We start from the raw sequence: 57,671 nt of genomic DNA on the forward strand, positions 1-57,671 counted from the left end.
TTTAATGGCTTCAACGCTTCTGTGTTTTGACCAGCGAAATCACCCATTACACCTACAACAAAAGGCAGTTCTTTCTTAAGAGTTGTACCTTCAGTTTCAACATCATAGGTAATGTGGACACGAGGCTTCCGTACTCGTGATAGTTTCGAGTGGATACTCGTCATACCATTCTCCCTTTATTAATTTTCATTTTGTTCTGCTATGCCAACCAAACGGAAGTAGCTTTTCTTTGCATCCCCGTCGGAGATAAGTTCCGCCAGTAACTCCGGCAGAGGCATCCCACACCAACGAATGATCTGTTCGATGGAGTAAGAAACTGGTGAGTGAGGTTCACTCTCTCGGAAGAAATCAGCTACTTGCTGCAATTGTCTAATTGCCTGCTCTCGTGATTTCATGTTTGTCGCTAATAATGCATCACAACTTTGTGCACTTAACGGTTGTTCAGAAGAAGATTCATCAAGATCCTCTAGCTCTTCAATCACTGCTTGTGGTTGATTAAAACGATCTCCAAGAAGGTGCTTTAATGCCGAGTGTATTGATTCAAGTCTTTTTGATATATAAGAGCTAGGAGTCACATCACCGACCGCTTCATCTAATCGCTGACTGAATTCATTAAATGATTCTGTAGCGAACTCCAAATCCGTGATTAATTCTTGATAAAACGTATCAGAAGTCGACTTAACCGTAGTTATAATTTCAGATAACTCAACAGCCCCAAGCTCGACTCGATTTCGGCGCTTATCTTCGTCTAAGCGCTCAAGCTCTATAGCTTGCTGATATTCCCAATAGGCATAAGCTTGCTCCACGCCTAAGTCAGTCAATGGTATACAAGCAATTGGAAAAATAAGTGTTCCTTCACTATCGATACCATTGAGGCCAATAATCGCCGATATTCTTGTCTCAATACCATCTTCATCAGGCATTGGGTACAGATCATCCCAAAAGTTCTCAATTAAACTGGTTGCGAGTTTGTAGCCAACGCCCATACCACGAAAACCATACAATCGAGTTAGGGCTTCTATAAGCCAGGCAACAAATTCCAAATCTTTAGACTGATTCGTGAGTATTTCTGGGACATCTTCAATAAATACTCGCCATAAATTACTGTGGGTATAGATACTTTCTTCTTCTATAAGAGCATTACGTTCAGCGTTGCGGGCGGCCATACGCTGATCTTTCAACCGATAGTAAGCAGACTGTGGTGATACATCCTCTCTAGGATCAATACCTGTAGGATTTTCTTGAGATATAGGAGCCAACGCTTGTTCATACCAATCAAACATTTCATTACTCATAAGCTCTCCCTCTTAGAAAGACAGGTATCGTCGCGTCTTCTCTAGTTACTGTTTCGCACTCCGTTTGCGCTTGGCGAACTTTGATCAAAGCACAAGTTACGTTATCACTTGCGCCCCGAACCAAAGCCGAATGCATGAGCGCTAATCCAGCTTGGTTGACTGAGTCTGCATACAATGTCCGATGAATTTCATCACTCGTAAGTTCCTTAGAGAGTCCATCGCTACAGAGTAGAAACTGATCGCCGTCAGCCAACTGCCCTGAAACTTGATCAATAGTGACACTTTCGTCGACCCCAACAGCTCTGGTAATAACATTTGCAAGAGGGTGCGATTCGGCATCTTCAAATGCCAATAAGCCCTGATCCACTAAGTCCATGACTTGACTATGATCACGTGTTTTTTGGACCAAATTACCACTTCTAAGCTGGTAAATTCGGCTATCACCCACCCAAAGACAGTGGTAATACCCATCCTGAATAAACAACAAAACAAGTGTTGTTCCCATCGTTTTACCGTCTAAGTGATTTTGTGCGTATTGGTAAATTTCTAAGTTCGCTTCTTGAACCACTCTTCGGATATCATCGATATTAGTATTGGAGACATCCTGCATGTGGCGCGCGACTCTATCCACTAGCATCTGGCTTGCTATATCGCCAGCACTGTGTCCACCCATTCCATCGGCAACCACCCAAATATGCTGTTCTGTCATATCCAACAGAGCATCCTCGTTATAAGGGCGTACTTTTCCTGCGTGCGATTTAGCAAAGGTAAAATAGTTCCAATTCATTCTTCTATCCTACCAATTCCACTTTTTCCAGCCGCCATCAAGCATGGCTGAAAACTGACCAATTGAAGGAAATCCACTAGTAATGAACATGCATGGTTCAACCTTCGTTGAACCTTCAGTCCACCAAAAACATGGTTTACTCAATTTTTCTTTAATGAGGTAATTCAAAAGCGTGTTTTGATCAGTATTGCCGTGATCATGAAAAACTGTAGATATTTGGCTTTGATAAAGAAACTCTAGAGGCTTCACTTCACTTGTTACATTCGCAACGAGGTCATTTTTTTCTTGAGTACTCTTATGCCAAACATCAAAGACAAAGTCGTCCTCAAGTACTGAAAGAGCAAGAGCGGCACTGTCCTCCGTCCAAGCTCTGTCACCCCAATATTGCGCAGCTTCACCTTTTACGGCACGAGCTATAGTAAAGAAAAAGTATCTACCGCATGCATCAACACTAGGAATCATGCTACCAATGTAGGTTGAGTCTTCTAAATAGCTAATATCCAAAGCAAAGTGCCACACAGGAGCCGTTAAAAAGTGCTCATTCCAGCTTTCACCCAGTTGTTCCCTGCTGACTGCAATAACCGCCTGTTGCCAATCATGCCAACGCTCCGAGAAATCTTGTGATAAACCATCTTTCACAAAGTCCCCTTTTGCAGGCATTTTACCGATATAGCCCCAGCCTGATGTTATAAGGTTCGTGGACATCTGAACCTCTCCATTTCATTTGACCAAAACGGATTAATGGCACTAGAAGGAATAAGCTCTAGCTGCACCTTATTTCCCTTTAAATCAATCATAACTATATTGTCTTTACGCGATTCTGGCCTTGCTTTAAGTGATTGATCCAAAAGCTTGAATATGCCCCACTCACCTTCATAGGTATGCGCAATTTCGCGTTTAGATTCAGGTGGTGTGAACACAATTCGAGTCTGATCTTGACCGGCAGGCCAACTCAACGATTTAGCTCTTGCTGGTCCATGCTTATAAACCAAATCTTGTCCACCCAACTCTAAGACAAATCGAGTAATGTGCTGGTCTAGATAAACAGGCTTCATCCCAAACTCTACGCGTAATGAATTATCAGATTCAAAGAAAGACTGCCTGATACGTTGCGCTCTTTGAAAGACCATTAGTGTTTCTGGACGAACTCCAATTTCCTTTTCTAATCGCCAACGACTTTTCGAAGTATCCACAAACGGTTCGAGGTATTCTTGGAAGAATGCGTCAAGCGTACCTCCATAACCAAAGAATCGCTTAAAGTCTTTCAATCTAACTTCTCTGCTCGCGTTGGGCTCGAATGGATATCTGCCAGCAATAGTCCGCTGATAAGGGCGGACCACCTGTGTTACCCAAAGTTGATTTAGATGATCCTTCGAACCGCTCTCCGCAAACTTAACCGACTCTTGAGAAAGCTCACCTAGCCATTGATTAAATGGTCTCGGCAAAAGTTCTTTAGCACGAGCGAAGGAAGCTGCGACATCTTGTGTAACGGTTCCATCTAAAATACTTTTGTAGGCAATTTTCTGATTGTTACCAGAGCTTGATAAGTCACTTAAATACGAACGCAAGTTAACCATTGCTTGTTGAATATCATCAAAGTCTTGCTCACCAAGGCGTAAGATCTCTGAAAAATGCGATTCGACTTCTTTACCTGGCAGAGCAACATTGAAGCCGTTTTCTTCAGGTAAATACATGTCTAGTCTATCTGCCGTATTTGAAAACTTAACTTTGGCAACTTTACCAGCAACTTCAGAAGCGGCTTTTTGATTTTCTGACAATGATACTTTTGATAGAGCAACCTCTTTTTGGATTGCTCTCAACAAAGATTCGATTGGTCTTTCAACTCCAGATAAAACCCTCGCTTGCTCTGTCGCAAGTTCTAGGCTCGGAGCCTGCTTCAATTGAATATCTTCGATCAACGTTTTCCATTCATTAACATAATCTTGATAGTATCGAGACTGAACGCCTTGGATGGCACTATCTTGATCAATTTCATGAGCCTTAAGATCGTCACCATAAACCCAGTTCTCTTCCATTAGGCTTTTTACTGTACGGTTGATCTGAATCTGAAAAATGCTATGAAAACCATTGTACGTGTAGAAACCCGAAATGCCTTGTGATAGCGGTTTTCCACTAGCTCGCTCGAACTGCTCAAGCCCTTTAGGTCCCAATACATCAGTCAAGCGAAATGAAGGTACATGACTCTTAGAACATTGTATTTTCATTCGCTGATAAGCACGTTCAGGTAGAGACATTTGAGTCAACACTTCTCGAGCACTCGTCACGGCAGCAGTGTTGTAAGTAAAGCCTTGTCCATCGTTGCCTAATAAATATTGAGTGTGCTGTAGCAAGCGTCTTCTTAAGTCTGCGTTTAGCTCACCCGGATATTGACGTTCGAAATAAAAGTTAAACCAAGCCAACACTTCATCTTGTTGATATTTGTCTGGATTGAATAACATCAAATACGTTTTTAACGTTTCGTACAAATACTCACGATGCTGTTGATTGCTCTCCATTTCTGACACCAGGCTATCAAGAAGCAAAGGGGCGAAATATTGGGTCAAAGCATCAGAATATGCATTGTTTGCCGCCTGAGATACTTTGTCTCCTTGATAGAGACCAAACCTCTTTACAGAGTCGGCATCACCGTAGTTGCTTTGCTTTCCGAGAGGAAGCGTCATCAACCTATCTAATGTTTCTACAGCTGAAACAATATCCGCTTCAAAATCTAAACTTTGAGCGCCAATCAGTGCATCAATATGGCTAGCTTGTTCATTGGCATCGACAATTAACTGTGAGTTCCACTTATAACTCATAAACCAAAGCGCAGAAGCTCCTAGCAGTAGCGTTGTACATCCAATGTAAACACCTCGACGCATCCAACCTGACTGCTTTTGATAGTGACGATTAACTGTTCCTAACAGTTGCTCTTTGAAAATAACCTTGTCAAAAAGATTCTTTACGAAATAACTATGAGAACCAGTCTGACTCTTTGCTAGAGCTAAACGATTTAACCCAAGTCCATTGGTTGATTCATTCATCAGCTTATCGACTGGTAAGCCTTCTTGAACCGAACTCAACATAAACACACCACGAATCAAGGCAGGCTCTTCAAAACTGTTTTGTGCAAAAATTTCAGCTAAAAACTCGTCAAGATTAGCTTGTAGCACTCTTAATTGCTTTGGAAATTCAAAGATAAGCGCGCGTTTATCTAAATCGTCCTCAGTTTCAAGTATTCTAAGCATACGGGCATCAAGGCGCTCCAACATGCCATGAAATTCTTTGTTGAATAGAGAAATAACGCCTCTTTCATCATCCACTTCACGAGGGAACATGAAACCAAATAAATCATCTCGTTCTTCCTTACTTAAATCGGCAAAGAATTCATTGAAACCGGCAACTAAATCCATTTTGGTGAGCAATACGTAAATCGGAAACTGCATGCCTAACTGGTTTTTCAGTTCTTGAAGTCTCGACTTAATTGCTCGAGCATGAAGACTTCGCTCGGTTCGAGTCTGAGACATCACGCTGGCTAAACTTATCGTAACAATCGCACCATTAATTGGTCTTTGCGTTCTATACTTTTTCAACAATCCTAAGAAACCATGCCACGCTTTAGAGTCGACCTTTTCTTGACTGTCTTGTGTCGTATACCGGCCAGCCGTATCTATAAGAACTGCTTTATTTGCAAACCACCAATCACAGTGGCGAGTGCCACCTACACCGGCAATAGAGTCAGAGCCAAGGCTGTCTCCTAATGGAAACTCTAACCCCGACTGCTTTAATACGGTTGTTTTCCCCGTTCCAGGAGGGCCAATCAATACATACCACGGTAAGTCATACAAACTTCTCTTGCCTTTGTGTGTTTTCGTCACTACTTTGACAGCTTGCTCAATACGCTCGCGCATTAAGTCAATTTCACTTGCCGCTTCTTTATCTGATTGGCTATCAACCTCAAGCAACGTTTGAATACTTTCGTCTTCTTTCACCTTTTGCTTATGCTGCTTGGTAACGTTAAATATCGCCCAAAGCAACACCAACACTAGAATAGTGACTAGCCGTTGAAAGTCACTCTTTAGGGGCTCATATCCCGCTATCGTAATAAGTGGACCAACAACCCAAATGAAAATAGAACAAGCAGCGACACCGATAAGACCGAGAAACCATCTTTGAGTAAATATTCTGCCAATTTCTTTAATACGCATCTCTATCTACCTATTATTAATTCGCGACAAGAAGGTCGATTTCAATCCGGCGGTTAATAGCTCGGTTTTCATCACTACTGTTTTCAACTAATGGTCTTGCATCCCCCAATCCCTCGGGTATCACTCGCCCTTCTAATGCACTATTCGAGATCAGTTGTTCAGACATAGCAGTGGCTCGAGCTAATGATAGGTGCCAGTTCGAGGGATATTTACTCGTGAAAATAGGCCTATCGTCGGTGTGACCAGTAACAATGATCTTGCCTTGGGTCGACTCCAATGTTCTCGCAAGCTTAGAAATAACGGGTTGGATGTAAGCGACAACATCAGCACTACCTGATTCAAATAGATCTTGAGACTTTAACGAAATTCTTACCCTGTCTTGCAGCGGCTCAACATTGATTAGCCCCTTACCGATCTCAGTTGCTAGATACATTGAAATCTTTTCTGCAATTGGCGCTGATTTTGATTCTGACGTTGCATCTTGGTTAAGTTGTTGCGGTTGAATCAAATTGACTAATTGAGAAAAAGTGTGATTGGATGCCTTATTTAGCTCATAGCTAAAATACATATATATGCAGACCAATAATGCCGCCGTTACAGAACATACAACCCAAAGAGGGGCTCTATCAGAAGCTTTTGAGCCATTCAAAATGTGTTGGTCGATACTATTACTTAGCTCCTGAGGGACTCCTCTCCCATAAGACTTAAGAGTAGCAATAACCTGTCTTCTCAATTTCCGGTGCGATTCCAGTCCATTTTTTTCTAAACGGTATTGACCCAGAAACCCGAGAGATAAGCACACATACATTAGTTCAAGCAAATCTAAGTTCGCATCTGGTTTCGCCATGCACTTATCAAGATGCTTAAAGAACGCTTCCCCACCTTGACTGCTAGCATAGAAGGAGCTAAGTAATGAATCGTGACTCCAGAATGAATGCCCACCCCAATTGGTGTTAAGGACAACTTCATCTAGTGAACAGCATAAACAATAACGAGCTGTATCAATGGTATCCAAATCAACGTCATGCTGACGTAATCGGTTCTCATAATCTCTAAGCTTTTGTGCCAATGTCTCTTTTAGAAACAACGGATCGGAATGAGTCGCTGTCGACCGAATTTGACCGATAATAGATAACAGGCCATTCGCCTCTGCTAGTAGAGAGTTATTCCCATAAGCGACCACTGAATCATTGTTCACCAATTCAGGGCTTTTTGAGATAACTACGGTATTATCCAGTGACTTTTCTGATTGTGGTTTCGATGCGGGTGCTCTTCCACCCGGTGTTGGTTTTACGATCGTTTGTTCCATACTGAGCGCGCCTATTGATTAATACTCCAAAGCTCAAGTTCAGCATTCGGAAAATGCCCTGATAGGTGAAGCGCAATACCGCCACTATCTTTTAGCCTCATCCAAAATGGCCCTTTCTTGACAACTTCGAAATAAACATAGCCCGTTTGGTAAGGAATCTGTCTCGGGACGACACTCAACGGCACTACGTTTATACCGTTGATCTGATTATTAATTAGATCGCGAATCTGTTCTGCCGGGCCAAACTTGAGTTGCGCTGGGACCAGGCGTCTTATTTCATCTGTTGTGGTGTCTGCTTTAATTGCTAGCACAAATTGGCATGACTCAAGCAAGCGTTTATCTGGAAGCGGCGTCACTTGAATACCGTATTGGCGAGGCTCCAACGGAAGTTTGGTCGCAGTTTGGTCAAGAACAACACTGAGGTACTGACTGAGTATCTGATTCAACTCGCTATAAACACTTGATACATCTAAGTGATCATACGCAAGCAAACTTGGGACTCTTTTAGTTTTATTAGAAAAAGTGGCTAACTCACCAATGTAACCTTTAAGTGTCGTCGCTAATTCCAGTGGATGTAACCTATCTAACTCACTGAAATGCTTTAACTTCGCCTCATATCGGTTCAGCATTTGGAGCATGATGAAATCAACAGCAGATGCCGATGCAGATTTACCCTTAATCAAGCGCTGCGCAATAACGTCAGCACGCATCTTTGTCATCGCGATAACGTTACGTAGATAGGCTGACATAACTTTGTCGCTAAGGAGATTGATAAGCGGAGGAACGTACTCATCGTCTAGTATAACTTCCCCTTCAGGAGTTACCTCTTTGATCCTTAAGATAGGTAACTCCACATAACCCGCTAATTTGTCATTACTCGCTTTCAACTCTAGGTTAAGGGCTGCAACTTGGATGGTTTCTTCATCTTGTCCTGTAAGGTTATCTATCACGTCGATATCTTGAAGTACATAACGAGAGACGATCGATTCGCTTACATCCGAAACGTTTTTACCTGTAATACTTGAAAGAGGGAGAGTTATTTTTACTAACGTATTTTCAGTGTTTTTATCAATAAGTAGAGACGAAACTGAATCGTTGGATATTAACGTATTAACCAACGTCATATCTGGCAAAACAGCTTCAAGATGCTCAAGTTCAATAAGACCATCTTTTAGCGCGTGTTTTTTTACTCGACATTTCCAAACTCCCCAATTGTAAGCCCCACCTAACTGATGTAAGCCCTTGAATTCTTGAGAGGTTGCGCGTTCTTGTTGTTGGAAGTGCTGGGGACGTAAAAACATTCCTTCGCACCAAGCCGTCTTGGAGTATTGCGTCATTTATAATTAGCCAACTAAACGTTATTTAACGACCAAAGACAGATCTTCTAACAATACTTGATATGTGTTGTAACCGGTCTTATCCACTTTAATGACTTGTCGCCAATTTGAGTTTTCAATATCTCGAAACGCTACGACAATGCCTAAATATTCTGTCTTTGGAGACATACTTGCTTGATATGTTTCTTTCTGACCTGGAGTTAATGAAACTTCATATTTATTCACTAAATCAGGTCCTAAGACTTTTTCACTTTCTTCATAAATAGAAAAAAAGTCCTGGCTTTCGAAAATGGTATTTGACGTTAATTCAAATACATACACCACTACAGGAGAAGGCCTGCCGTTTGAATCAGGATTAATGTTATGACTTGCTGCTATTTCTAAATCTGAGTATGGATCAACAACTAGGTTCGCTGCTGAGCACCCAAATAAAGCCATTGAAATTAATAACAAAATATATTGGTAAAACTTTTTCATCACCCAAATTCCTAGCCTTTGTTTTTTATTGCTAATTCATAGTGCTTAGCGAAGTCTTCTAAATAGAACGGAGACTCTTTATTGATAATATCATCGGATAGCTTTTCATGAATATCCTCAAACCTCTTCCAACTTTGAGCATATTTTCTAGCTGGAATAACCTTATTAATAACCGTGTCTTTCGCTAAAGCATCTGAGTATATAGAAGTAGGTTCAACAAGTGACATAACACTCGAAACCGTACCTTCAACACCTTTCATTAAGGCTTGCTCATGACTTTCGATGTCATTAAATGCTTCTTTAATGGCTGCATTTGGCTTTAAGAAGCTAGCAGTTTGACGGTTATATAAGTTATGAATCGCATCTTCTAAGTTTGCAGAAAACTTTAAAGGGTTATTTTCTGACTTACGAAATGCGGTATGACTAAGTCGATTTGTTTGCTTAAACACTGCTCTGTTATGCAGTGTTTCCATTAAACCAACTAGCATCAAAGAAAATGACTCCCCCAGTTGTTCAAACCATTCCTCTCGGTTATCGCTGGGAATCATCATTGGATCTATACCCACCCCTCTAACAAAAGCCGCAAGTTCACCCCCATTGGTATCAAAGTTGGGAGTCGATAGGTGTTCTGATTGTCGGTTAACTTTCGGTAAAGTTTCAGATACGGTGCTCTGTTTTTCGGGCTTTGGGATATCAATAAAATCATCGACTAAACCAATATCTAGCTGAAAGTCAGAAGGAACACTTTCGTTTAAGAGTTCACTAGCACTAAGGCCTAGGTCAACAAATTCTGCTTCCGATGGACTTGAGACTACTTCAGGGGGTGCGCTAGAAAGACTTTTACTTGTCTCAAGACTGAATACATCTGTATCTGTTTGAATAGAAACTGAAATTTGATAATCCCCTAAGCTAACCATATCGTCATCGCTTAGTGCTATTTCATTTCCTTGACCCACAGGAGTTACAGCATTATTTACAAAAGTACCATTCGTTGAGAGGTCTTTTATCAAGTATTTGTCACCAAACTTAATCAGTTCTCCGTGGGTTCCGGATACCACTCTTTCAGGATCTGGTAGTGTCCAATCACATTGTTCAGACCTACCAAATGTAACCTTGGCATGTTCATCACTTGATTCAAACACGAACTCACTCTCAATCTCTGGAGTAAATTTGTGAAAACTTGTTATGGTTAAAACCAACTTCATGTAAACCTCGCCAAAGACCTGCTAGATATTATTTTTAATTTTATTATTAACTGCTTTCTTATTAACAGTAAGATTAATAAAAATCTTAATACTGCCATTGAAAATCATGCACGGAATAATGAATCATTTTTTTATCAAAGCAATCACGTATTGTTCAACAATTTTAATTATCCAACCAAGTTCAAATTTTTGACACTTAGACTTTCATCAATAAAAAAACGAATGTTAGTTTGGCCGAGAAATTCTAACATAATGACTTTTCATTGAGCAGAAAGGTATATATTCCCCCATCATTTATACGGAGTTCTTGTGATGGAAGACAGTAATAAAAACAATTCTATAAATAACGAAGAAAGCGGAGATAAAACTAAAATTGTAAAGACTCAAAAACGAGACAATGCAATTAAATCAACCAAACTCACTAATAATGAAACCTCCGTTAAAAATAAAAATGAAACAAATACAAAACTGTCTCAAAAAGAAAACACTCCGTTAGTTAATAAGAAAAAAAACAATAAAGATGACTCATTAAATAATAACAAAGATGTTATTAACGAAAGCTTAATAGGAACGACCGTTAAAAATCGGTATGAAATTGAGTCGGTTATTGGGCATGGTGGGCTTTGCGATGTTTACTTAGCTAAAGATAAGATTCTTGAATCTTCAGGTTCAGAAACACCCTACGTTGCGTTAAAAATATTACAGAAAGAGTTTGCTTCTCAACCAGAGACTGCACGCATGTTAATACGTGAAGCTCAACAAACTCAAAGGTTAAGCCACCCTAATATCATTAGGGTTTTTGATTTTGGTGTTGATGGCGAAATATACTTTTTAGTTATGGAGTATATTAACGGAGAAACATTAGAGAGTTTAATACAGCGTTCTAGGCCCCATGGGCTGAAGTTTAATGCAACTTTATCAATCCTAAATCAGGTACTCGATGCACTCTCATATGCTCACTCTCTTGGTGTAGTGCACGCCGACCTAAAGCCCGCTAATGTGATTTTAACGTCTGAGGGTAACGTTAAGCTGCTTGATTTTGGTGTATCTAAAACTCATCAATTAAAGCAGGATCAATATGCGGCTAAACGTAAATCCGAAAATGTTGAAACGCTTGGTTATACTCCCAACTATGCATCACTCAACCTGTTATCCGGTAAGGAACCGAACTTAAGCGACGATATGTTTGCTCTATTTTGTATTGTTTACGAGTTATTGAGTTGCAAACACCCTTACGCAAGAACTCCAGTTAATGAAGCTCTCAAACAGAAGATCAAGGTCTCTAAACCAACTAACATGCCCGCATCTAAGTGGCCAATATTTTCAAGCGTATTTTCAACTGGCATCATTCCGAACGAGCTGACCCCTGAGCAGTTGAAACGCAAATTGAATATGCGCTATTGGCCTATCGCTAGCGGCGCGGCAGCGAGTATATTATTAGTTAGCGGCATTGTATTTGGTTATCAGCAGCAACAAGAAACCATCGCCACTTTGGAAACCGTTATTAGCAAGCAAAATGATCAAATTGCCGGACAAGAGTGGCAGCTTGATACGCCAGCAGAAAAAAGTTTGGCACTGATTGATAGTGAAAAAAGCTTACATCCAGTCGTTAAGGCTGGCTTATTACGCTTACACAAGACCTATATTCTCAGCGAGTTTGAATCTGAAATTGATCAGGTTTTGAATTCTGATGCCAACAACTACCCGAATTATGATGAAATTGAGTCCATACTTGATAAAGCAAAAATCTACTACCCTGACTCACATAAAATAGAAGTTCTTGCCTTAGATATTCAGTCAAGCAAGCACTCCACGTTACTTTCGATAGCAAGGCAAATCAACAGTCAACTTGAAAAGTCTCGGTACAGTAAAGAAGACGGCAGTAAATCCATCTATGAGCTCAAGGATGAGTTAAATCAGATTCATCAAGGTTATCCTTTCACGCCAAGTTCGTTATCTAGCGATGTTTTCGGTCAGCACCTCACTGAAGCACTCAAAAAGAAAGACGCAGCTGCACTTGTTGCTCTTATTAAGGTTGGGAACACCTTCTTTTCAAACGTAGAAGAGCATCAAGAGAACTTACAGATAAGTAATGCGATGAAAGATGCAGTGCTGGAAATGAAATTATATGAGACAGCGCTAGATTCCAACAGCCCTCTACCGTTTCCAGAAGATGCCGCTAGAATCCTGTTCCAAGAAGAGTTTGAAAACTTTTATTCTCGCCTAGAAAAGGCAAGGACGACAACTCATCTCGATAACTTAGTGAAGGATGTGGATCTGTTCTCGAAAAACTTTCCTATTGGTTTTCAGGATGTTAACGATTTAAGATTCAAAACTGCTGATAAATACTTACGCTTCTCCGATATATTGCTTAATAAGCGAAGGACTTCAAGCGCAAGACGCGCTATGAAGAAAGCCAACGAGCTTATGAAGCAAATAGAACAGGACTCTAAGCAAAGCTAGTAATACAAAAGGGACGCGAGTCCCTTTTTTGCCGTAGATTACTTGCCAATATGCAACTAGATTGCTAATTTATACTTGTACTTAATGAGGAGAGTTAGCCTTGACTGAAGGAATAGTCAAAGTTGGCGAACGTCTGGCGTCCGTATGTAACGATAGCCTTAAACTAGGACTGCAAGACACTTACCGACTCGGCGTTTTACTTGGAAACATCCCCTTTGCTACTTGTGTTAAAAACACGCGAGTTGAAGTTTTTTCATCCCTACATTTCGACCATTGCCGTTTGGATATAAGTCAAAATATCTTTAACAATGACTTTCTTTTTGTAAGTTTATCTCAAGCGACAAGCAAACTATTTCTGCTCAAATACTGGTTATGCCATTCATACCTTCGGCTAAGCCTTCATTATCCGAAACATTCCTCTACCTCAACGTTTAATAGGGGTATACATGATTAATTTTGATGTTCTCAATACATACATGGATAACGACGTAGATCTGATCGTCACTGTTTTTTCTACATACCTTGAAGATCACACGAATGATATAGAGCGTATAGATGAGCTATATGCAAGCAAATGTTGGTCAGAACTCTATCTATTAGCTCATAGTTTAAAGGGCATTCTAGAGAGTTTCGGAGAAGACACCGCGGTCATTGCGTTTCAAAGAATAGAAGAAAAAACCAGAAACGATACAGCGCCAGATAGCTCAGATATAGCTATAGTTACTAAAGAGCTAGCTGCAATTAATCAACAAATCTTCACTTACTTGAAGAATATGCAATAAAGAAATTCAAGGCTTAACTGGGGGAAATATGGCAATGAATAATAGCAATTTCAGGGAGTTGATTGAGTCTCTCAAAGACTTAACACCAACTCAAAAAAGGTACTTACTTAGCCGTACAAAGATGGCGCTAGATGATGAAAGTAATATGTTAAACATCAGTGATATTCTAACACCAGAAGAGTTGGAGGCGTTACTATCACCGGCACCAACAACGAATACAAAATAACAATGATATACAACGCAACCGTCAGATTAACGCTAGGGACCAAGTGAAGCAAATCGACTTTGCTTGGTTGTTAGTTTCTCTCCCTATTCCTTTTCACTACAACAAACGTATTGTTTTCGAAACCTTTTTCCAATGTAAACAGGTCAGATAATTGAGCGACTAACATCAGTCCGCGACCTGAGGAGGACCAACTATCGTCATCCATTAAGTTAGGTGCCTCAATCTGTTTATTTTTATGTTGGATGAACGTCTTTTCATTGATCGGCGCTCCGCAATCAGAGACTCTCAGTTCCACGAAACCGGACACTTGGTCATCCCCAACCCTACACTCCACTTCAATTGGCAGGCCTTCTATTTCACTGTAAGAATGAATATAAGCGTTATTCATGAGCTCAACGACACAAAGCTCCAATGATTGAATTGCATTTAAGGGGATTTGATGACCCATCAAAAACCGAACAACGTCTTTGCTCGCACTTCGTGAGTGAGTAAGGGAGCTACCGTAAGTTCGTTTAAATTCGCTCTTTGACATTCTTTTCCTTAAAATCGAGCCTCTCACCATGCCATTTTACCTGTAAAAGGCTGGCATCATCATCAAACTCATCTTCGTTGTGCCAAGATTGTACTTTTTTAAAGACGTCTCCCACTTGATCTTCAACTGGCAGCGTGCAAACAGCTTTTATACTCGATGCCAATCGTTGTAGTGAAAACATCTCCTCACCCTGCCTCGCTTCAATCAAACCATCCGAATAAAGCCACAATGCATCGCCCTCATCTAGACTAATTTGGTTACCGCTATATTCCATCGGCTGCATTGCACCAACGATAAAGTTATCGTCACCTATCTGTTCCATCGTTTTCGTACTCGCTCGCCAAACTAAGATCCTGGGGTGGCCAGCCGTGCAATAGCTAAGTCGCCCTGATTTTGTGTTAAGAATGGCGTAAGCCATAGTAAAGTAAAGTTGACTGTTTCTAGTTTGCTGATAACGCCGATTTAGCCGTTCAATCACAGATGCTGGCTCACTTACGCAATAGCCGTCATCTCTCAACTCCATCGTGATCGAATCAGGCCCCTGACTTTGAGATAGTGTCTGTTGAATAGAAAAAGCCATCAAAGCTGAAGAAATACCATGACCAGAAACATCAAATACATAAAACGCAACATGTTGTTCATCGAGCTCCAAATACCCCAACATATCACCACCAATCTGGGAGCATGGTTTGTAGACATAGCTAAAATTTACATTCTGAATAGTTGATTCAGCAGGGAGTAGTTGCTCCATCAGATGACTAGCAGACTGTAGGTCTTGGTGGATTGTTTGATAGGCCGCATCTAGCTCTTTATTTCTCTCAACGAGTTTGTTGTGCAGTTCTAAAGTACGAAACCCCGCACGGATTCTGGCCTGAAGTTCCTCTACAGACGTCTTCTTATCTACGAAATCATCTGCGCCAGCATCAATGCCTTTCACGATCGAACTTTGGTCAGTTCTAGAAGACAGTAGAACAAAAAAAATGTAACGTTCGCTAACTTTAGATTTTAATTGGCGACACAATTCAATACCATTAATTCCAGGCATCATTAAATCACTCAGCACAAACTGAATATCAGGGCGGTGGGTTAGCACTTCAAGCGCCGCTCTTCCGTCTTCAACTGCAACCACTTCATAGCCCTGCTTTTCCAATGCACTGCTGATGTAAAGCAGGACTGTTTTACTATCATCGACCAAAAGAATGGATTTCATCTTCCTCCTTAATACGGTTGCTATACTGGCTAACGCAAAACACTAGTCACTGACTGCTCATTTCTAAAACGGCTGTAGTCTTCGGCTAATAATTGGTGTTGATATCGAGTGTAAGACAACGCTTCATTAGAAATTAGTATCTGATGCTCTTTTTCGATTAACTGACTTTGCAGCCTTTCAATCTGTTCATTCTGCTGTGTGTAATTGAGGTACAGTGCGAATAGACCAAAAACCGAAACCATTAACAGGGCGATTAGAATATTATTGATAGTTTTCACTTGAATACTCATGACCTCTCCTTGTCTATTATTAGACTTTCCATGATGAAAGAGAGCGTCTACGGACCAAGAGCTCGAGGCTCTAAAACGCAACGAAGCAAATTGAGGTTGTTTTTCCAATTATAGGCGATAGGAGAAAAAATAAGAAAAATCTGAAAAAATTTGAATATCCTGCTGAGTTAAGAATCGGTAAGGTGGTAGCAGCGAGCTATCATCCACTCGCTGCAATACATTAACTCTGAAATGCAGGTCTAGCTAAAATTTGGTTATACCATCGAGCAATGTTTGGCGACGTCGATAGCACATCAATTTCTAGGCCTTTAATTGCGAAACTGATCAAAATAAAGCCTGTTATATCGACGATAGTAAAATGGTCTACGGCGATAAAATCATTATGTTCAAGACGCTTGTCTAAGACAGGCAGAAATTCGTAGACGCGTTGTTTTGATTCTTCGCCCCATGCTTCAACGCAACGTTCTCTGTCTCCATAAACTCCGGTCATGTTTCGAAACGCCTGAAATGCCGCATTTAGTCCTTGGAACTCCACCACACGATGCCACATTTCCACCTGAGCACGTTCGAGCTGGTTAGCACCAAACAGCGCCAGATCATTTTCAAACGCTTCATCTAGGTAGCGACAAATCGCCACGCTTTCACAGATCGCAGTGCCATCATCCAGCTCTAGTAGAGGTACTTTGCCGTTCACGCTTTTCGATTTAAACGGTTCAGATAGGTTATCGCCCCCACGAACGTTCAGCGCAATTCGCTCAACCTCGCCACCGATTTCCTTTAGAAAAATGCTAACTCGCTTACAACTTGGAGTCATTGCGGTTTCATAGAGCTTCATTTTACATCCTTTTATCTTTTTCTAACCGATTGGTTAGGATATACTGTAGCCAGTTTATAAACGATCAGTCAAGAACTTCACTATCAAAAATTTTCAAACAGTTGTGGGTCTGTTTGCTGAGCGAGATTTTTGATGCCGTTTGTGAGTTCACATGAATTTGGGGGCTGATACCCGAGAATAGATGGGTATTCATCATATTGATTCAGTTCGAACGCTAGAGGTTCTCTGTACCATCCCTCCAAAGCAATTTAATTACCCGATAAGCAGACCCAGGCAGGTAATTTATGGCAAGAAAAGCCAACTTCGACCGAGATGAAAAGCTTCTCGTGGCTATGGATGTGTTTTGGCGCAAGGGCTTTGCGAACACGTCCATCTCGGATCTCACCGACGAGTTGAACATCAACCGCTTCAGTCTTTACAACACCTATGGTGACAAGCAACAGCTCTACTACGAAGCGCTCGATACTTACTTGAAAAAGGTCTCGCTACCCTCACTGAATGATTTGGAAAAAGACGACGCGTCTTTACCTGAATTGGAATCGTTCCTTAAATCTTTTGCTGAGCTGCAACGCAAACGCAACTGTGGGTGTTTTATTCAAAATGCGTTGATTGAGCACGCTGGTGAAGACGATGACGTACTGCGTAAAGGGCATTTCTTATTTGACCATCTTATCGACATCATTGCAGATGCGCTGACCAATGCGCAAAAAGAAACCTTAGTGCCGAAAACGCTGAAACCAGAAGAGCTTGCTCGTTTTGTTCTCAACAACATGCAAGGCATGCGCGTGCTTGGCAAAGCCAAACGTTATGCCGATTTGGATACGGCGCTTTCCTGCTTGCTGGTTTTGATTAGGAAATAACATGTCGATTGAAGTGATAGCAGTACGCCTTACCAAAGGCATGGACTTAAAGCTGAGCCTAGCGAAATTGGTCGAGAAGCACGGTATCAAAGCAGGCTCGATTGCTTCATGCGTTGGCTGTGTCTCTGACCTCAACCTTCGTTTGGCAGGTGCAGAGAGTACGTTAACCAAACAAGAGCCATTTGAAATCGTCTCTGTGATGGGAACCCTAACGCCTGAACATCAACACGTTCATATCTCGGTGTCTGATCGTGAAGGACGAGTTTGGGGTGGGCATTTGCTGGAAGGCACAGTGATTGATACTACCGCAGAATTGATCATCCATTCTTACTCAGAACTTGAGTTCACTAGAGCGATGGACGACTCGACTGGCTATACCGAACTACAAGTGAATCCTTCCAAATAGCAAAAGGCTCCAGAGCCATACTGTGCTGTCTCTGGAGCTTTATTCGGTTGTCTCTTACGCTAAGAATTTACTCATATCGAGCACACTAAAGAACTTCGAGGATCATTCTTCAACTAAGTAACAAACCTGATTATCGTCGACCATTACTTGCCACGTTTTTAGACAGTGCACTTCGTCTTCCAGACACTGCCCACTCTTTAAACTGAAGTGCTGTTTATATAGTGGTGATGCAACACACATCTCACCATCAATATCACCGACAATCCCTCGACTCATCACATAAGCCTTACCAATTGGGTCCCAATCTTGAACGGCGTAAACACCGCTATCTGGAATGTAGAATAGCGCAACGTGCTCGCCTTCAATCAATACAGTAGCACCGATAAACGGCATTAAGTCATCAAGCTGACACAATTTCACTTTGGTTAAAGCTGCCATTTACACCTCCTGTTTCACCGGAATACGCTGACCGCGCACACGTTGGTACGGCAAGACTTTGCTGCCCGACGTGCTGTTCAAGAAAGGACGGAAGCGTTGCAATTTCTGAGGATTATCCAGCGTACTCTTCCACTCACATTGATAGGTATCTATGACTCGCGCCATTTGCTCATCCAATGAATCACATAGGTTGAGAGAGTCATCCAAAATCACTTGTTTAAGGTAATCTAGGCCCCCTTCCATGTTCTCCATCCACACCGACGTACGCTGCAAGCGATCAGCGGTGCTGACGTAGAACATCAATACTCGGTCAATCATGGTGATCAACTCTGATTTGGATAAGTCAGATGCAAACAAATCAGCGTGTCTTGGTCTCATGCCGCCATTCCCGCAAACGTATAGATTCCAGCCGTTTTCAGTGGCGATCACCCCAATGTCTTTACTTTGCGCTTCTGCACACTCGCGAGTACAGCCCGATACGGCAAACTTAAGCTTATGGGGCGCTCGCAATCCTTTGTAGCGGTTCTCTAACTCAATGGCTAATCCGACCGAGTCATCAACACCATAGCGACACCAAGTAGAGCCGACACACGATTTCACGGTGCGCACCGATTTTCCGTAGGCGTGCCCTGTTTCAAAACCAGCATCGATTAAGGTTTGCCAGATTTCTGGGAGTTGTTCTAACTTCGCGCCAAATAAATCCACGCGCTGACCGCCAGTGATCTTGGTGTATAGATCGTATTGCTGAGCAACTTCGCCTAGCACGATAAGTTTGTCTGGTGTGATTTCGCCGCCCGGAACACGAGGTACAATCGAGTAAGAGCCGTCTTTTTGCAGGTTTGCCATAAAGGCATCATTAGAATCTTGCAGAGATTGATGTTGAGGCTCCATGATGTGTTCATTCCACAAAGAAGCGAACACAGATGCCGCTGTCGGCTTACAAATATCACACCCATACCCTTTGCCATGCAGTGCAATTAAGGTGTCGAAGTCTTTGATTTGTTCCACTTTGCAAATATGGAACATCTCTTGGCGACTGAGCTCAAAGTGCTCACAAAGGTGGTTGTTAACCTCTACCCCCATGGCTGCCAGTTGAGTATCCAATACCGACTTCACCATATTGCTACACCCACCACAGCCAGTACCGGCTTTGGTGTTCGCTTTAAGGTCCGTCAGGTTGGTAGTGCCAGCTTGAATCTCGGCAACTAAGTCGCCTTTTGTGACGTTGTGACAAGAACAGATGATGGCGCTGTCTGGCATCTCTCCGTCCAACATTCCGGTATCAAACAGCAGGTTCGCAGCGTGGTCTGGCAGGACCGTTTTGTTCAAATAACACTGCAAAAGCGCATCGTAATCGCTGTTGTCACCAACAAGAATTGCACCAAGCAATTGGGTACCACTCGCATCAACCACCAGCTTTTTGTAGATGCCTGCAACCGCATCTTGCAATACCATTTCTTGTGCGCCTTCGGTTTGCATTTGTGCATCACCGATAGACGCCACATCTACCCCAAGCAGCTTAAGTTTAGTGCTCATGTCTGCACCTTTGAAACCTTCGCTTGGCATCCCAGTCAAGACATCGGCAGTGGTTCTCGCCATGGTGTAACCGGGTGCGACTAAACCAAAGATCTTCTGCTCCCAAAGGGCACATTCGCCAATCGCGAATATGTTCTCATCGCTGGTTTGGCATTGGTTGTTAATCACAATGCCGCCTCGCTCGCCTATTTCTAGCTCAGCCAGCCTTGCCAACTCATCTTGAGGACGAATGCCTGCGGAGAAGACAATCACATCCACTTCGAGAGGATCTTTGTCTTTAAACACCATACGATGCTTAGCCATTTCACCATCGCAGATTCGCTCCGTACCCGTTGAGGTGTGAACGGTTAGCCCTAGCGCTTCAATCTTCTCTTTTAGCACTAAGCCAGCACCATCATCTAACTGCACGGGCATGAGGCGAGGTGCAAACTCAATAACATGAGTTTCTAGCCCCAATAGTTTGAGTGCGTTTGCCGCTTCTAAACCCAACAAGCCGCCGCCAATCACTGCGCCTGTTCTTGCGCCTTCACATGCCTTTTTGATTTGTGAAAGATCATCAAGCGTGCGATAGACAAACACGTTGTCTCGGTCTTTACCTTCAATTGGCGGCACAAACGGGTAAGAACCGGTCGCGAGCACAAGTTGGTCGTAACCCAGCACATCTTCACCATCAAGCAGAATGCGCTTTTGCTCTCTGTCGATGCCTGTTACTTGGCTGCCAAGTACGAGTTGGATGCCATGCATGTCGTACCATTCTTGGTTACTCAGCATCAAATCATCATGAGACTTACCCGCAAATAAAGAAGAAAGTTGTACACGGTCATACGCGATAAAGCGCTCTGCACCAATCACGGTAATTCGGTGCTCCAAATGCGCGTTTTTCTGCACTAATTGCTCGACGAGGTGTTGCCCGACCATACCGTTGCCTACCACAACGATGTGGCTCAATGCGTTCTTTACTGGAATCGTTAAAGGACTGTTCATCGCTGCCTCCTTATGCCGTTTGCGCTGCGGTTTTGGGTTTGTCTTCTTTCGAAGCAGGAATCTCGACTTTGGATTGCTTCTCGTAAAGGAACTTCAGCACCGCTTGTCGACACTTCTGATACTGCGCATCATCCGCCAGTGCGACACGCTCACGAGGGCGAGGTAGATTCACTTCCAACACTTCACCAATAGTTGCCGCCGGTCCGTTGGTCATCATCACGATTTTGTCAGATAACAACACCGCTTCATCCACGTCATGGGTAATCATGATGACGGTGTTGTTTAGCTCGGCTTGAATCTTCATCAGTGCATCCTGCAAATGCGCACGGGTTAACGCATCCAACGCGCCAAATGGTTCATCCATCAGCAAAACCTTCGGTTGAAGTGCCAGTGCTCTCGCAATGCCGACTCGCTGCTTCATACCGCCCGAGATTTCATCCGGCTTTTTGTGCGCGGCATGCTGCATTTGAATCAACTCCAAGTAGTGATTCACTTGTTCCTGAATCCACGCTTTGCCCTTTTTGCCGGCAATTTGTTTTACTGCGAGCTCAACGTTTTGATATACGGTGAGCCAAGGCAACAATGAATGGTTTTGGAACACGACTGCGCGGTCAGGTCCCGGTCCTGCCACCTCTCGTCCATCGACGATCACACCGCCGTCTGTTGGCATGTGTAGCCCTGCAACTAAGTTCAATACCGTTGATTTACCACAGCCAGAGTGACCAATTAGGGATACAAACTCGCCTTTATTTATTTGTAAATCGACGTTCTTAAGCGCGATGAACTCGCCATCTGGCGTTGGGAATCGCATCCCTAATCGCGTTAGATCTAATAATGCTTTTTCCATGATCTTTTCCCTTATCTCAACGCTTGTTGTTTATTCCAAGACAACCACTTTTGAAGTTGCAACATGCCTCTATCGAGCATCAAACCGATAAAGCCGATGGTGATGACTGCGACCATAATACGACCCAATGATGCCGAACTGCCGTTCTGGAATTCATCCCAAACGAACTTTCCCAACCCAGGGTTCTGCGCAAGCATCTCTGCCGCAATCAACACCATCCAAGCGATACCTAAAGAGAGACGTAAACCTGTGAAGATCATTGGAATGGCAGAAGGTAAAACGATGGTGCGAATGTGCTGCCACCACGAAAGTTGAAGCACTTTGCTCACGTTGATTAAGTCTTTATCAACGCTCGTTACACCCACAGCGGTATTAATCAGCGTCGGCCATAAGCTACATAGCGCTACTGTGATCAGAGAGTTAATGAACGACTTAGCAAACATCGGGTCATCACTCACATAAGTGGCACTTACAACCATAGTGACGATAGGCAGCCAAGCTAAAGGTGATACGGGCTTGAGCAGTTGAATGATTGGGTTGAACGCTTGATACAGCCCTTGATTAAGACCAAGCACGATGCCAAGCGGAATCGCGATGACCGTCGCCAGCAAAAAGCCCGCAGTCACAGTCACTAGGCTTGTTATGATTTGATCGAAGAACGTCGGTTTACCTGTGTAGGGACGAATCTTCACTTCCGCGTCCGGATTCTTGGCTAACTTCGCAGCATTGCGCTTTTCCTGACGCTCGATAAACGCTTGTTCCTTTTCTCGCTCTTGCCAATGGTCATCGACAAGGTTGCTGAACTGCTGAAAAGTTTGCACTGGCCCCGGTAGCGTACCTAATGAAGTTTGCACTTCTCTCGCTGCTAAGTGCCACATTGCCAAAAAGATCAGCAAGCCAATGACGGGCAAAAGCACCAACCGACTTCGGTTCACTACCTGCTTAGCAGGAAAAAGGGAAATGACATTACTAGACATACTCACTCCTAAGAAATTTACATCCTTGTTGCCACAAGCGAATTCCCTCGCCTGTGGCGTTTATCGTTATGGTTAAACCTTGTCTTTTCCTTTAAGCCCGATGGAGAACTTCTCTAGATATTTATTTGGCTCGCGACCGTCATAAACGATGTTGTCGATAAAGTGTGTTTGCGGCGCACGGAAACCATCTTCAGCACTGAAATCTGGGAAGTCTTTTTTGCTCAACACACCATCTTCAATTAGCGCTTGAGCCGCTTGTTGGTAGATATCAGGACGGTAAACCTCTTTCGCCACATCCATGTACCAATCATCGGACTTCTCGCTTGAGATTTGCCCCCAGCGACGCATTTGGGTCAGGTACCAAATCGCATCGCTGTAATACGGATAAGTTGCGTTATGACGGAAGAACACGTTGAAGTCTGGCACGTCTCGTTTGTCGCCTTTCTCGTATTCAAATGTGCCCGTCATCGAGTTGGCGATAACTTCGGCATCGGCTCCAACGTATTCGCTTTTTGATAGCATCTTCACTGCTTCTTGGCGGTTGGCATTGTCGTTTTCATCCAACCAATGTGCCGCTCGAATCAAGGCTTTCACTACGCGAATGTGCGTGTTTGGATACTTCTCAGCCCAAGCTCTGGAAACACCAAACACTTTCTCTGGGTTGTTCTTCCAGATTTCGTAGTCAGTCACGACTGGCGTACCAATGCCTTTGAATACGGCTTGTTGATTCCATGGTTCGCCCACGCAGTACCCTTTGATCGTGCCCGCTTCCATCGTCGCTGGCATTTGTGGTGGCGGTGTAACACTCAAAAGAACGTCAGCATCCAACTGACCACTGTTGTCACCTGATTCTGGGGCATAAAAACCTGGATGGATCCCACCCGCTGCTAACCAGTATCGCAACTCATAGTTGTGCGTCGATACAGGGAACACCATCCCCATGTTGAACGGTTTGCCTTTATCCAGATAGCTGTCGACCACAGGCTTCAGTGCATCCGCTTTGATTGGGTGAACTGGCTTGCCATCTGGTTGCTTTGGAATGTATTGCTTCATCTGCTCCCAAGTATCATTGGAAACCGTGATTGCGTTGCCGTTCAAATCCATACTGAACGCAGTAATCACTTCTGCTTTTGTGCCAACACCAATCGTTGCGCCCAATGGCTGACCAGCAAGCATGTGCGCGCCAGCAAGCTCACCGTCGATGACTCGGTCTAATAGCACCTTCCAGTTTGCTTGTGCTTCTAAAGTGACGTACAAGCCTTCGTCTTCAAAAAAGCCTTTCTCATAAGCAACCGCCAGCGGTGCCATATCGGTTAACTTAATAAAACCAAACTTCAGGTCTTCAATTTCTGGCTCACCCAACTCTGCCTTTACGCTGACAGTGGTGAATACCGATAACGAAATTGCTGACACTTTCAGCATCGAACTCCATTTCATTGGTTTGCTCCCATAAAAAAAGCGCCACTACTCCAAAGAGCAGTAGCGCCGTTGCTAAGTCTACAATTACCGCCGTTGATAATTGAGATAAGCGATTCAACAATAAACCCAATTCTACTAATCCAATTACTGTGCCAACTTATTTTTCACAGTAAATACAATGAATTAGTTTATTCCACCGTTTCTTATTCCCTGTTATTGCTTGCTGATAGTGCAACACGCACCACGTTAGAAAATGCACTCTAACCCCAAAGTGGTAGAACAACTAATCCAACACTTCCAAAGTAGTTATCAAATTCTTGGCAACTTGTGCGAGCGTTTGGCTCGATTGCATGGCCGAATTTCTAAGTGCTTTATAAGCCTGATCTTCATCAACGTTGTGCATCTTCATCAGCAGACCTTTGGCTTTTTCCACCAGCTTGCGCTCTTCAATCTTATTGGTCAGCGATTCAATTTCCGATTGCATACTTTCGAATTTCGCTCTCACTAATGTCGCATGTTCAATCCAAGGTTGAAGTGCAAACTCACTATCGTGCGGCATAAGAACATAGTCCATTTTTTCTGATAACCGATTGATATCATTGGATGATAATTGCTTTAAGACGATAAGAAGTGGTGCCGATTTTCTGCGGCAGAAATCGACGATCAAACGCAGTTCTGCCGTTGGCTGCTGCCATCCAACCACAACGCTTGCTGACGGTTCTCGTTGCATTAACGTTTCTAGTTGTGCCAATTGGCAGCCGATGATGTTGTCGTAATCTTTGCTCAATAAGCCGGACAATCGAGCCTGCTCTTGGAGGCTATCACAGCATACTATGATGGGTGTTTTTGACGTTGATTGAGTCATGCACATTCCTTGTTTATATCTCACTCACTAAGAGAGACATAACAAGGAATGTGCCAATTAAAGTTGAAGCGTTTTAACTAGAGGCGAGATGTTCTTTGAAGAAACCTAGTGTGCGTTCCCACGCGAGCGCCGCTTCTTCTGGTGCGTAGCGTGCTGTTGAGTCGTTATGGAAGCCGTGGTTGACGTTCTCATACATTAACGCTTGATACTGTGCGTCGGTTGCGATCAATTGCTGCTCATAAGCAGGCCATGTGTCGTTAACACGCTTATCGAGCCCTGCAAAGTGAATCATCAACGGTCCTTTGACTTGCTTTTGGATCTCTTGTGCAGCTGGTGTTCCATAAAAAGGCACACCTGCATCGAGCTCTTCAGGCATTACCGCTGCAAGCATATTGACAATGTATCCACCGAAGCAGAATCCAACCGCGCCCAATTTACCGTTTCCACCCTCGTATTGTTTGAGGAAGTTAGCGGCTGCAATAAAGTCTTGTTCGATCTTAGCTCTGTCCATCTCTTTCTGCATTGCGCGACCTTCATCGTCGTTCCCCGGATAGCCGCCGAGTGGATAAAGCGCGTCTGGAGCGAAAGCAATAAAGCCGTCCTTTGCAAGTCGTCTTGCGACATCTTTGATATAAGGGTTCAGGCCTCGATTTTCATGAATCACCAACACGGTCGGCGATTTCAAGGTCTTCTTCTGTGGCATCACCAAATAACCACGCCCTTCTCCATGCCCATTTGGAGATGGAAAGGTTTCGTAAGTTGCTTTGATGTCAGGATCGTTAAATGAAACTTGTTCTGCGAGTGCGTAATTCGGGGTTAGCGCGTCGACCAGTGCTGTCATGCTAAAGCCAAGCACCGCAAGGCCACCCAGCCTATTTAGAAACTCACGGCGCGAGATTTTTCCGTGGGCGTATTCGTCGTACCAATCGAAGGCTTCTTGCGGGATCGGATGAGAAGCCTTTTCACTAGGAGTGGTATGCTTTAGAACCATTATCCATGTCCTCTGTGTCTTACCATATGGGATTTTCTCATTCTCAAACGCGAAGCTAAAAACGAACGCGATTGAGGCTAAAACTGCGGTTTCACCACTCTGATACGGAGCAAGGTGGTGAAACACATCATTGGCGAGCTAGGATCTTTTACCTTCTTCAAACAATAGATAATGGATTCAGATTCAACAACTTTGCGTCGTTGGTTTTACATTAATTGACAATAGTGCGTTATTGTTGGCCGCAATAGGCTTGCCAGTAAGAGAAAGCTCGTTCGAATGCTTTTTCCCTGTCGTGCATTTGTGCAAACAAGACCACTGTCATCGTAGCAAGAACCGTATTTGCCATTTGGTTCATGTCATCTTCTGACGTCCCAAATGGGCAGTTCGCAGGCATTGGCACCTCAGATAGCATTTGCTCCGTCCAGTAATGCGATGTCACACCGCTTGTTTGGCTTAACCACACTGTTTGGCTTACTTTTGGGTTGTATTCTGACTCACCTGATTGTCCTTTGAATGACACAACGGCATGAGCGGTTTGACCAATCTCGTATTCGACTTCAGCATGAAGTTGTTGGAATCCAGGATGGAAACTACCACGAATACCAATCGTTGCTTGCCCCGGGTTCAATGCACGAACCACGGTATTGATCGGCGTTCTAAGCCCATAACGATTCTTCCAACCGATCATGGTTTCTGCTTGAGCCGCAAACGCACTCAGCGGCAGATACACAATGTTTTGTGTTTCTAACACACGCTTTGCGTCTTCTGCTGATTCCGCTTTCGTAATAGCAAAAGTGTCGAGGTAATCTTCGGCGTGTAAACGACCAGATTGACGGTCGTGATAGCCATGCATTAACACTTTATGACCATTATCGGCAAGGATCTTCGCTGCCAACAGGTGCCAAGGTTGACCTGCCGCTTCACGTTTGCCTGCATAACATGGCCAATCAATGTCTGCACCAATAGCTGGCATGCGGGATTGGAATGCTTTCACAAAACCAGCGATTTCTTGTTGAGTCTCGTTCTGTACGCGGATCAGCATCAATAACATCGCCATCTGATCATCATCGCACTCACCGTTTAGGTATTCATCCATAACTCGAAACGCTTGGTCAAAGTTCAGTGGTTTTCTGCCACGCTCGCCACGACCGACTGTTCTGATACATTCCAAAATGCTGCTCATATTCCCTCGTATTCCGTCACTGACTGTACGGTTTCTATTAGTTGTTCGCGCAGTTTGACAACTTCTCCCATCACAATCAATGCTGGGCTCACGCCTTTAAGTGTAATCGATAAATCATTGAGCTGATTGAGTTGTGTAACGTGCACTTGTTGTTGAGGGCTGCAACCATGAGTGATGATCGCGACTGGGAAATCTGCTCTCAAACCGGAGTTGATTAATCCCGTTTGTATTTGCGATGACTTTTCTAACCCCATATAGAAGACTAACGTTTGTCCGCTTTGCATCAGTTGACTCCACGCTTCAAATGCGCCTGTTACCACTTGCCCTGTCACAAAGGTAACGCTGCGAGCAACGCCACGATGAGTCAGCGGAATCAAGCTGTTTGCTGAACATCCAATCGCAGCGGTAATGCCGGGAATGACTTCGTACGCGATTAAGTGTTTGACGAGCGCTAATGCTTCTTCGCCTCCACGGCCAAATACGAAAGGATCTCCCCCTTTTAAGCGCACAACTCGCTTTCCTTGTTGAGCGAGCGATACCATCAAGTCACAAATTTCTTCCTGACCAATACTAGGTTGTCCGCATCGTTTGCCCACGTAAATCCAATCGGCTTGTGGCGGAGCCAACTCCAAAATATCTTTGTTAACCAAACGGTCGTACAGCAGAATCTCTGCCGACATAATCGCTTTCACAGCCTTCACGGTTAACAAGTCAGGAGCGTGCGGCCCTGCTCCGACAATCGAGACAAAACCTTTGTGGTTCGCGTCGAGGTCTATTGAATGGTCTTCTAAAAGTTGGTTCAGTTTGCTTGCTTGGTCATGCTTAGAAAAGCGAGACGAGCGTTCTTGTTTCTGACTCGCTTGTCCTTTTTTAAACCAAGACTTTTGATAAGGCGCTTCCATGTGCTTATCCTCTTTGTGACTTACTTTATTTGAATAGCCAAACTTTGCTGGTTCGCTTGCTGTTTGCCCTTTTGATGCTGATGGCTGTCGATCATTTGTTTGATTTGAGAGACGCACGAGCCACAGTTAGTACCGCATTTGAGTTTGTTTTGAAGTTGAGTCAGTGACGTGCAGTCTTGTTTCTCCATCGCGTCATGTATTTGTTTATCAGTGACACGGAAACAACTACAAACCAGTTTGGCGCTGCTTTGCGATTGAGTGATGGTAAGCAGTTGCGATAGCGCCATCGGTTTGCCAATCAAGCCGGTAAAGTTGGTGTAGTCGGTTTGAATCGGTTCACTAGACACCACTAAAACAGAGCGAATGATACGAACGTCTCCAACAAGGTCGTAATCCACCGCTAGCCAACCTTGGGCAATATCTATCGTAATCCTGCGGCTCTTTTCCGTTCGACAAAAACTCTGCTTCTTTGGTCGCTTATCGTGTGCAAAGCGCCAGATGCCCAAGTTGCTTTCTGATTGAAATGCGCTGTAGAGAAATTTACCAGAATCAAACTGTGTACCGATGAACATACCGTAGGTTTTTACCGCCGCCTCTTGCACTTCAACATAAGACGACTTAAATGCAGGCTGCCCGGAAATAGGGTCTTTTGCGCTGTTTACTATCGCGTTAACACTACTTTCACCGCCATATCGACCCGCCCAGTGCATTGACATAAATAGCTCTTGAAAACCTAAACCTTCATCAATGGCAACTTTGGCATAAATACTGGTGTTTGAAGTAGGCTGGAACAGCTTGGTGAGTTGTCCTGTTTTTAAGCGATTTTGAGTAGCAGAGAGTGTGTTCATGTACACGGTTGGCTCTAACTCAGAGGCGGCAAGGTGTGCGATATGACCTGTGCGCGTCATGGTATGCCATTGGTCTCGTTGCCTGCCCGTATTGAGCCACCAGCCTTTTGTTCTTTCTAAACGCGTTGGAGATTCACTGGTCACGACAAAGCGCGCTTTTCCATCTGGGTGCGAATAGATTCCATCAGCAAAAGGACGCTCTCCTCCCCATTGTGTTGGCACCCACTCTTCGTATTCTTGCTCGGTTAAGTTTGCGTATTGAGAAAGATCTAGCTTCAATGGCGAATCTGCATTCATGCCTGTCATCGCGGCATATTCTCTGAATACCGCCCGCTCAGAAGTAAACGCAAAGCCATTTTGTGTCTTTTCCAATGCACACAAAGCTTGTCCAACTTGGCTTATCGCCCACCAATCCGATTTTGCTTCACCCGGAGGCGTTTGAAACTGACGCTGCCTAGAAAGTCGACGCTCAGAGTTAGTCACCATACCTTGTTTCTCCCCCCAACCAGCGGCGGGCAGCAACAGGTTTGCGTAATGCGCTACATCCGAATCCGCTGTGATATCGGAAACAATCACAAACGGACAAATCTCTAGTGCACGTTTTACCAATTGGTTATCTGGCAAAGAGACAACGGGATTGGTTGCCATGATCCACAGAACTTTAATCTCACCACGTTCTACAGCCTCAAACAGTTCAACGGCTTTTAAACCGGGCTGAGTGGCAATCTCTGGTGAATCCCAGAACGCCTGCACTTGCTTGATAGACTCTGCGTCAAAAGCACGATGAACCGCTAATTGATTTGCCAAACCACCCACTTCTCGTCCACCCATCGCATTCGGTTGACCTGTAATAGAAAATGGCCCGCAACCTGACTTGGCAATTTTACCTGTCGCCAAGTGTGCATTAATAATGGCATTGCCTTTATCGACACCATTTTCGGCTTGGTTAACCCCTTGGCAAAACAACGTGATTGCGGTTGGGCTTTGCGCAAACCATTGGAAGAATGTCGTGAGTTTTTCTTCTGAAATGCCAATGGAAGACGTCAAATTAGTGACATCGTAACGCAAATCAGAAACTTCTTCTCTAAGTGCATTAAATCCGTCGGTATAAGAATTTATGTATTCAGAATCAATCAATTGTTGTTCAATAAGAAACTTGAGCAGCCCATTGAAGAGTGACACATCACCATCGTTTTTAATCGGTAGATGCAAATCCGCTTGCTGTGCTGTCACCGTTTTACGCGGGTCAATGACCACTAGCTTGAGGTTAGGATTGTTTTCTCTCGCTTGTTGAATACGTCGGAATAAAACAGGATGCGTCCAAGCGGTATTCGCACCGCAAATTATCAATAGCTCGGTATTATCAATGTCGTCGTAATTGACGGGAACGACATCTTCACCAAATGCTCGTACATGAGCCGCAACCGCCGAAGACATACACAAACGGGAGTTTGTATCGATGTTTGCGCTGCCAACATAGCCTTTCATGAGTTTGTTGGCGACGTAATAGTCTTCCGTCAACAACTGGCCTGACACGTACATCGCGACGGAATCCGGTCCAAACTCCGCTTTCGCTTGATGAATCTTTTCTGCAATCAGATCTGTGGCTTGTTGCCATTGTACTTCTTGCCCTTGAGGTCGCTGCTTGGTGACAAGCTTTGGATACAGCAAGCGCGAAGGCATATTCAAGCTCTCTGCCAACGCGACGCCCTTTACGCACAGTGATCCCGCATTTGCAGGATGACACGCATCCCCAACGATTCCTTTCGCATTGACCTCGACACCACATCCAACACCACAATAGGGACAAGTGGTTTTTTTGCATCCTTGCGACATAACACCTCCAGTGCGATTCAGCCCAACTTACTAGCAAAAAAAAGCCTCTCCCGAATCGAGAGAGGCAGCAATGCCTTTAACGCTGTTAGTACATTTTCAAAAAGTAATACCCTATACCGCTCTCGCCTGCTATTAAGAGCGGCGCATCGAGTTATCGATGAACGTTTAAGTAAAGCAAGTGAGGTGCCAAGATTAAAAACCCTTACCATACAAAGGGTTAGCTTAAAACCAATTATAGCAACGTAATGCTACGCACTGATTGTGTGCAAATTTCGGTCATTATCGTGCAGTATTACTTTACTAATTCCATGACTAACCTGGATTCTTCGTCACCAAAATAATGCGCTTCTTCTTCTAACGTTTTAAAGCCAAGGGAGAGGTATAAAGACAATGCAGGTTGGTTCTTAGGATCGACAGTCAATTTCACGCTTGAGCCTAACGTCAACGACGCAATAACGTTTTCTAGGAGGGAACGCGCAATACCTTTACCTCTATGTTGAATATCCACGGCCAATGACATGATCCAATATTGATGTGCATTTGTGCTAGTCGTTAGCAATATATACCCTGCGACCTGCTCTCCCTCTTTTGCTACCAGTAAACTCTCTCCCCAACAATCAAAAGCTTGCCGAAAGAAAAATTGAGGATAGGCGTGTTCTCCAAATAAAGTATTTTCGAGCTTATATATGGCAAATAAGTCCTCTTTTTGCGCAGACAAGATGTCCATTCAATGACTCCTTCTTTAACATGAATGGCAGCAGTATACCTAAATCTCATCTAAATGACGGGACACACACATCTCAATTAAGTGCTTAAGAAATGTAATATTCTTCCTGAAAATTAGGCCTAACTCACTTAGAACATACATCCGTGATTAAGTTTTAACCGCAAAATCAAAAACCACACAAGATGAAAATTTCAATACATACTACCATTAAATGCATTAAATTTAGGAACTTTATTCTGGCTTATTGAAAAATTCATAGTTGGATAATTTACAACCACCCCAAGTCCACAGCATTATTCACCAAGCTTCGTATGTGATAATAAACACTAAAACCTTTACCATTTTCAGCATTATTATTTTTATAAAAGCGAGTTTTAAAGTGAAAGAATCTCGAAATGCCTTAAATCCTAGTGAAATAAACACAACCACAGCTTGGTCAAAACATGATACACATTGGGTTCTTAGCCTATTTGGAACAGCCGTTGGCGCAGGCATCCTGTTTCTGCCAATTAACCTTGGGATTGGTGGTTTTTGGCCTTTAGTCGCGATGGCAGTACTTGCTTTTCCAATGACCTATCTTGCGCACCGTGGCTTAGCTCGTTTTGTACTATCTTCTAAGATCAAAAACGCAGACTTCACTGATGTAGTGGAAGAGCACTTCGGCGCAAAAGCAGGCCGTTCTATTTCACTGCTGTATTTTCTTTCGATCTTCCCGATCCTGTTGATATATGGGGTTGGAATAACAAACACAGTAGATAGCTTCATGGTAAATCAGGCTGATATGGCTTCTTTACCTAGACCTTTGCTTTCTGGCGTACTAGTGTTTGCACTAATTGCTATTATGATGGCGGGTGAAAAAGTAATGCTACGGGCCTTTGCCATTATGGTGTTCCCACTTGTTGCCATTCTTGCCTTTCTATCATTTTACTTAATACCGAACTGGACCATGCCTGTCATGGATGTGCCAGAAGCGTCAGCTTTTGCTAGCACTATGTGGTTAGCAGTTCCTGTAGTGATTTTTTCGTTTAGTCACGCAGCTGCAATTTCAAGCTTTGCAAATGTACAACGTCGCCATTACGGTAAGCAGGCAGATGCCAAATCCGAAGTTATTCTTCGCCGCACTAGCATCATGCTGATTGCCTTTGTTCTTATTTTTGTATTTTCCTGTGTGCTAACACTGTCACCTGAACAATTGGCTCAAGCAAAAGAACAAAACGTATCCGTATTGTCTTACTTAGCGAACGCAACCGATAATCCATTTATTGCAACACTTGGTCCTTTAGTAGCGTTTGTTGCTATCACTTCATCTTTCCTTGGGCATTTTTTAGGTGCGCGTGAAAGCTTAAATGGTTTAATTAACAAGCATTTTAACCTATCTGAGAAGCGTGTTGATCGTATCAGCGTGGCAGCACTGTTCTTCTCAATCTGGGCGGCGGCGATCATGAACCCAAGTATTCTTGGTATGATGGAAGCATTGTCAGGGCCTGTTATTGCAATGATCTTATTTATTATGCCAATGTTAGCGGTGTATAAAATCGAGGCGATGAAACAATATCGAGGAAATGTCTCTACTTACTTTGTTCTAGCAGCAGGCATTGTGGCGGTAAGTGCATTGATTTTTAGCTTCTTCAGCTAATAACTAAAGACTAGCTTGGATTTTCAGGGGAATACCTTACACAAGGTTAAGGTGATTCCCTGAATTTTCTTACTCTTTAAAAGGTAATCATCGTTACCCTTGACTCTTAAATAAGAGCGAAAACACCCGCAATCATAAGTACTGAAGCGATGCAGGTACGGCCGATAATGCCGAAGTGCGAAGGTTGAATCATTTCATTATGCATAGTTAATCTCCTATTTATTATAAAAGCCATTTTTTATTGGCTTAATAACACTATGTCTAATATCCAGTTTTTTAACAACCCATACAAACATTAAATATTTATGACAGAAACGTAATTTTTTACACTTCACTCTGATTTCGAGCGATGAATCCGCGGCTTAAATCATTAGATTGAGTCCACCGAATATGCTCACTTACCTTCCATCGTTACCCTACCTATGCCATCTTCCAATCATTACATAAGTTTTCAATAGATTTTGTTTTTATAAATCATAATATTATAGAGATCCTTCTCGTCTCTCACTCCCAAAGCACTTTGCCACTGGGAATCCATCCGCACTTAACCAACAAGAAATGGTAGACTTAACTGGTATTCGGTTAAGAGATCACATTTTATTAATACGCTCATGCACTTCTCAATTAAAAAACTGGCTTGCGCACTTTGTACTGCACTTGGACTTTTCTTGCATCCGACCAACGTGCTGGCGAGTACCGAAAAGCAAGCTTATCTGGAAGAACACATTTCAGCAGAAAGCAAGCCCATGTTAAAACTCTACTTTCGCTCGATGGGTAAGCCGCGATCAATTCAAAAAGATGAGTTAAATACGCCACAGCATGCATCAGCGGAGTCTCTTGCTCTGTATTACTTTGCACGAAAGTACCTTAAGCGTTACGAAGGCGTTCCATTACCGAAAGATATGCCCGATTTAATCGAATTCGGTAAAAAGCACCATTTGGAATGGGTCGTCGCTGAAGCACAGCTCAATAAGGCAGTAACAATGATTGAGCAAGACGATAACTGGAACGCAGAATTGTTACTCCATGACGTTGTTTCTACAGCCCGTGATCTTGGTTATCTAGCATTAGAAGGCCGTGCTTACCGCTGGTTAGGCAATCTAGAAGTATCTCGAAATCAACTACGCAGTGGCCTAAAATATTATCGCAATGCCTATGAGTTATTAGAAAAAACAGTATTTGAAATACAAGTCGCGATGACACTGAACAACATTGGGACGGTCTACATCGACGCATCAGATTGGGCCCGGGCCAACAGTTACCTAACGCAAGCTCTCGACACTTACCTAGAGAGCGAATATCAATACGATAATAGCTTTTTTATGGGGGTTATCTACGCAAACCTTAGCATCGTTCACTCGAGCCTCGGAGATAACAAAAAAGCGGAATATTATTTCAATGAAGCCATTCGACTTTCAATGCAAACGGGGTCGGACACAGTCAAGCACCACTCTTTATCCAGCTTTTCACAAATGTTGAGCTCGGTAGGAAAAATTGATGATGCATTAATGGTCGCACAACGTTGCGTAGACCTGCCCATTCCAAAAAATCTAGAAATGCTAAAAACGTCTTGTTACGAGGCATTTGCAGAGGCTTACCTCGCAAACAAACAATACGATAAAGCTATTACAACAGCGCTTAACGTTCTAGAACAAACCAAATCAACCAGTGAATTAGAGCTGCGTCAGCGTATTGATATGCTTTCGGTACTGGTAAACGCTCATCAAATTCTTAATGACTATGAAGCGGCTTTTCATTATTTAACCCAATTAAGAGAGCTAGAGGCTGAGTTTTCTCATCATATTCATGGTGAAGAGATGATTAACATTAAGTTTGACCTCGAAGCTAAGTTAGCCCAGAAAGAACTCAAATTGCTAGAAACAAAAAATGCGCTACAAGCCTCTGAACTGCGTTCACAGCGCTATCGAGAAATGTTCTACTTTATCGCTATTGCGGCAATTGGAGTCGTTGGTTTTCGTTACGTACTGCGCGTTAGACGTATTAATAAAGCACTCACTCAAGAAAATACTACCGATCCATTAACTCAACTGCATAACCGTCGCTATCTTCACATTTGGTTGGACAAAATGGCTCGTAGAAGCCCAGATAGAACATTTGCCTTAGCCGTTTTAGATGTCGATCATTTTAAAACCTTTAATGATCAATATGGACACGATATTGGCGATAAAATGCTGACTCATATTGCCACGCTATTTAATGAATCCACCCGCTCTGGTGACCTACTCATTCGTTGGGGTGGAGAAGAGTTTGTCCTATTATTCGAAGTACAGCGAGTTGAAGATTGCGCTAAGTTTTTGGAGCGATTGAGATATACTGTTGAAAACACACCATTGGTGGTTGACTCTAAACCATTAAGCGCGACAATTTCCCTTGGAGCAGTGGACAAACTGTCGGCACAAACAATTAAACAAGAATGGGATCAGTGGTTTTTCTTGGCAGACCAAGCTTTGTATGATGCGAAGCAAGCTGGCAGAAACCAGTTCATCATTCACCCTACATCATAAAAAAGCACACATGAAAAAAAATCTAATCATTATTACTTTTGCGCCTCTATTTCTTATGGCGTGCAGTAATCAGCAAGCATCTCAACTGGGAATGCGCAGCAGCAGTGTCAACGTATATGCCCAGCAAATGAGTAACACTCAACTATGTGAAACTCTCTACTACAACCGTGCAACCAACCAAACCAAAGTGGCGATTGGTGCTGAGTTCAATCGACGTGGATTAAACAAAAAGTGGTGTGATAAAGAATTCGATAAGTTGTACATTAAAAAGTGGATTGATAATGTGCTGCCTAAGGAAAAAGCCGAACCTAAGAAACCAATGGCAACTATTCAACCCGCTTCAACTAAATAACCCCCTCTTGAAGCAGACGGTACACTAGTATTTTCTGCTTTTCACTTTTCATGCATGTTCGATACGACATATAAAAACCTCATGGTTTCAGTAAATTAACAAAGACTTATGTTGTCCATCGAACTTTTAATGTAAACAAGTTGTAAATGGTTTTCGTCCTTATTCTTTGTCGTTAGCTTTGTTTGTTCCTGTTAGCGGAATATGAAACAGGAACTAAAAAATTCCAAACAAAGACATGAGGTCAAAAATGGAAATACGCATTAATCGCCTATTTGCCGCTATGTTGGCAGTAGGCATTGCACCTGCCGTCTCGGCGTTTGATCCACTCTATTCTGAACAATGGCACTTAGACAACACGGGGCAAACTGCGTTTGCGGCTAATCCTGCTGTTGCTGGGAACGACTTAAACACTAAGCTCACTCAGGCAATGGGGATTGCAGGTGTTGGTGTGAAAGTTGCCGTCATTGATTCTGGAGTGCAGATCGATCACCCCGACCTTGCAGGTAATATAGTTATAGGTAGCAGAAACTTCGTCGAAGACTCTTCATTCCCACTAAGTTATCCGGTTGATACTAATGGTCATGGCACTGCTGTAGCCGGTTTGATTAGCGCCGTCGGCAACAACGGTGAAGGCGGACGCGGTGTCGCTTCTCACTCTTCCCTCATTGGTTTTAACTGGTTAGCCAACCAGACATTAGAAGGTTGGTTAATCTCCCATGGCATGGACCCAGCAACACGTGATGTTCGCGTATTTAACCAAAGTTACGGTTTCAGCCCTATAAACCCGATTACTTTTGATGAAAGCGACCCTCAACTAAAACTTGAAATGGACGTGATGAAAAACGTCAGCGAGAGTAACGCCTGGGGTCGAGGTGCTGTATTTGTAAAGTCAGCAGGTAATGGTTACCGCTATTTCAATGCAGGGCGATTCTTCGTATTGCCAAGTAACTTCTTTGCTGGTGGAGACAATCAAGGCTTACCGATGCACAACTCTGCTCAGTCTTATGATAACGCCAATTACTTCAATTTAGTCACTAGTGCACTACGAGCGGATGGTACGCGAGCGAGTTACTCATCGGTGGGTTCGAACGTGTGGGTTGCAGCACCAGCAGGTGAATATGGGCAAGATTTCCCTGCTATGGTCACCACTGATTTAATGGGTTGTGAAGAAGGGCAAAATACCAGTGAAGGCCTTGGCATTAATGGGTTACACGGCGGAACGGAGCTCGATCCGAACTGTAACTATACCAGTACGATGAACGGAACCTCATCGGCTGCGCCAAACACATCGGGTGCCATCGCGGCAATCATGTCAACCAACCACGCACTTTCTGCTCGTGATGTACGTGCTTTACTAGCGGAGACAGCAAAAGTAACGGATAAAGCGCATCCAGGCGTACAGCTTGAATTTACTAACCATAAAGGTGAACAGGTTAGCTACGAGGCAATTGCCCCTTGGCAGAAAAACGCAGCAGGCGTAGATTTCCATACTTTTTATGGCTTCGGCGCTGTAGATTTAGATGAAGCGATGCAACGTGCTCGCATGACGAATCGTGTTTTACCAGCTCAAGTCATTACGCCATGGGTTAATAACGCTACAGAAGTAAGTGTACCCGATGCAAGTCTAGTTGGTGGTTCTTCAAGTATCGCCATTGCCGATGAGCTGACAGTAGAATCCGTTCAAGTGACATTGACATTGGACCACGCTCGTCTGCCCGACTTAGCTATTGAGCTCATTTCGCCATCAGGGACTCGTTCCGTTTTGCAAACACCGCGCAATGGTCTTGTTGGTCAATCTCTTGATCCAACGATTACAGGCTACAAAGATCAATTAATGTTGTCTAACCAATTTTACGGCGAAGATGCAAAAGGCGAATGGACGTTGCGAGCAATAGATACGAACGGCGATGAAGTCTATTCTTACATTGCATATTTCAACTCTTCCACCACCTATGACGTTCCGATGGCAAACAACGCTCAACCCGGTGTTATTAAGAACTGGTCGATGCGCATATTTGGACACTAAGGAGTCAATAACATGAAATACAAATCATTTTCTATGCTGGCTCTCGTTATCATGACGTCGAGTGTATACGCAGAGCAACAGCTCTCTCAACAACCTGCACCAGAACTGTTTGTGCCATCAGAAGCGGTTGAGATTAATGGCCAAGACTATCGAAAAGTGCAAACTGGCACTGTTAGAACCCTATCTGAAGACGTAAAACTTCAAGCGGGTGATGAGGTGTTTAAGAATGCGTTTAGTAACGTATCCAAAGCCACTGGACTGGTTTACGTCACCGTAAACAATCCTAACGAAGCGAAAGCAGTCGCCAAAGAGTTAAAATTAGAAGTTATCTTCGCAGAGGGGGAATCAGCGGTGTTAAAAGCATCTCAAGATCAAGATCTGCTAAGTATTAGCGACTACCTAAATGCAGACAGCCGGGTAAAAGCGTCTAAAATTGAACTAAACAGCGGTAAATACCGTGCACAATAATTCTCTAACAAGAGAAGTTGGCCTGTAAAACCATGCCTCAGCGATTGCTGAGGCATTTTTATGGGTAGGAACAGATACGCTATTATTCTTTAGTAACATTTCGCATAACTAGTATGATACCTAAACACCCTACTCGCCTGCGCCTGTCATTTCTTAAACAAAATAATTTCCGTTCTTAGCTCTTCTTCCGTGGTTTCCTTCGGACTATTCAGGTAGCGTTCGATTCCTAAAGGACTGGTTTTGACTTTCATGCCACTCTGACGGACCAAGTTCATCGCTAAAGCCCATGCATTTCCCAAAAACTGATATTCACCTCGGTGTTCAACGACAAATGTTTCACTCTCAGGAATGGTACCAGTAACCGCCCCTTGAGGCGCTGGTACTGAGTTATGAAGAGGAAAGCAAGTGATAAACTCGAATGTACCTTTCTGCATATCCATCGACTGGTAATAACAAAACAATTCACCATTCACGGATAGGGTTTCGTCACTAATTAACTGTTCTAGTTGCTGAACATGCTTCTCAATTACCGAACCTAATTCCTGCAAGCTAGCCACACCCTTGATCCCAATGTAATGAATTTGAGGCAACGTTCGGTTACCTATTTCGACTAAGTCTGAATGCACTCTTCCGGTTTCAAGCTTACTTTTGAGCATGCGTAACCCACGTTGATAATCCATCTCTATCATCGACTTAAACATACTTTTCAGAAAGAACAGATACCAAGGGACGCGAGATTGCATTTGCCATTCGACTAAACAGCCATTTTGTGACGGCGTCACGATTAGAGTCACCTTTCCATGGCTCTTGATTGGGCGAAAGAAATGTAGCTCCATATCTAATCGATGCTCTTGAGTACTTTCCAGTACAATCGCGCCAGTCCCAATACGCTGACCATTCCATTGATAACCAGCTCCAACGTGGCCCTGATTATCACTGAATGTCAGCTCGCAGCTTGGTTCAAGAATGATCCATGGTGACCAGCTGGGCCAGTTGTTGAAGTTCTTGAGATAGCCAATAATTTCACTTTGATTCTTATTAATTTCAATACTTCGGCTGACCTGATAAGAGAGCATAACGGTTCCTCGAGTTTCCGCTTCACTAACTTCAGTCTAATTCAAATTCCAGTTTTTTCTTGTTTGACTACGGGTTAGATGCGTACGACAAGAAAAATCCAGAGCGTTAATTCTCACTTGAATCAATACGCGCAAAGCTAAGAGCAGAACTCCACTTTTGCACTAAATCGAACACCATCATCGTCCAGTACTAACGCCCACCCCATCCGTTCACATATTCGTTGTACGATAACAAGCCCACAACCATAACCAGCGTTGTACGTCTCGTTGCCATCGTGACGGTTTAGGATCTTAAGCGCATGACCTTTCAACTCAATTTCAATATCTCCCACACTATAGCTAAAGGCGTTTTTAATCAGATTGTTGATAACAATGGTCACAAAACTCTCTGGGGCCTTCACTACACCACTATGTTGTTCGTGCAAAGCGTAATTCGAATCTTGCTTGGCAAATAAAGGCGCTAGCTCTTCCAACTGTTTTTGTAAACAAGTGAGAAGCTGATGCTCTCCATAATGCTGAGGCTCTATTTTCTCTTTACCAAGTAAGAGAAACGCTTCTGTCAGTACACGCATTTCGTCACAAGCTGACTGCATCCTCGTGATGGCTTTTTGCGCAACTCGAGGTTGATCAGGAATACGCGTCAGAATGTCTGTTGAGCCTTTAATCACCATGATTGGCGTTCTCAACTCATGCGATGCAAAACGGCTAAATTCTTGCTCTCGTTTGAAATAGCCCGCGATATCGTTTTTATTATCCAGCAAAGTTTGCTCTATCTGGCGTGTTTCGCTGAACTTAGTTTCAACTTGGAAAGCGGGTTGATCCGGTGACATTTGGCTAATTTTGTCTTCGATTTGCGCTAGTGGTCGAGACAATATTCGCACCATATAAATGCCATACCCGACCATAACAAATGAAAATAAGCCACCGAGCAGTAGCGTAAACTGATGCAGCGAGCTTTCGTATTCGTCGAGGTAATCATCGGAGTCATCTTGAAATACAATGTACATAAGCCCCTTCCCTGAGGGATGGTTCAATACAACAAAGTGTTTGTCTTCTTCACCAAGCAGGTATTCGTAAAAACCAGGTGAAGTAAAAGAGAGCAACCAATCCGGTGTCGGAGCTTCACTCCAATATGAGTTGAACTCCAATACGTTTGGCAATGGCGCATCCCAGCCCTGTTTCTCGAAATTCTCACTATAAAGCGCAGCTTCAGTATCGAGCCAGTGATGTAAACTCAGCACTTCCAGTTTGTTTTCTGCCACATAAATCAGCGACCAAAAAAGAGTAAACATCACAAACGTCATGACCCCAAAACCCCAACGGATCTTGCGATAAATGCTTGGATATTCGTTATGCTTTAAGTCGGTAACCTTGTCCATGAATAGTCTCTAATCGTGATTCTTCAAAACCTTTGTCTAGTGCGGTTCTTAAACCATAAATATGGCTACGAAGTGCATCACTTCCAGGTGGTTCGTCTCCCCACACACTATCGATCACTTCTGTGCGCGAGACCGCAGCTGGAGCACGTTGGAGGAGCAATTTTAAAATTTTAGTTTGAATTCGACTCAGCTTAATTTCTTTGTCTTTTCTCGTTACTTTTCCTGTACGCGCATCTAAACAAATATCTGCAAATTTGAGCGTTCCGATATCTTGTCTTGGACCACGATTAGCCAAAGCATGAACACGCAAACTGAGCTCTTCCATCGCAAATGGCTTCATTAAATAGTCATCTCCCCCCGCTTTAAAAGCCGCGATTTTGTCCTCTAGCGTATCTTTTGCCGTTAGGAAGAGAATTGGCGTTCCACATAACTTATCTTGTCGAAGCTTCTGTACCGTACTGATGCCATCGAGCTTCGGCATCATGATATCCATGATAATTACATCGTAATGATTTTCCTCGATTAACTTAATCGCAGCCTCTCCATGAAACGCACAATCGATAATCATGCCTTCGAGCTCAAGATAGTCTGCAATCGTCTCCGAGACGTTATGGTTGTCATCTACAATTAAAATTTTCATAAAATCACATTTCTTCACGATCTCTTCACGATATGCCCAATAAGATACAGGCAATTTCCTAAACTCGCTCGTAAATTGAGGTTAATACAATGAAAAAACTCGCTCTTATTTCTGTAGTAGGTTTGGCATTGTCTGGTTGTGGTGGTTCAGGTGGTGGCAGCAATAGCGATAGCACATCAACTCAACCAGCAGTGAAACCAAGTGTAGCGATTGGCTCTGTTGAAGCGGTCAACGCTGAAGAAAGCACGTTAACCGTCAATGGACATACGTATCGTGTGTCTGAGGTGGTTTATGACGAAACACAAGTGCAACTGGCCGATGTAAAACCAAAAATGGTGGTTCGCGTGGGGTCAGATATTCGGCAAGCTTCGAATAATGGCGTCCGAGTCACACTTGAACCAACCATTACAGGACGTGTCACAGCGATTGATCATGTGAAGAAAACATTTACGGTAAACGGCGTAGATCTGCAGTTTGACGGTTTAAGTGATGATATAGAGGTCAACGACTGGGTGATGGTGTCATCCTTGCCGACTGCGGATGCGGGTTATCGAGTGTTGTCTGTGGTCGAAATCGACGTAGATAACGATTACCCAGCACTTGATAACGACTACGAACTGGAAGGCCGTATTACCAGTATCGATGAAAATGCTGGAACATTTAAGTTGGGTGAAAAGGTAACGGTGGCATATAACAACATTAGCCAACTTAGCATCGGCCAATGGGTGGAAGTAGAAGGTGAAATGCAAAACGGTATCTTCATGGCACATGAGGTAGAAGTTGAAGGCTACGACGTCATAAGCAATGACAGCGATGTGGAAGGCATCGTCACTTGGGTTGCAAATGACTACAGTGAGTTCTCACTAAACTACCGAGGTGCATTCTTCATCGATAACGCAACACGATTTGAAGACGGCAGCAAAGCGAACCTAAAACAAGGCCAAGAAGTGGAAGTAACGTCTGTCATGAAAAATGGCAAACGCATCGCTACCGTTATTGAGTTTGAGCAACCAGACTTTGACGATAACAACCAATGGCAAGGTAAAGAATTTGAATGTGAAGGCTATGTATCAAACTACGATGCTGATTCAAGAGTGTTTGAAATTGAGCATTGTGAGAATGATGCTGATCAAGTACTAAGTAACACCACCGTTGTGATTGATGCACAAACACGCTTCCAAGGCATTGAAGAACTTAACCTAAATGGTGCTCGTGTCGAAGTCGAAGGTGTGATCATTAACGAGCAAAATATTGCCCGTGAAGTGGAGTTAGACGTTTACGACTACTAATCCCTTCTACGCTTAAGAAAAAGTGTCACTTCGGTGGCACTTTTTCTTTTCACCTTACTTTGCTTCCCAAGCTCAAACCAACAAATTCTCAGCCAAAGCCTTTTCTCTCCGTTACACTTTACCTATGTTTCACAACATTGGTGACGAATATGAAAAAACGCAACCTCATTTTGTTAATCTTGTTTTTTGGTTCAGCCACGAGCTTAGCTAGCGTTATGGATCCTGACTGCGATGCAGAAAAGGCAGCTAAAGCCGCTGCGACAAAAGCCGTGGTTGGTGTTGGGGGTCGCTGTACGCCTAAAGAGGCACTGAAAGATACCGCAGTTGATGCAGGAAAAGACAAATTGCCAGATGAAGGGATGGCGGGTAAAGCTGTTGATGCAATGACACCGGAAAAAGAGAAGAAAACGGTGAAAGACGTAACCAAAAAGCTCAATAAAGATTGATACGCTTTCTTGTAGTTAACTTTAATAGCGAAACTCCCCCCTCCCCAAAAAAAAGAGCGCCGATTGACGCTCTTTCCGAACTCTAATAGATAACCAATTATGCGGTTTCTGCTTCACCTATCCAATGATAATGGTGGTTGGCTTTTTTCCCCACTAAACCGAGCTCTGCCAATTCTTCAAATACCTTGTCTACCTCTTCCGCAGACAGCCTAAACTGTTTAGCAACGGCTTTTTTGGTGCACGTAATTTGATGCGTTTTAAGTGCATCGCTAACTTGCTCTAACAAGGTTTTCGGTTCCTTTGGTTCTTCTGGCTCCGGCGCAGCTGGTATTTCTTGCTCTTCTTCCTCTTTTATATGAGGAAGATAACCCGCAGGCGCTGGGTCTATATCGCGAACTGTTTTCAATATCATGCCCTCATTTCTGCGATAGAAATATCGGAACCGTTGCTCTTCACCAATCAAGCCAACAAAAAATGCAGCAAAGAAGTCCAAAAGAATCGAAAGAAATACAACCAAGCCAAGCTGAGCTTGTTGAGAGGTGGTACCAAATGCGTTGGCTAGGCTATCAATCAAACCAATCACTGAGCCTTGCGTGACCGGCGGTAAACTATCACGCTCCATAGCCAAGCGTTGCTGCTCTTCACGTAAGGCTTTGTTTTGATCCTGAATGCGAGTTAGACCAGTCGCGATACGCTCCATCTCGATGTATTTCTGCGCTGCCATATTGTTGAGATCAATCTGCTTATCGATTGCCGCAATCTGACGATTAAACGCTTCCACTTTCGCCTGCTCTACCGAAATATGACTTTGTGCACCATTGGTTGCACTATTAATCCCACCAATACTACCGCCAATGGAAATCGCAGCTAAGACTAAATAAAACACGAGAGCGGTTGCTGCTCCTGTGTAGTTGCGATGGGCTCGGCGCTCACCGTATTCATACCAAGCGTAAAATTTACCCGCTTCAAAAATGATCGCTAAACCACCAAATAAGGTTTGCATCATCGGGTTTTCGTCGATCGACAAAAACAGCAATAGAGAAAAAATAGTCGATGCTAAAATCGCAGCACCGGTGAATGCATATACACTCACCATGGCAAATCGACCTTTAGGGTATCGATATCCAATCTGTTGTTCGTATTTCATTTGAGAAATTTCTTAAGATTAATCGCCCCTCCGACTAAGTAGGACGGACGTTTCTGGCATGTACAAAGGAGCGCAGAATACCGTATCCTTTATTAAATTACTGTCATAATTCCGTTAATGGAAAACAAGTGAAGATTCGGTGTGCATTTTGAATCGATATCAGCCAAATCTAGCACGTAAAAACACCACCACGAAACCCACTAACCGAAGCTTCAGTGGCATATAAGAGAGATTAATTCGGTATCTTCAAAAGCGACTAGGCAAGACTGACAAGTTGAATTGGAGGTTGTGAATGTCAGCCTAATCAAGACATTAAAGCGTTAAAAATAGGCAATAAAACAAATAATGCACACTTGCATCACCTTTTAGTAAACTGATAATTACATTGTTTGGTTAATTTGTTAGTATCCCGCGCCGAAGAAGATAAGCACTCAATTGTATGGAAAACACTCTAATACAGCACAAACACCATCGCTTGCACGCTATTGCGGTTATTATCGCGGTGTTGTTTCAGTTGTATTTAGCGTCCACAGCCGCTCTTAACCCTACACAAGTTCACAGCACAACTTGGCTCAACAAAGTCCAAAGTGAAAAGGTTTTACTGTGTACCGCAGATGGTTTCAAATGGGTGGATATCAATACGTTGATTGAGGCTAACGCTCAATCTTCTTCTAAGCTCATCCAAGATCTTAACTTACACGACGGCTTTCAGTTTGAATGTCCGCTTCTTCAAGCTGTTCAATTCTTTCTTCTGGTTGCGATTGGGCTTTACCTGACAACCATCCATTGGCTGCGCCGAGTAAAGTATGCACTGAAGACTTATCATTTTTCAAAATGCGATAAGCTCGTTTACAAACACATCGCGCCTAAGCACTCTCCGCCGAGTGTTTTTCCTGCCTAACAGGCATCTAATCATTGACAACTTTATTCAAAAATAACGATGACTCTGTTTGTTGTCCATTCAGAGAAGCTATTCATTCAAAAGGAAAAGCACATGCTTAAATCATTTAAAACCGCCGCTATCGCGCTTATTGCTGTCATCGCTAGCCCACTGAGTTTAGCGCACGATTATGAAGCAGGAAAAATTCATATCGACCATCCATGGAGCCGCGAAGCGCCACCAAACGCACCTGTTATCGGTGGTTTTTTTCAATTAACCAACCACGGTGACAGTGAAGATGCATTGATCGCAGCAGAAAGCCCAATCGCAGGGCATGTCGAAATTCACACGCATAAGAAAGAAGATGGTGTGATGAAAATGATTAAGATTGACGAAGTGCGCGTTCCAGCCAATGACTCAGTGTTGTTTAAGCCAGGCAGCTTCCATTTAATGATTTTTAACCCAACACAAACTCTTAAAGAAGGCGACCGCTTCCCTATGACGTTAACATTCAAAAACGCGGGTAAAGTGGAAGTAGAAATGGCGGTTGAAAAACAAGGTCACATGGAAAAACACATGCACCATTAATGACGTAAACAAAAGTGCCCGCTGATTTAGCGGGCATTTTTATCTCAGCTTAGTCAAAATCATTATTCCGGTAGATCCTAACTCGACTCTTCAGAATAATGGTGATGAATAACGCTCGGCGAAACGGGGTCACATATCATAACAGCGTGCTCGGGCAAGAGATTCTAAATCACGCTCGTCCCTCGCTATTCAGAATGACCTTGAAAGACTTAAGATCCTAAAAAGGTTCCCTACCCGCTTAAAACTCAACCTCTCGACAAAGTTCTCCAACCATCACTTGGCAAGCCTGAATGAAATCATAAGTTTGGCAACAAAGACCCACGGTTAATCAGCTTTCTTTCTACTTGAAACAAACCTCAGCCCAACGAGCTAAGCCGGCAGCTATATGCTCAATTGTTTATATATCCCGATTCTCCTGACTAGATACAAATCATGCACGACCGTAAAAGTCGATATATGCCACTGGATGAGTCAGCATCTCAAAAAAGTACGTGATCGACTTCTCATTGTTGGTGTTTCTCTGTTTATTAAAACCATTTGTATTACAATAATACTCTATGTTAAATAAAAAATCCTTTCCAACTCTACAAACATGAGAGAACACCATTATGTCTACTAAAATTGCATTTATTTCTGGTGCTACTGGCGGTATCGGCTTCCAAGTAGCAAAGCGTCTTGGTCAGGATGGATACACGGTCATTCTAAACGGCATTGAAGATGAAAAAGGTTCGGAGTGTGTCTCCAAACTACATAACGCAGGAATTGAGGCTGAATACTACGGTTTTGACGTTACAGATGAACATGCCGTCGATGAAAACATCAATGCTATTGGTGAAAAATACGGCAAAATCGATGTTGTCGTTAATAACGCAGGTGGTCTTGGTGGTCGTAGTCCTATTGAAGGTATGGAAACTGCTTTTTTCCGTAAAGTCATGGCTTTAAACCTCGATAGTGCATTCTTCGTATCACGCGCAGCGATTCCATTTCTAAAAAAGTCTGATAACGCATCAATTATCAACTTCACTTCAAACGCTGCTTGGAATGCAGGTGGTCCAGGTGCAGGTATTTACGGTACATCAAAAGCCGCCGTTCATACATTAACTCGCGCTTTAGCTAAAGAGTTAGCTCCGGCTGGAATTCGAGTCAATGCAGTATCTCCTGGCACTATCGATACACCATTCCATGCTCAAATCAAAGCAACCAAGCCTGAAGTATTTGCTTCTTGGGCAGACAGTATTATGCTTGGACGCCTAGGCCAGCCAGAGGAAGTCGCCTCTGCTATCTCTTTTCTGGTAAGTAAAGATGCATCATTCATTACCGCAGAAACACTGCAAATTGGTGGTGGTCAAGCTTTAGGCATTTAGTACCAATAAGTCTTTTTACCTATCAGTAAGTACGCTTTAGTACTGATTTGATAACGGCCGCAGTATGTTTGTACTGCGGCTTATCCTTATACCACCTCGCCTTTCACCCCATTTGTAACGTTTCACCCATTTTTTGGTATGGACAGTATTCCTCTAGCTGAAACAAAACCACTTGTATTACAATAAATTTTATTTTTTACGTTATTTAAGCCTCCTAAAGGCTTTGTTCACGATAAAAATGGAAGCGTGATGAATCCGCTTTTCTTATATACTCTGATGAATAAAACCCTCACAAACCTTACTTACATCTCACTTTTAGAAAAAATCCATCCCAAGCCCGCTATGCTCATAATTTTCAATTGCAAAAGCCACAATAGTCATTATGATTATCAACAAGCAATATAATCATACAATAGTATTTTTGGAGTTAAAATGACTAAACCTATCATTGGTTTCATCGGCCTAGGCTTGATGGGCGGAAACATGGTTGAAAACCTACAGAAACGTGGTTACGAAGTTGCTGTAATGGACCTCAATAAAGATGCTGTTGACGCAGTACTAGCTCGTGGAAACGCTTCTGAAGCTTCTTCAGGTAAAGAACTAGCAGAGAAAAGTGATATCGTGATGCTGTGCCTAACAACATCTGAAGTTGTCGAAAAAGTTGTTTACGGAGACACTGGTGTTCTAGCTGGCATGTCAGAAGGTAAAACACTCATCGACTTCGGTACATCTATTCCAGCTTCAACGAAGAAGATTGGCGCTGACCTTGCTAAGAAAGGGGCTGGTATGATTGATGCGCCTCTAGGTCGTACACCTGCCCACGCAAAAGATGGTTTACTGAACATCATGGCCGCAGGCGACGTCGAAACATTCAATAAGGTTAAGCCAGTGCTGGACGATCAAGGTGAAAACGTATTCCACCTTGGCGCACTAGGCTCTGGTCACGTAACTAAGCTTGTGAATAACTTTATGGGTATGACAACCGTAGCAACCATGTCTCAGGCATTTGCTGTTGCTAAACGTGCTGGTGTTGATGGTCAACAATTATTCGACATCATGTCTGCAGGACCATCAAACTCACCATTTATGCAATTCTGTAAGTTTTACGCCGTAGATGGCGAAGAAAAACTAGGCTTCTCTGTCGCAAACGCAAACAAAGACCTCGGTTACTTCCTTGCTCTATGCGAAGAGCTTGGTACAACTTCCCTGATTGCAGAGGGCACTTCTAAGAGTCTACAAGCAGCAGTTGATAAAGGCCTTGGTCAAAATGACGTTCCAGTCATCTTCGACTACTTTGCAGAGCTAGAAGCTTAGTCACACTCAGTTGTGACTAAAAGCCCAGCTACTAATGTAGCTGGGCTTTTTTTGTTTTTCCTCTTCCCCTGACGCTCATCACTCCTTGATACCCTAGCCACTCCTTTAAAGTTTTGCAGGGCAGCCTCTTCCAATTCTCTTATATATTTTCCACTAACACTTCAAAACCTCTCTCCTATTTCTGGCGTGAGCCTCATTAAAGCTACGTCTGATTTAATGCTTTTTCTTTGCTAAGAAGGCACACATATTTATTTAAATAGACAAAGCATCAGGTTTGGGGTGTAAAGTGTAAACACGGCGTGCAAAGAAAGTTAGGTTGCTTTTTCGCTTTAGGCTGACGATTCTAATGTGAATATAGTCTCAACTTATTGGGAGTTCCCCAATACAACGACTAACAACAAACGATGCGCCACGCTTTCTCAGTCAGCTTGATCAAAAAATCCCACGGCTTTAACACCGCGGGATTTTTCATTGAGAGTCTTTAACTTTGGTTAGCTTTTCGCGTTAGCTAACTTTGGGCTTTTAGGCCCTCGGGCTGCGTTCACCAATAGAACACCCACCGAGAGAACAATCGCACCACACAAGATAAACAGTAGTCGACCAGATGGTTCATTTGGAATTAGAGCCATAGCTAGGATACCGAAGCCCGCTACGCTGATAAGCTTACCAAGCATGCCGCGCTGTTTTGTATCTAGGTTCTGCTGCTCTTCGCTGTCAGCCACAAGTGGCGTATTCCAGTTCTCGAACAATTGGTCCACTTCTTTCTCACGTTCAGGTGATAGACCTTTGTAGAAGCGCGTTGTCAGCAAGAAGAAACCACCGGTGAAGATAACGTGTGCCGCTAAGCTCAAGCCAACTTTTAGGTCTGCCCACTCACGTCCTGTAAACGCTTGCTCTAGACCGAATAGGCGCTCTACATCTTCTGCTTGTAGTGAGATACCGAAGATGTAAGAAACAAAGCCACCAACAACCAGTGTTGCCCAACCAGCCCAATCCGGCGTCTTACGAATCCACATACCAAGTAGTACAGGAATCAGCATTGGGAAGCCAATTAATGCACCGACGTTCAGTACGATATCGAACAGGCTCAAGTGACGTAGTGAGTTAATGAATAGACCGATACCAATGATGATGAAGCCCATCACGATAGTCGTTGCTTTACTCACGATAACCAGTTCTTTTTGCGACGCTTGTGGACGCACAATCGGGCTGTAGAAGTTCATCACAAAGATGCCCGCGTTACGGTTAAGACCAGAGTCCATTGAAGACATGGTCGCCGCAAACATTGCTGACATCAGAAGACCCACCATACCTGCTGGCATTACGTTTTGTACGAATGCTAGGTATGCTGCATCACCACCTACTGAGCCGTATTGCTCTGCGAAATCAGGCATAAATGCCGCAACGTACCAAGGTGGTAGGAACCAGATGATAGGACCAACAATCATCAGCACACATGCAAGACCTGCAGCTTTACGTGCGTTTTCACTGTCTTTTGCACATAAGTAGCGGTAAGCGTTGATGCTGTTGTTCATGACACCGAACTGTTTAACAAAGATGAACACAACCCAAAGAATAAAGATACTGAAGTAGGTCAGGTTGTTACCCAGCATGAAGTCGCCGTGGAAGTTCGACACAATGTTGCCAATACCGCCACCATGGAAGTATGCCGCCACCGCACAAGTGATCGTCACTGCCATGATAACCAGCATCTGCATAAAGTCAGATGCAACAACTGCCCAAGAGCCGCCCGTTACCGCCATTAGCATTAGCACTAAACCCGTAACGATGATGGTCGCTTCCATAGGAATGTTGAAGACCGCTGCCACGAAAATCGCAAGACCATTCAACCAAATACCGGCTGAGATCAAGCTGTCTGGCATACCAGCCCAAGTGAAGAACTGCTCTGAAGTCTTACCAAAACGTTGACGAATTGCTTCAATCGCCGTCACTACACGTAGTTGGCGGAACTTTGGAGCAAAATAGAGGTAGTTCATAAAGTAGCCAAATGCGTTGGCTAAGAATAGGATTACAACAACGAAACCGTCGTTGAACGCGCGTCCTGCGGCACCTGTAAACGTCCATGCTGAAAATTGCGTCATGAAGGCGGTAGCACCTACCATCCACCATAACATCTTACCGCCCCCTCGGAAGTAGTCACTGGTCGAGGTAGTGAACTTACGGAACATCCAACCAATTGCAACTAAGAAGAAGAAGTAGGCAAGAACAACAAGAGTATCAATAGTCATTTTTTCAGCCTTTCAAGTTTGATCATTTTCTAACGTCTAGACTACTCTCCTCACAACGCAATTTGTACTACAATAAGCTTTAATTGTGATCTAAAGCATAAGTTATTCAACGAAAAAAAACACGTCAAACCCCTTAATTTCTTAGACCAATGGCTTTCTAGGAGATAATTGCCACTCAGAATACCTCAATATATTGTAATACAAATTATCTAATTGAAATTTATTAGAGTATGTAATATTTTTCTTCTTCGCGCTTTGTCTGAAGATCAAAAATGCGCGGCATTTCTTTGAAGGAAACGTAATGAGATGTTTCGAAGGAATTGGATAGAAAGTGGGATTTAGATGAATGTAACAAGCAAGATCCCCGACTCGCTCCTTCGTCGCTCTCGAGGATGACGCAAGGAAAATCCAACGCTTTCTATTTCTACCTCTAAAATCTCGTTTCTCGACTCTCCAATCTCGCCTCTTTCATACTTTCAAACACAAAAAAGCGAACCCTGAGGCTCGCTTTTCATTCTTTCGCTAGTTTTATCGGGGTGTTACGACACTTATGCTACGTGAGCTACTGCGTCGCGAACCAGTGTACCCAGTTCATCCCACTTACCTTCATCGATAAGTTTTGTTGGCACCATCCAAGTACCGCCACATGCCAGTACTGAAGGGATAGACAAGTATTCGTCTACGTTACCTAGGCTCACGCCACCTGTTGGCATGAATTTCACTGGGTAAACCGCCGTTAATGCTTTAAGCATACCAACGCCGCCAGATGGCTCAGCAGGGAAGAACTTAAGTGTACGCAGACCCATTTCCATCGCTTGCTCAACTAGGCTTGGGTTGTTTACGCCAGGTACGATAGCCACGCCTTTGTCTAGGCAGTATTGAACCGTGCGAGGGTTAAAGCCAGGGCTTACGATAAAGTCCACACCAGCTTCGATTGCTTGGTCAACTTGCTCGTTAGTTAGGATAGTACCTGCACCGATCAGCATTTCTGGGAACTCAGCGCGCATAGCACGAATCGCTTCTGCAGCACACTCTGTGCGGAACGTGATTTCAGCGCAAGGCATACCGTTTTCAACCAAAGTGCGAACTAGAGGAATCGCATCTTCTGCTTTGTTGATGGCAATAACAGGAATTACTTTTAGGTTTGCTAGTTGTTCGTTTAATGTCGTCATAAGAGTGTACTCGTCGTCGTTAACTTGAGTTCAATAAATCACTGCGGAGCGCCGATTAATCAACGCTCCGCAAAAGAATTACAAAGGAAGATCTGGCATCACTTCACGTGGAATGATGGCACCTTTATGTTGAATTACCGCACCAGCCATACAGTGACCAGAGTAAGCCGATTCCGCAGCATTGCCGCCAGTCAAACGCTTCGCCAAGAAGCCCGCACTGAAAGAATCACCAGCCGCTGTTGTATCAATCACGTTGTCGACTTTGTTTGGCGCCACGTATTGCGCTTCGCCATTCGCCACAACCAAGCAATCTTTGCTACCACGTTTGATGATGATTTCATCCACGCCCAGTGCAGAGGTTCTCTCGATGCACTGTTCTAGATGCTCGTCACCGTAAAGCATTTGCTCATCTTCAAATGTGAGCAGTGCGATATCTGTGTGCTTAAGGATCTTAAGGTACCAAGACATGGCATTCTCGCGGCTTTCCCACAATTTAGGACGGTAGTTGTTATCGAAAATAACCTTACCACCTTGTGCCTTGAAGCGCTCAAGGAAGCCAAACAGTTGCGTCTTACCTTCTTCAGTAAGGATCGCTAATGTAATACCGCTCAAGTAAACCGCATCGTACGAGTAAAGTTTGTCGACTAATAGCGGAGACTCGTTTTGCTCGAATAGGAACTTAGCGGCCGCTTCGTTACGCCAGTAGTGGAAGTAACGTTCGCCAGTTTCATCGGTTTCGATGTAGTAGATACCTGGTTGCTTTTCTTTAACGGAAAGAACCAGACTAGTATCGATGCCCTCTTCTTGCCATGCTGATAGCATTTCTTGGCTAAAAGGATCGTTACCCAGAGCCGTTACATAGCTGGTTTTAATATCGTGAGCTTTGGTCAAACGAGATAAATACAGTGCGGTATTCAACGTATCACCACCGAATGACTGCTTTAGCTGACCTTCCTTTTTCTGTAGCTCAACCATACATTCGCCAATGACCGCGATGTTTAATGATTTCATGTTGTCACCTTAGCAACTGAGGTTGCGCTATAGATTATTTTAAGAAGTCTTCACGAGCTGGGTTGAAGATGTCTAGAAGAATGCTGTCTTGCTCTAGTGCAACCGCACCGTGCATCATGTGCTTACGAGCAAAGTATGCATCGCCTTCTTTCAGTACTTTCTTCTCGCCTTCGATTTCTGCTTCAAAGCTGCCACGTACTACGTAACCGATTTGATCGTGAATCTCGTGAGTATGTGGAGCGCCAATCGCACCTTTATCAAAACATAGGTGAACCGCCATTAGGTCATCTGTGTAAGCAACAATTTTACGCTTGATACCGCCGCCTAGCTCTTCCCACGGGTTCTCATCTAATACAAAGAAAGAATTCATCGTCATACTCCTAAAAAGTCTCTATTAAAGCGAACCCTACGGCACTTCATTCTTAACCATGCTTTTATTAAAAGATTCTCTTAAAAAAGCGTCGTATTGATAAAAGTGAAACGCAAAGCGAAAGGGTCTGCTGTCGAATTGGTAACGAGCATATCCGATCTGTTTTAATTGTAATACAATATATCTAAAAATATGTGATATTCATCAAACGGTGCTCGTTAAAGCATTCCACTTAACGATTGATAACGCCGAAACATCAGTCACAACAAGGATTGCCACAACAATATAAATCAATAGGTTAGCTAAATTCGCGTGATTTCACTCTCCCTTTTTGCCACAAAAACTACACCCAAATCTAATATTGTATTACTTTATAGAAAGTTTAAGAAAACAACACACTTCATCTGAGGGTGGTAAAGAAATGACTACACAACCGATTTTGTTGACTGAAGCAGAAGTCGAACTACTAAGAAAGGAAGTCGGAAAGCCGAGCTTAATGGGCAAATCCATTGAAGCGAATCGCAAGGAACTTGAAGCCTTCATGCGTCTGCCTCTAGACGTGCCAGGTCACGGCGAAGCGGGTGGCTACGAGCACAACCGCCACAAACAAAACTATACCTACATGAACTTAGCGGGTCGTTTGTTCTTGATCACTCAAGAAGAAAAGTACGCGCAGTTCGTTAAAGAGCTTCTCGCTATTTACGCAGAGAAGTACCTCACCTTTGATTTCCACGTACAGAAAAACACTAACCCAACAGGTCGTCTTTTCCACCAGATCCTTAATGAACACTGTTGGTTAATGTTTACTAGCCTTGCTTACTCTTGCGTGGCATCAGTGATGACAGAAGAAGAGCGCACAGCCGTTGTTGAGCGAATTTTCGAACCAATGCTAGACATGTTCACAGTGAAATACGCGCACGACTTCGACCGTATTCACAACCACGGCATCTGGGCAGTTGCAGCTGTTGGTATTTGTGGCCTAGCTATTGGTAAACCTGAATACCTAGAGATGTCGGTATACGGTCAAGACCGTGATGATACTGGCGGCTTCCTAGCGCAAATCTCACAGCTGTTCGCCCCTTCTGGTTACTACATGGAAGGTCCGTACTACCATCGTTATGCGATTCGTCCAACTTGTGTATTTGCAGAAGTAGTACACCGTCACATGCCTGAAGTAGACATCTACAACTACAAAGACAAAGTGATTGGCAACACAGTACAAGCGATGCTGGCAACGGCTTACCCGAATGGTGAGTTCCCTGCCCTAAACGATGCATCTCGTACCATGAGCATTACCGACATGGGTGTTCAAGTTGCAGTGAGCGTTTACAGCAAACACTACGGTATGGATGACAACATCCTAGGCATGGCGAAGATTCAAAACGCCGTTTGGATGCACCCATGTGGTCTTGAGCTTTCTCAAGCTTACGATAAAGCTATCGCAGACCGTGAAATCGGCATGCCTTTCTGGCCAAGTGTGGAGCTCAACGAAGGTCCAACTGGTAACAACGGAGCACAAGGCTTTATCCGTATGCAGGATAAAACCGGTGATGTGTCACAGCTTGTGATGAACTACGGTCAACACGGCATGGGACATGGTAACTTTGATACGCTTGGCATTACCTTCTTCAACCGTGGTCAAGAAGTGCTGCGTGAATACGGCTTCTGTCGCTGGGTAAACGTTGAGCCTAAATTCGGCGGTCGTTACCTAGACGAAAACAAATCGTACGCACGTCAAACTATCGCGCACAACGCGGTAACGATTGATGAGCAATGTCAGAACGGTTTCGATGTAGACCGCGCTGATTCAGTGCACGGTTTGCCTCACTTCTTCAAAGTAGAAGGCACTGAAATCAACGGTATGAGCGCGTTTGCGAACGACCATTACCCGAACACAGACATGCAGCGCAGTGTGTTCATGCTTAACCTCGATGAGCTTGAAGCACCGCTATTGCTAGACCTTTACCGCATCGAAGGTGAAGACGAACATCAGTACGACTACTCTCATCAATACGATGGTCAAATCGTACGTACTAACTTTGATTACCAAAGCTTTGGTGAACTGAACACGCTTGGCGATGACTTCGGTTACCAACACCTTTGGAAAGTAGCGAGCGGCAAAGTGCAAGATACGGCGCTGGTTAGCTGGCTACAAAACAACACCTACTACACTTGGTTAGGCACAAGCAGCAGCACGAAACAGAACGGCGATAATGAAGTGATCTTCACTCGCACTGGCGCCAATGACCCAAGCTTTAACCTACGTAGCGAACCGGCATTCATTCTACGCAGCAAGGGCGAATCGACGCTATTTGCTTCTGTGCTAGAAACACACGGCTACTTCAACGAAGAGTTTGAGCAGTCGGTGAATGCTCGTGGTCAGGTGAAAGATATCCGCGTCGTGGGTTACAACGCCGTTGGCAGCATCGTAGAAATCACGACTGAAAAATCACTGGTTACTGTGATGATCAGCAATGTGCTAGGCGCTGACGACCAAACCCCACACCAAGTAGAATTGAACGGTAAAACCTACAGCTGGAATGGCTTCTACTCTCTAGAAGTAAACGCATTCGGGCAGGAGAAATAATAATGAGCTACCAAACCCAGTCTTACCAACCGCTATTAATGAACTTTGAAGAAGCGGCAGAACTAAGCAAAGCACTTGGCACGGATAGCCTATTAGGAAATGCATTAGCACGTGACATCAAACAAACTGACGCTTACATGGCCGAGGTGGGTATTGAAGTTCCAGGTCACGGCGAAGGTGGCGGTTACGAGCACAACCGTCACAAGCAAAACTACATTCACATCGATCTAGCGGGTCGCCTATTCCTTATCACTGGTGAGCAGAAGTACCGCGATTACATCGTTGATATGCTAACGGCTTATGCGAAGGTTTACCCGACGCTAGAGAGCAACACCAGCCGTGACTCTAACCCTCCGGGTAAGATCTTCCACCAAACTCTGAACGAGAACATGTGGATGCTATACGCGTCTTGTGCGTACAGCTGCATTTACCACACGTTGGAAGAAGAGCAAAAAACACTGATTGAAAACGACCTGTTCAAACAAATGATTGAGCTGTTCGTGGTCACTTACGGTCACGACTTTGACATCGTACACAACCACGGTCTATGGGCAGTAGCAGCTGTAGGTATCTGTGGTTACGCAATTAACGATCAAGATGCGGTAGACAAAGCGCTTTACGGCTTGAAACTGGACAAAGTGAGCGGCGGCTTCCTAGCTCAGCTAGACCAACTGTTCTCGCCAGATGGCTACTACATGGAAGGTCCTTACTACCACCGTTTCTCGCTGCGTCCAATCTACCTGTTCGCAGAAGCGATTGAGCGTCGTCAGCCTGAGCTTGGTATTTACGAGTTCAACGACTCGGTAATCAAGACCACGTCTTACGCCGTATTCAAGACAGCATTCCCAGATGGTACTTTGCCTGCACTGAACGATTCATCGAAGACGATTTCGATTAACGATGAAGGCGTAATCATGGCTACGTCAGTATGTTTCCACCGTTACGAGCAGTCTGAAACGCTACTTGGCATGGCAGACCACCAGCAAGACGTTTGGGTTCATATCTCAGGTAAAACATTGTCTGACGCGGTTGCCGCAGCAGACAACATCAAACCATTCAACTGGGGTAGCCTATTCGTAACAGACGGCCCAGAAGGCGAAAAAGGCGGCGTAAGCATTCTTCGTCACCGTGACGAGCAAGACGACGATACGATGGCGCTTATCTGGTTTGGTCAACACGGCAGCGATCACCAGTACCACTCAGCGCTAGACCACGGTCACTACGATGGTCTTCACCTGAGCGTGTTTAACCGCAGTCATGAAGTGCTGCACGATTACGGCTTTGGTCGCTGGGTAAACGTTGAGCCTAAATTTGGCGGTCGTTACATTCCAGAGAACAAGTCTTACTGTAAGCAGACAGTCGCGCACAACACAGTAACAG

General features: G+C 43.7%; 50 protein-coding genes (2 of these 50 cut by a window edge). 18 read left to right on the forward strand and 32 right to left on the reverse strand.

Annotated elements, in window-relative coordinates:
• The 9 genes in view from tssB to tagH are tightly spaced (at most 21 nt apart) and all read right to left on the reverse strand, a layout consistent with a single transcriptional unit that may run on beyond the window.
• Window positions 1-164, reverse strand: the beginning of a protein-coding gene (tssB, locus tag R8O10_RS08190; RefSeq protein WP_005387524.1) for a type VI secretion system contractile sheath small subunit. The gene continues 367 nt to the left of window position 1, outside the view; 164 of the gene's 531 nt are visible here — the first part of the coding sequence; the start codon lies at window positions 162-164; the stop codon falls past the left edge of the window.
• Window positions 165-179: 15 nt separating this feature from the next.
• Window positions 180-1,295, reverse strand: coding sequence for a type VI secretion system protein TssA (gene tssA / locus R8O10_RS08195; protein ID WP_054578969.1), 1,116 nt, complete (start codon window positions 1,293-1,295; stop codon window positions 180-182).
• Complete coding sequence (locus R8O10_RS08200) at window positions 1,288-2,082, reverse strand: PP2C family protein-serine/threonine phosphatase (RefSeq protein ID WP_270054863.1); 795 nt, start codon at window positions 2,080-2,082, stop codon at window positions 1,288-1,290. Before R8O10_RS08200 ends, tssA begins: the two co-directional genes overlap by 8 nt.
• A 9-nt stretch (window positions 2,083-2,091) precedes the next feature.
• Window positions 2,092-2,787 (reverse strand): type VI secretion system-associated protein TagF, encoded by a 696-nt coding sequence (gene tagF / locus R8O10_RS08205; protein ID WP_005375944.1) that lies wholly within the window; start codon window positions 2,785-2,787, stop codon window positions 2,092-2,094.
• Window positions 2,769-6,287: a type VI secretion system membrane subunit TssM gene (gene tssM / locus R8O10_RS08210; RefSeq protein WP_318191276.1), complete on the reverse strand. Its 3,519-nt coding sequence runs from the start codon at window positions 6,285-6,287 to the stop codon at window positions 2,769-2,771. The genes tagF and tssM overlap by 19 nt, the downstream gene beginning before the upstream one ends.
• Window positions 6,288-6,303: 16 nt before the next feature.
• A complete protein-coding gene (gene tssL / locus R8O10_RS08215; RefSeq protein WP_213877410.1) occupies window positions 6,304-7,596 on the reverse strand; it encodes a type VI secretion system protein TssL, long form in 1,293 nt (430 codons plus the stop codon).
• A gap of 11 nt (window positions 7,597-7,607) precedes the next feature.
• Window positions 7,608-8,933 carry a type VI secretion system baseplate subunit TssK gene (tssK, locus tag R8O10_RS08220; protein ID WP_270054861.1) on the reverse strand — a complete coding sequence of 442 codons (1,326 nt, stop codon included), beginning with the start codon at window positions 8,931-8,933 and terminating at the stop codon, window positions 7,608-7,610.
• Window positions 8,934-8,954: 21 nt separating this feature from the next.
• Window positions 8,955-9,410 (reverse strand): type VI secretion system lipoprotein TssJ, encoded by a 456-nt coding sequence (gene tssJ, locus R8O10_RS08225; RefSeq protein ID WP_017820223.1) that lies wholly within the window; start codon window positions 9,408-9,410, stop codon window positions 8,955-8,957.
• An 11-nt stretch (window positions 9,411-9,421) separates the two neighbouring features.
• Complete coding sequence (gene tagH / locus R8O10_RS08230; protein ID WP_042521011.1) at window positions 9,422-10,615, reverse strand: type VI secretion system-associated FHA domain protein TagH; 1,194 nt, start codon at window positions 10,613-10,615, stop codon at window positions 9,422-9,424.
• A gap of 312 nt (window positions 10,616-10,927) precedes the next feature.
• Between tagH and R8O10_RS08235 the strand changes: the two genes are divergently transcribed.
• The 3 genes from R8O10_RS08235 (at window position 10,928) to R8O10_RS08245 (ending at window position 14,086) form a co-directional block, all read left to right on the forward strand.
• The gene (locus tag R8O10_RS08235) at window positions 10,928-13,078 is read left to right on the forward strand and encodes a serine/threonine-protein kinase (RefSeq protein WP_270054860.1); all 2,151 of its coding nucleotides are present in this window, start codon (window positions 10,928-10,930) and stop codon (window positions 13,076-13,078) included.
• A 446-nt stretch (window positions 13,079-13,524) separates the two neighbouring features.
• Complete coding sequence (locus tag R8O10_RS08240) at window positions 13,525-13,860, forward strand: Hpt domain-containing protein (RefSeq protein ID WP_031781126.1); 336 nt, start codon at window positions 13,525-13,527, stop codon at window positions 13,858-13,860.
• Between the two features lie 34 nt (window positions 13,861-13,894).
• Window positions 13,895-14,086: a hypothetical protein gene (locus R8O10_RS08245; RefSeq protein WP_025767706.1), complete on the forward strand. Its 192-nt coding sequence runs from the start codon at window positions 13,895-13,897 to the stop codon at window positions 14,084-14,086.
• Between the two features lie 70 nt (window positions 14,087-14,156).
• Here R8O10_RS08245 and R8O10_RS08250 read toward each other — a convergent pair whose 3' ends face one another.
• The 4 genes from R8O10_RS08250 to R8O10_RS08265 all read right to left on the reverse strand — a co-directional run bounded on the left by R8O10_RS08250 (window position 14,157) and on the right by R8O10_RS08265 (window position 16,953).
• A complete protein-coding gene (locus R8O10_RS08250; RefSeq protein ID WP_025998580.1) occupies window positions 14,157-14,618 on the reverse strand; it encodes an ATP-binding protein in 462 nt (153 codons plus the stop codon).
• The gene (locus R8O10_RS08255) at window positions 14,599-15,828 is read right to left on the reverse strand and encodes a PP2C family protein-serine/threonine phosphatase (RefSeq protein WP_318191277.1); all 1,230 of its coding nucleotides are present in this window, start codon (window positions 15,826-15,828) and stop codon (window positions 14,599-14,601) included. Before R8O10_RS08255 ends, R8O10_RS08250 begins: the two co-directional genes overlap by 20 nt.
• Before the next feature lie 29 nt (window positions 15,829-15,857).
• Complete coding sequence (locus R8O10_RS08260) at window positions 15,858-16,118, reverse strand: hypothetical protein (protein ID WP_017820228.1); 261 nt, start codon at window positions 16,116-16,118, stop codon at window positions 15,858-15,860.
• Window positions 16,119-16,338: 220 nt separating this feature from the next.
• On the reverse strand, window positions 16,339-16,953 hold the full coding sequence (locus tag R8O10_RS08265; protein WP_318191278.1) for a glutathione S-transferase: 615 nt from the start codon (window positions 16,951-16,953) through the stop codon (window positions 16,339-16,341).
• Window positions 16,954-17,237: 284 nt separating this feature from the next.
• Here R8O10_RS08265 and R8O10_RS08270 point away from each other — a divergent pair, with 284 nt between their 5' ends.
• Window positions 17,238-17,813 (forward strand): TetR/AcrR family transcriptional regulator, encoded by a 576-nt coding sequence (locus R8O10_RS08270; protein ID WP_005375904.1) that lies wholly within the window; start codon window positions 17,238-17,240, stop codon window positions 17,811-17,813.
• A 1-nt stretch (window position 17,814) separates the two neighbouring features.
• On the forward strand, window positions 17,815-18,219 hold the full coding sequence (locus tag R8O10_RS08275) for a PPC domain-containing DNA-binding protein (protein ID WP_318191279.1): 405 nt from the start codon (window positions 17,815-17,817) through the stop codon (window positions 18,217-18,219).
• A gap of 102 nt (window positions 18,220-18,321) precedes the next feature.
• Here the strand turns inward: R8O10_RS08275 and nirD are convergent, their stop codons facing one another.
• The 11 genes from nirD to R8O10_RS08330 form a co-directional block, all read right to left on the reverse strand.
• Entirely contained in the window at window positions 18,322-18,657 is a 336-nt protein-coding gene (nirD, locus tag R8O10_RS08280) for a nitrite reductase small subunit NirD (protein ID WP_069687627.1), read from the reverse strand.
• Window positions 18,658-21,177 (reverse strand): nitrite reductase large subunit NirB, encoded by a 2,520-nt coding sequence (gene nirB / locus R8O10_RS08285; RefSeq protein ID WP_318191280.1) that lies wholly within the window; start codon window positions 21,175-21,177, stop codon window positions 18,658-18,660.
• A gap of 10 nt (window positions 21,178-21,187) precedes the next feature.
• Window positions 21,188-22,024 (reverse strand): ABC transporter ATP-binding protein, encoded by an 837-nt coding sequence (locus R8O10_RS08290; protein ID WP_005450080.1) that lies wholly within the window; start codon window positions 22,022-22,024, stop codon window positions 21,188-21,190.
• An 11-nt stretch (window positions 22,025-22,035) separates the two neighbouring features.
• On the reverse strand, window positions 22,036-23,001 hold the full coding sequence (locus R8O10_RS08295; protein ID WP_005375889.1) for an ABC transporter permease: 966 nt from the start codon (window positions 22,999-23,001) through the stop codon (window positions 22,036-22,038).
• A 72-nt stretch (window positions 23,002-23,073) separates the two neighbouring features.
• Window positions 23,074-24,438, reverse strand: coding sequence for a CmpA/NrtA family ABC transporter substrate-binding protein (locus R8O10_RS08300; RefSeq protein WP_318191281.1), 1,365 nt, complete (start codon window positions 24,436-24,438; stop codon window positions 23,074-23,076).
• 265 nt (window positions 24,439-24,703) lie between these two features.
• Window positions 24,704-25,285 (reverse strand): ANTAR domain-containing response regulator, encoded by a 582-nt coding sequence (locus R8O10_RS08305; protein ID WP_318191282.1) that lies wholly within the window; start codon window positions 25,283-25,285, stop codon window positions 24,704-24,706.
• A 73-nt stretch (window positions 25,286-25,358) separates the two neighbouring features.
• Window positions 25,359-26,276 (reverse strand): dienelactone hydrolase family protein, encoded by a 918-nt coding sequence (locus R8O10_RS08310; RefSeq protein ID WP_009704599.1) that lies wholly within the window; start codon window positions 26,274-26,276, stop codon window positions 25,359-25,361.
• Window positions 26,277-26,505: 229 nt separating this feature from the next.
• Window positions 26,506-27,459, reverse strand: a complete 954-nt coding sequence (locus tag R8O10_RS08315; RefSeq protein ID WP_318191283.1) for a glycosyl transferase family protein — start codon at window positions 27,457-27,459, stop codon at window positions 26,506-26,508.
• A complete protein-coding gene (gene cobA / locus R8O10_RS08320) occupies window positions 27,456-28,361 on the reverse strand; it encodes a uroporphyrinogen-III C-methyltransferase (protein WP_318191284.1) in 906 nt (301 codons plus the stop codon). Before cobA ends, R8O10_RS08315 begins: the two co-directional genes overlap by 4 nt.
• A 20-nt stretch (window positions 28,362-28,381) precedes the next feature.
• Window positions 28,382-31,045, reverse strand: a complete 2,664-nt coding sequence (locus R8O10_RS08325) for a nitrate reductase (RefSeq protein WP_318191285.1) — start codon at window positions 31,043-31,045, stop codon at window positions 28,382-28,384.
• Between the two features lie 292 nt (window positions 31,046-31,337).
• Window positions 31,338-31,772, reverse strand: a complete 435-nt coding sequence (locus R8O10_RS08330; RefSeq protein WP_017634213.1) for a GNAT family N-acetyltransferase — start codon at window positions 31,770-31,772, stop codon at window positions 31,338-31,340.
• A 379-nt stretch (window positions 31,773-32,151) separates the two neighbouring features.
• Between R8O10_RS08330 and R8O10_RS08335 the strand changes: the two genes are divergently transcribed.
• The 5 genes from R8O10_RS08335 to R8O10_RS08355 all read left to right on the forward strand — a co-directional run bounded on the left by R8O10_RS08335 (window position 32,152) and on the right by R8O10_RS08355 (window position 38,779).
• Window positions 32,152-33,408, forward strand: a complete 1,257-nt coding sequence (locus R8O10_RS08335; protein ID WP_017820237.1) for an aromatic amino acid transport family protein — start codon at window positions 32,152-32,154, stop codon at window positions 33,406-33,408.
• Window positions 33,409-34,019: 611 nt separating this feature from the next.
• Window positions 34,020-35,933 (forward strand): tetratricopeptide repeat-containing diguanylate cyclase, encoded by a 1,914-nt coding sequence (locus R8O10_RS08340; protein ID WP_318191286.1) that lies wholly within the window; start codon window positions 34,020-34,022, stop codon window positions 35,931-35,933.
• Window positions 35,934-35,943: 10 nt separating this feature from the next.
• Window positions 35,944-36,285 (forward strand): hypothetical protein, encoded by a 342-nt coding sequence (locus R8O10_RS08345; protein ID WP_033906993.1) that lies wholly within the window; start codon window positions 35,944-35,946, stop codon window positions 36,283-36,285.
• 247 nt (window positions 36,286-36,532) lie between these two features.
• A complete protein-coding gene (locus R8O10_RS08350; protein WP_318191287.1) occupies window positions 36,533-38,311 on the forward strand; it encodes a S8 family peptidase in 1,779 nt (592 codons plus the stop codon).
• 12 nt (window positions 38,312-38,323) lie between these two features.
• Window positions 38,324-38,779, forward strand: coding sequence for a hypothetical protein (locus R8O10_RS08355; RefSeq protein WP_318191288.1), 456 nt, complete (start codon window positions 38,324-38,326; stop codon window positions 38,777-38,779).
• 146 nt (window positions 38,780-38,925) lie between these two features.
• On the opposite strand, the gene R8O10_RS08360 is transcribed toward R8O10_RS08355, so the two are convergent.
• The 3 genes from R8O10_RS08360 to R8O10_RS08370 all read right to left on the reverse strand — a co-directional run bounded on the left by R8O10_RS08360 (window position 38,926) and on the right by R8O10_RS08370 (window position 41,874).
• A complete protein-coding gene (locus R8O10_RS08360) occupies window positions 38,926-39,855 on the reverse strand; it encodes an SRPBCC family protein (protein ID WP_017820241.1) in 930 nt (309 codons plus the stop codon).
• Window positions 39,856-39,992: 137 nt separating this feature from the next.
• Window positions 39,993-41,234: a sensor histidine kinase gene (locus R8O10_RS08365; protein WP_025767687.1), complete on the reverse strand. Its 1,242-nt coding sequence runs from the start codon at window positions 41,232-41,234 to the stop codon at window positions 39,993-39,995.
• Window positions 41,206-41,874, reverse strand: a complete 669-nt coding sequence (locus R8O10_RS08370; RefSeq protein WP_017820242.1) for a response regulator transcription factor — start codon at window positions 41,872-41,874, stop codon at window positions 41,206-41,208. The genes R8O10_RS08365 and R8O10_RS08370 overlap by 29 nt, the downstream gene beginning before the upstream one ends.
• 89 nt (window positions 41,875-41,963) lie before the next feature.
• Between R8O10_RS08370 and R8O10_RS08375 the strand changes: the two genes are divergently transcribed.
• Complete coding sequence (locus R8O10_RS08375) at window positions 41,964-43,163, forward strand: DUF5666 domain-containing protein (protein WP_318191289.1); 1,200 nt, start codon at window positions 41,964-41,966, stop codon at window positions 43,161-43,163.
• A gap of 149 nt (window positions 43,164-43,312) precedes the next feature.
• Window positions 43,313-43,609: a hypothetical protein gene (locus R8O10_RS08380; protein WP_017634219.1), complete on the forward strand. Its 297-nt coding sequence runs from the start codon at window positions 43,313-43,315 to the stop codon at window positions 43,607-43,609.
• A 97-nt stretch (window positions 43,610-43,706) separates the two neighbouring features.
• Here R8O10_RS08380 and R8O10_RS08385 read toward each other — a convergent pair whose 3' ends face one another.
• On the reverse strand, window positions 43,707-44,756 hold the full coding sequence (locus R8O10_RS08385; protein WP_318191290.1) for a Preprotein translocase subunit SecY: 1,050 nt from the start codon (window positions 44,754-44,756) through the stop codon (window positions 43,707-43,709).
• Between the two features lie 439 nt (window positions 44,757-45,195).
• On the opposite strand from R8O10_RS08385, the gene R8O10_RS08390 reads away from it, so the two are divergent.
• From R8O10_RS08390 to R8O10_RS08405, 4 genes are all read left to right on the forward strand, one after another.
• Window positions 45,196-45,657 carry a hypothetical protein gene (locus R8O10_RS08390; RefSeq protein ID WP_258473692.1) on the forward strand — a complete coding sequence of 154 codons (462 nt, stop codon included), beginning with the start codon at window positions 45,196-45,198 and terminating at the stop codon, window positions 45,655-45,657.
• Between the two features lie 93 nt (window positions 45,658-45,750).
• Window positions 45,751-46,224, forward strand: a complete 474-nt coding sequence (locus R8O10_RS08395) for a copper chaperone PCu(A)C (protein ID WP_042521048.1) — start codon at window positions 45,751-45,753, stop codon at window positions 46,222-46,224.
• A gap of 608 nt (window positions 46,225-46,832) precedes the next feature.
• Complete coding sequence (locus R8O10_RS08400; protein WP_017634222.1) at window positions 46,833-47,588, forward strand: SDR family NAD(P)-dependent oxidoreductase; 756 nt, start codon at window positions 46,833-46,835, stop codon at window positions 47,586-47,588.
• A 417-nt stretch (window positions 47,589-48,005) separates the two neighbouring features.
• The gene (locus tag R8O10_RS08405) at window positions 48,006-48,902 is read left to right on the forward strand and encodes an NAD(P)-dependent oxidoreductase (RefSeq protein ID WP_372051950.1); all 897 of its coding nucleotides are present in this window, start codon (window positions 48,006-48,008) and stop codon (window positions 48,900-48,902) included.
• A 491-nt stretch (window positions 48,903-49,393) separates the two neighbouring features.
• Here the strand turns inward: R8O10_RS08405 and R8O10_RS08410 are convergent, their stop codons facing one another.
• From R8O10_RS08410 to R8O10_RS08425, 4 genes are all read right to left on the reverse strand, one after another.
• Window positions 49,394-51,151, reverse strand: coding sequence for a sodium:solute symporter family protein (locus R8O10_RS08410; protein ID WP_318191291.1), 1,758 nt, complete (start codon window positions 51,149-51,151; stop codon window positions 49,394-49,396).
• A gap of 548 nt (window positions 51,152-51,699) precedes the next feature.
• Window positions 51,700-52,323: a bifunctional 4-hydroxy-2-oxoglutarate aldolase/2-dehydro-3-deoxy-phosphogluconate aldolase gene (locus tag R8O10_RS08415; protein WP_318191292.1), complete on the reverse strand. Its 624-nt coding sequence runs from the start codon at window positions 52,321-52,323 to the stop codon at window positions 51,700-51,702.
• Window positions 52,324-52,401: 78 nt separating this feature from the next.
• Window positions 52,402-53,334, reverse strand: a complete 933-nt coding sequence (locus R8O10_RS08420; protein ID WP_005437155.1) for a sugar kinase — start codon at window positions 53,332-53,334, stop codon at window positions 52,402-52,404.
• 34 nt (window positions 53,335-53,368) lie between these two features.
• The gene (locus R8O10_RS08425; protein WP_005450851.1) at window positions 53,369-53,704 is read right to left on the reverse strand and encodes a cupin domain-containing protein; all 336 of its coding nucleotides are present in this window, start codon (window positions 53,702-53,704) and stop codon (window positions 53,369-53,371) included.
• 421 nt (window positions 53,705-54,125) lie between these two features.
• On the opposite strand from R8O10_RS08425, the gene R8O10_RS08430 reads away from it, so the two are divergent.
• Both R8O10_RS08430 and R8O10_RS08435 read left to right on the forward strand, forming a co-directional pair.
• The gene (locus R8O10_RS08430) at window positions 54,126-56,291 is read left to right on the forward strand and encodes a heparinase II/III family protein (protein WP_318191293.1); all 2,166 of its coding nucleotides are present in this window, start codon (window positions 54,126-54,128) and stop codon (window positions 56,289-56,291) included.
• Between the two features lie 2 nt (window positions 56,292-56,293).
• Window positions 56,294-57,671: the 5' portion of a heparinase II/III family protein gene (locus R8O10_RS08435; protein WP_318191294.1), read on the forward strand. 788 nt of this gene lie beyond the right edge of the window; only the first 1,378 of its 2,166 coding nucleotides appear in the window; the start codon lies at window positions 56,294-56,296; the stop codon falls past the right edge of the window.

The organism is Vibrio sp. 1727 (genome assembly GCF_033344415.1).
GTDB lineage: Bacteria > Pseudomonadota > Gammaproteobacteria > Enterobacterales > Vibrionaceae > Vibrio > Vibrio alginolyticus.

What these genes read in the sequence shown, in the direction of transcription:
- R8O10_RS08300 (WP_318191281.1), bottom strand. Translation starts at nt 24,438, where the DNA reads ATGAAATGGAGTTCGATGCTGAAAGTGTCAGCAATTTCGTTATCGGTA.
- R8O10_RS08385 (WP_318191290.1), bottom strand. Translation starts at nt 44,756, where the DNA reads ATGAAATACGAACAACAGATTGGATATCGATACCCTAAAGGTCGATTT.
- R8O10_RS08340 (WP_318191286.1), top strand. Translation starts at nt 34,020, where the DNA reads ATGCACTTCTCAATTAAAAAACTGGCTTGCGCACTTTGTACTGCACTT.
- R8O10_RS08270 (WP_005375904.1), top strand. Translation starts at nt 17,238, where the DNA reads ATGGCAAGAAAAGCCAACTTCGACCGAGATGAAAAGCTTCTCGTGGCT.
- R8O10_RS08330 (WP_017634213.1), bottom strand. Translation starts at nt 31,772, where the DNA reads ATGGACATCTTGTCTGCGCAAAAAGAGGACTTATTTGCCATATATAAG.
- R8O10_RS08410 (WP_318191291.1), bottom strand. Translation starts at nt 51,151, where the DNA reads ATGACTATTGATACTCTTGTTGTTCTTGCCTACTTCTTCTTCTTAGTT.
- R8O10_RS08380 (WP_017634219.1), top strand. Translation starts at nt 43,313, where the DNA reads ATGAAAAAACGCAACCTCATTTTGTTAATCTTGTTTTTTGGTTCAGCC.
- R8O10_RS08265 (WP_318191278.1), bottom strand. Translation starts at nt 16,953, where the DNA reads ATGAAGCTCTATGAAACCGCAATGACTCCAAGTTGTAAGCGAGTTAGC.
- tssJ (WP_017820223.1), bottom strand. Translation starts at nt 9,410, where the DNA reads ATGAAAAAGTTTTACCAATATATTTTGTTATTAATTTCAATGGCTTTA.
- tagF (WP_005375944.1), bottom strand. Translation starts at nt 2,787, where the DNA reads ATGTCCACGAACCTTATAACATCAGGCTGGGGCTATATCGGTAAAATG.
- R8O10_RS08310 (WP_009704599.1), bottom strand. Translation starts at nt 26,276, where the DNA reads ATGGTTCTAAAGCATACCACTCCTAGTGAAAAGGCTTCTCATCCGATC.
- tssA (WP_054578969.1), bottom strand. Translation starts at nt 1,295, where the DNA reads ATGAGTAATGAAATGTTTGATTGGTATGAACAAGCGTTGGCTCCTATA.
- R8O10_RS08240 (WP_031781126.1), top strand. Translation starts at nt 13,525, where the DNA reads ATGATTAATTTTGATGTTCTCAATACATACATGGATAACGACGTAGAT.
- R8O10_RS08420 (WP_005437155.1), bottom strand. Translation starts at nt 53,334, where the DNA reads ATGAAATCATTAAACATCGCGGTCATTGGCGAATGTATGGTTGAGCTA.
- R8O10_RS08400 (WP_017634222.1), top strand. Translation starts at nt 46,833, where the DNA reads ATGTCTACTAAAATTGCATTTATTTCTGGTGCTACTGGCGGTATCGGC.
- R8O10_RS08235 (WP_270054860.1), top strand. Translation starts at nt 10,928, where the DNA reads ATGGAAGACAGTAATAAAAACAATTCTATAAATAACGAAGAAAGCGGA.
- R8O10_RS08370 (WP_017820242.1), bottom strand. Translation starts at nt 41,874, where the DNA reads ATGAAAATTTTAATTGTAGATGACAACCATAACGTCTCGGAGACGATT.
- R8O10_RS08350 (WP_318191287.1), top strand. Translation starts at nt 36,533, where the DNA reads ATGGAAATACGCATTAATCGCCTATTTGCCGCTATGTTGGCAGTAGGC.
- R8O10_RS08345 (WP_033906993.1), top strand. Translation starts at nt 35,944, where the DNA reads ATGAAAAAAAATCTAATCATTATTACTTTTGCGCCTCTATTTCTTATG.
- R8O10_RS08255 (WP_318191277.1), bottom strand. Translation starts at nt 15,828, where the DNA reads ATGAAATCCATTCTTTTGGTCGATGATAGTAAAACAGTCCTGCTTTAC.
- tagH (WP_042521011.1), bottom strand. Translation starts at nt 10,615, where the DNA reads ATGAAGTTGGTTTTAACCATAACAAGTTTTCACAAATTTACTCCAGAG.
- cobA (WP_318191284.1), bottom strand. Translation starts at nt 28,361, where the DNA reads ATGGAAGCGCCTTATCAAAAGTCTTGGTTTAAAAAAGGACAAGCGAGT.
- R8O10_RS08365 (WP_025767687.1), bottom strand. Translation starts at nt 41,234, where the DNA reads ATGGACAAGGTTACCGACTTAAAGCATAACGAATATCCAAGCATTTAT.
- R8O10_RS08200 (WP_270054863.1), bottom strand. Translation starts at nt 2,082, where the DNA reads ATGAATTGGAACTATTTTACCTTTGCTAAATCGCACGCAGGAAAAGTA.
- R8O10_RS08315 (WP_318191283.1), bottom strand. Translation starts at nt 27,459, where the DNA reads ATGAGCAGCATTTTGGAATGTATCAGAACAGTCGGTCGTGGCGAGCGT.
- R8O10_RS08360 (WP_017820241.1), bottom strand. Translation starts at nt 39,855, where the DNA reads ATGCTCTCTTATCAGGTCAGCCGAAGTATTGAAATTAATAAGAATCAA.
- R8O10_RS08395 (WP_042521048.1), top strand. Translation starts at nt 45,751, where the DNA reads ATGCTTAAATCATTTAAAACCGCCGCTATCGCGCTTATTGCTGTCATC.
- R8O10_RS08295 (WP_005375889.1), bottom strand. Translation starts at nt 23,001, where the DNA reads ATGTCTAGTAATGTCATTTCCCTTTTTCCTGCTAAGCAGGTAGTGAAC.
- R8O10_RS08305 (WP_318191282.1), bottom strand. Translation starts at nt 25,285, where the DNA reads ATGACTCAATCAACGTCAAAAACACCCATCATAGTATGCTGTGATAGC.
- tssL (WP_213877410.1), bottom strand. Translation starts at nt 7,596, where the DNA reads ATGGAACAAACGATCGTAAAACCAACACCGGGTGGAAGAGCACCCGCA.
- R8O10_RS08290 (WP_005450080.1), bottom strand. Translation starts at nt 22,024, where the DNA reads ATGGAAAAAGCATTATTAGATCTAACGCGATTAGGGATGCGATTCCCA.
- R8O10_RS08260 (WP_017820228.1), bottom strand. Translation starts at nt 16,118, where the DNA reads ATGAGTATTCAAGTGAAAACTATCAATAATATTCTAATCGCCCTGTTA.
- R8O10_RS08430 (WP_318191293.1), top strand. Translation starts at nt 54,126, where the DNA reads ATGACTACACAACCGATTTTGTTGACTGAAGCAGAAGTCGAACTACTA.
- R8O10_RS08245 (WP_025767706.1), top strand. Translation starts at nt 13,895, where the DNA reads ATGAATAATAGCAATTTCAGGGAGTTGATTGAGTCTCTCAAAGACTTA.
- R8O10_RS08425 (WP_005450851.1), bottom strand. Translation starts at nt 53,704, where the DNA reads ATGAATTCTTTCTTTGTATTAGATGAGAACCCGTGGGAAGAGCTAGGC.
- nirB (WP_318191280.1), bottom strand. Translation starts at nt 21,177, where the DNA reads ATGAACAGTCCTTTAACGATTCCAGTAAAGAACGCATTGAGCCACATC.
- R8O10_RS08375 (WP_318191289.1), top strand. Translation starts at nt 41,964, where the DNA reads ATGAAAAAACTCGCTCTTATTTCTGTAGTAGGTTTGGCATTGTCTGGT.
- R8O10_RS08355 (WP_318191288.1), top strand. Translation starts at nt 38,324, where the DNA reads ATGAAATACAAATCATTTTCTATGCTGGCTCTCGTTATCATGACGTCG.
- R8O10_RS08415 (WP_318191292.1), bottom strand. Translation starts at nt 52,323, where the DNA reads ATGACGACATTAAACGAACAACTAGCAAACCTAAAAGTAATTCCTGTT.
- tssM (WP_318191276.1), bottom strand. Translation starts at nt 6,287, where the DNA reads ATGCGTATTAAAGAAATTGGCAGAATATTTACTCAAAGATGGTTTCTC.
- nirD (WP_069687627.1), bottom strand. Translation starts at nt 18,657, where the DNA reads ATGGCAGCTTTAACCAAAGTGAAATTGTGTCAGCTTGATGACTTAATG.
- R8O10_RS08390 (WP_258473692.1), top strand. Translation starts at nt 45,196, where the DNA reads ATGGAAAACACTCTAATACAGCACAAACACCATCGCTTGCACGCTATT.
- R8O10_RS08250 (WP_025998580.1), bottom strand. Translation starts at nt 14,618, where the DNA reads ATGTCAAAGAGCGAATTTAAACGAACTTACGGTAGCTCCCTTACTCAC.
- tssK (WP_270054861.1), bottom strand. Translation starts at nt 8,933, where the DNA reads ATGACGCAATACTCCAAGACGGCTTGGTGCGAAGGAATGTTTTTACGT.
- R8O10_RS08275 (WP_318191279.1), top strand. Translation starts at nt 17,815, where the DNA reads ATGTCGATTGAAGTGATAGCAGTACGCCTTACCAAAGGCATGGACTTA.
- R8O10_RS08325 (WP_318191285.1), bottom strand. Translation starts at nt 31,045, where the DNA reads ATGTCGCAAGGATGCAAAAAAACCACTTGTCCCTATTGTGGTGTTGGA.